Raw genomic sequence first — 57,671 nt, forward strand, 5'->3', positions numbered from 1 at the left:
ATATAGGGTGAAGCCTGAATAAATATAGTGTCGTGCTCTTTTCTACATCCTATATTTCATTTTGATAGCGGAAAATAACCGCAAAAATCCTACTAGATATTTACTGCGTAAAATCTCTGCCGATTTTTACTCTATTTACAAATAGCAACAAAGTTTAAGAAAAGAGCCTAAATAAAAGAAAAGAGTGATGGAAAACCTTCTGAAATATCATAGTTTAATATAACATTGATTCAATTCTTTACAAGACTGATAGATAAGTTCAAAAAGGCGGTCTAGATCCTTTAATTCAACACAGGAAAATGCAATCCGAAGGTCTGTCTCGGCAAGGGAGATGGTACCCACTCCGTACTGATTGAGCAAGTGGACCCTTAGTGTTTCAGCATCGGAATGCTTTATGCGAAGGCATACGAAATATCCTGAGTTGAATGGATAAGGTTCAAATTCATCCGCATATTTCCCGTCCGCTAAGATCTCTTTGACTCGTTTGGCCCTGTCTTCCATTACTTTATTTCTCTCCTTGCGCTGCATTTCAAATTCAGGATGTAACAAAGCATCCAAAATGATTGTTTGGGAAAGGTGTGGACTGCATGAGATGGTACTTCGAATGGAACCCATCGTCTTTTTCTCTAACGCTTCTAAAACCAGAGGATCCTGAATTCCAAATGTGAGAAACCCAACACGAAAACCCCAAGCATACTCTTCTTTAGTTGCCCCATCAATTTTAATTGGGAGGACACGCGGGTGTAATCCTACTAAACGAGCGAATATAGATTCCTTGATTGAATCTTCGTAATATAATCCAAAATAAGCATCGTCCATAACAGCAACAATATTAACCCCAAGATCCGCTGCCTGCTTGATTGCATCAAGAATTTCTTCTGCCTCTTTCTCCGTAGGAGTATAGCCGGTAGGATTATGCGGAAAATTAAGCACAAGAATCGCTTTACCATTTTTGCAGGATAAAAGGGCCTCCAGCATACCTTCTACATTAAATTTGTTTGCTTTCGTAAATAAAGGATAGGTCACGGTCCCACATTGGTGGCGGATGTTGAAAAGTATATGATAGTTGTCCCAATACTTATCCGGCAGTATAATCGAATCGCCTTTTTCCACAAACAGGTCGGATACGATACTCAAGCCATGGGTCAGCCCGTTCGTCACGATCGGTGTTCCAAATTCCTTTCCTTCTAGGGAAGGATTATCCCTAAGAAGCTTTTTTCTCCATACCTCACGCAGTTCCGATTTTCCTGCGGGTGGTGCATATGGATACAGGTCTTTCGGATCATAGGAGGAGAGGTTTTTATGAATTACATCTATATACATGGGTTGTCCACCCTCTGAAGCCATCCCGATTGTTGCATTGAATCGGTCCGCTTTCCCCCTTGCCTCTCCAGCTTGGCTGACAATTCCTTTTGGGAAATACAAGGATTTTCCTAACAATGAAAACATCTCATATACTGGTTTATTCCGTTCTTCAATGACATGATTTAATTCCAATGCCAATGGGTTTAGCATTTTATACACCCTCTTTATCTAGTTAGATTTTTCCAGATTATATTTAACCTTAGGCTGTTTTCACATAGATTGTTGCTTTTCGTAAATAGCACCAATCCTTAAATAAATAGGCTTCGTGCTCTTTTCATCATCCCATACTCATTATGAAAGCAGTAAATAACCGTAAAAATCCTACTAGATTTTTACTTTGTTGCAGAAAGCAACAATGTTTCAGAAAAGAGCCTAACCTTAACATTCCACAAATTCCTTAATCCTCACCGTTATCCTAATGCCGTTTCAAGATCCTTCCATATATCTTCTACATCTTCTATTCCAACCGAAAAACGAACGAGCCCATCATAGAGACCTGCTTTTTCTCTTTCTTCTTTAGGGATGATCGCATGTGTCATCGAAGCTGGATGTTGAATTAATGTACCTACATCACCCAGGGAAACTGCTAAAGTACACAGTTTTACTGAATTCATAAGTTTAACACCTGTTTCGTATCCCCCCTTCAAGACAAAAGAAATCATTGCACCAGGACCTTTCATTTGTTTCTCCATGATATTTTTATCTTCAAAACTTGCTAGTCCTGGAAAATAAACCTTCTCTATAGCCTTATGTTTTTCCAAGCGTTCAGCCAAAATTTGTGCATTTTCTTGTGAGCGATCCATACGAATGTGCAATGTACGTATCCCTTGACAGAGAAGCCAGGCATCCATAGGGGCCAAATTCGCTCCCATAGTCTTCTGCACTTCTTTTCTCATCGGATCAATAATTTCCTTGCTGGAAATCACTAATCCGCCAATAAGATATCCATGACCCGACAAATATTTTGTTGCACTGTGGACGACAATATCAATGCCGCATAGAATAGGATTTTGTAAATATGGCGATAAAAACGTATTATCAACAACAGTCAAGATACCCTTTTGCTTAGCGATCGACGCTACACTCTTCATATCCACTAAGGAAAGCGTAGGATTGGAAGGAGTTTCAAAGTAGACCACTTTCGTTCTATCTGTAATGTGTGGTTCAAGCTCATCCCCTGTTTTAAACGGTACAAATGTTACATCAATTCCAAATTTCTTTACCGTTTTGGTTAGAAAGGCGTGCGTCGCCCCATACAACGCTGTGTGTGCAACAACGTGATCTCCTGCCTGCAAAATACCCAAAAGGCAACCAGTTATGGCAGCCATACCAGATGAGAAAGCCAAACAACCTTCACCAAATTCCAATGCCGCTACCTTCTCTTCCAGTTCTCTTACATTTGGATTTCCCAGGCGTGAATACATAAATCCTGGATCTTCTCCTGCGAAGCGTTGTGCTCCTACTTCGGCATTATCAAAAACAAAAGTTGAAGTCATATAAACAGGGGTGATGTGTGAGCCATGCCCTGGATCTTTATTTACTTTTACTAGTTTTGATGAATAGTTCATTATTATTATTTCACCTCCGAATTTTAGTAATCTGAAATGTTGCCTTTTTTATTTCTTCCTATTAGTTGTATATAAATCTTTACATGCAAAATTTATGCCAACTCTGTAAACCTTATAAAATCTACAGTTTCATTATTAAAACTCTTTATTTATTCTCATTTTTGCAAAGGTGCACTGCAAAACATAGTAATGATCGAACTTACCACTTTAGCAATATTGATAATGCTTTTCCAAAATTGAAGAGAATTTAGAGGAACAACGTGGATTTTGGTTCCCGGGGCTTTTTTTGTAATAGGAGGATTAGTCTGGATTTCATATACCCACTCCCTCTTCGACTTAATTGGTTTATCTACCTATAAGGTACATTTTTAGTATAGATAAATTGTTTTTATTAAGTTACAGAAACGACAGTGTCTTGTGACTTGCTCTCTTCGTCCAATATTTTTATTTCTCGGTGAAACGATAGAGCCACAGTCGTTAGTATCCAAATTAGTCCCATAATCATTAAAAACAATCGTATTCCACTATTTTCATCGACTCCTAACCATCCACCAAATAGCTGCCCGCCAATTGCATGTGAAGACATTAAAGGTGTAAAAACATGCTCTATTAGTGGAGCCGAAAGTAAATAAGAAATAGGCATAAGTGACATCGCAATCATTCTTCGTAAGGCAAATACGCGCCCTTGAATACTAGGCTCCACTTTGCTTTGCCAAATGACCTGTGAGCAGGTATTGCCAAATGGCAAGAAAAAGAAAGAAATAAAGATAAACACACACATAAAAGGGATGGAGTTGCTGGCCCATATTAAGGTAAAAAAGACAGAACTAATAAGTCCAAACCCAAATACTCCTCTCGTTTTTCTTTTCGGACCTCCCCATGCACTCATAACTAATCCACCCAATACCATACTTAATCCAAGACATGACATAACAAATCCAAGAGTTTTGGCATTTCCTATCGATAGAATAAGCGGTTGAAGTAATACGTTTTCGAATCCCAATATAAAATTTGCCAACGAAAAATAGGTTAAAAACCATAAAAGTGCTCTATTCATTCGTAGGTACTGAATTCCATCCTTGATGTCTAAAAGAATAGATTGTTTTTTTATAAAAGATTCCAGAGCAGTTATATGTGGAATTTTTACGATTAATAAGGAAAAAATAGCTAAAAAGAATGAAAAAAAGTCTATAAGGAGAATTCCTTCAAGATGAATGAACGGCAATAAGATTCCTGCAATTGGCGGTGCAATAATGGTAGATGCGGCTTCAGACGTTTGAATCAATCCGTTTGCACGTCCGAGATGTTTTTTTTCAACGATTTGTGAAACGATTGCCTGATAAGCAGGGAATTGCATAGCACCTGCAATCGACCATATGATTACAGCACTATAAATATGCCATAATTGTAATTCTGAAAAGAATATCGTCGCACAAATTCCCATTGTAGCCATTCCGGATAAAATATCACTAGCAAGCATCATCCCTTTTCGATTCCACTTGTCGACAAGTGCCCCAGCAAATGGCGAAATGATAAGCCCTGGAATGGACATACATACTAATGTGATTGCAAAATTTGATACCGATCCTGTTTTTTGTAATATATATACCCCTAGTGCGAAGGATGTTAAACTAGTTCCTAAAAGAGAACCGAGTTGGCCACCCCATATCAATAAAAATGATGTAAACCCTTTATTTTCCCCCACCCTTATCCCTCATTCGATTTTTATTTTGCAAACATGGATATGAGAATTCCATAAAGCTTCTCCCCTTTAGGGTCTCTCGCTTTGATCCCATTCTCCCATTTTTCCAATAATGCAATTAATTCTGCTTCTAATTCTTCTTTCTCTTTTGAATGCAGATGTAAATTTAATGTACGTAATAAGCTTTTATCCATCGTGTTATCCAACGATTGTAGGAATTATTTCTTATTCTTGTTCTTACTTCCACTTTTCAATACACTGTATTCTAAATGAAAAGCCTTTCGGGGCGGGTTAACTTTTCATCTAGTTTTAATAATAATCTCTATATATTGTGAACTTCCATATCCTCTTGTTGGGAAACGATCAAACCAAAAATTTCGAAATAATAACTCTAACCTCTAAAGGCAGCAGATTGTAAAATGAATACTCCTTTTTCAGTTTCATGAAATCCTTTCGTTATTTTGACATTCCTTACACCACAAGCTGGCCGATTGCAGAATAACGGAACGGGCATTTTTATATAATCTTATTGTAATTTAAGCAACTTTATTTGTAATTAAACGACTTTATTGTAAATCAACATTTTGTAATCTAAACTAACAAGAAAGATACTTTTGTTATAAGAATAATATTGCTACCGGATCGTCGACTAGATACCTAGCATGGAAAGATCGAGATTTCGGCTGGAAGATAGAAGGCCATTTACAAATTATGTTCATACCATACTTAACAAACGTATAAAACAAAAATTGGCTGGTATGAGTCGGGTTTAATACCCATTCACACCAGCCAATTAACTACATAATATAAACTTTAACTTTTTGGGGTCACAGTATTCTACTTCCCCGTCACATCAACATTCTTTCACTCAAAGTTATCGAGCATTGCACGCACTTCATCTGTTGACTTTGTGCTCATCAATTGATTTCTTAATTCACTGGCCCCTCTAAACCCTTTGACATATATCTTAAAAAAGCGAAGAAGGTGTTTGAATGGACGCGGCTCAAATTCTTTTGAATATTTATCATGAAGATCAAGCTGCAATCTTAAGAGATCCAGCAATTCCTCACTGCTATGTTCTTTCGGCTCTTTTTCAAAGGCAAATGGATTTGTAAAAATACCACGCCCAATCATAATTCCATCAACACCATATTGTTCAACAAGCTTCAATCCAGTTTGACGGTCAGGAATATCCCCATTGATCGTCAAAAGCGTATCTGGTGCTACCTGATCACGAAGTTCCTTAATCTCTGGAATCAGCTCCCAATGAGCATCTACTTTGCTCATTTCCTTTCTTGTACGCAGATGAATAGAAAGATTAGCGATGTCTTGCTTCAATATATGTGTCAGCCAGTCCCGCCATTCGTCTACATTCGTGTAACCAAGCCTTGTCTTCACACTTACAGGCAATCCCCCTGCTTTTGCTGCTTGTATGATATCGGCAGCGACGTCTGGACGAAGGATAAGGCCGCTTCCCTTCCCTTTGGCTGCCACATTATGCACAGGACAGCCCATATTGATATCCACACCCCGAAACCCAAGTTTCGCCACACCAATACTCGTTTGCCGAAAATATTCAGGCTGATCCCCCCATATATGTGCCACCATTGGTTGCTCATCCTCTGTAAAAGTCAAACGCCCACGCACACTTTGGTTCCCTTCTGGATGACAATAACTCACCGTGTTTGTAAACTCTGTAAAAAACACATCCGGTCTAGCTGCTTTACTCACTACATGGCGAAAAACAACATCCGTCACATCTTCCATTGGTGCAAGTATAAAAAATGGTCGTGGTAAATCACGCCAAAAATTATCTGTCATAATCGATTCAAGTCCTTTCATAATGGGATACACGCTCAAATTCTCATCCCAAAATTAAAAAGCAAAAATGTTTCTTCTACTTCTACACTTATAGCATGCCTAAGCACTTTTTATCAAACTATAGTAAATTTCGAACATTATGAACTTTACTATTAACAGATGAAAAGTGCAAAGAAAATCGAGGATAAAAAGGCAGTTTGTATCAAGGTTAGGTACTTCCCTAACTAAGTTTCCGGAAAAATATTCCTAAGATATTGAAATTTATTGGCTTGGAATTAAAGTTTCAAAATTTCACTTATTTAGGAAAGTCCCATACGGAAGGAAAATCAAAGCAGTCTAACCGACACGCGTTTAATCAACATATACCTTAAATGTAATCACAATAAATAATACTAATTAATCGTATCGAAAAGTAATACAGAAAAAAAAGACCCCGAAATACAAAAAACGCCCCTTATGAATTTACAAGGAGAATATTCAGAAAAGGATGAGTTTTGGAATAAATAATAATCTTCGTAACATTAGAGTCTCATAGTCTATAATAAGAGATAGCTAAGGGTGCTATTTAATTTTGTTCAGCAATCGGGCATTTAACGGAATAAAATTTTAAGTAGCAGGTATAATCCGATTAAAAATTGAAAGGAGGTTCTAACATGGGGTTTGTCATGGCAATTGCGCCTGTTTTAATAGTGGGAGGGATTGTAGTATTTGTAATTGAAAGGCTTAAACATAAATACAACCAAGGTAACCTAGGTAAGAAAAAATCAAAAAGCGCTCAAGATTTATTAGATAGTTTAATACCAATGGGAATGCTTTTTGGTTGTGCAATCGGTGTAATTTCAGGCATGTTCTTCCCAATCTCCCTATTATCTACAGTTAGTTTAGGAAGTGGAATAGGCTATTTATTTGGATATTTTGCTTATGAAATTTATAGTAAGAAGGAAAATATCATTCATAAATAGCTATCTTCCGAAACGTGCGCTTATGCAGAACAAAAAGATTCGAATTGTTTTAATGTTGGATTAAAATAAAGTTACACTGTTTTAAAATTATCAAGACCCAAATTATAAAAAGTCATAAAAAATAAGGGATAATACATATTATACATGACTAATATGTATTATCCCCTTTACTTTTTATTTCACAATCGCACCCCGTTAGCATTCCTGTAGATCGTTAAATATCAGGTTTGAAAAAAGTAGAGCCCCTCAGTAAGATTATGAGTATAGACACCACTCTAACTCAAACACTTAAGGAGGAAGCCCTATATGAATTTTAAAATGCAAGACAAGCAAAATCAACTAGTAGAAAGAATTTCCGATACACATCTTATTGTTGGTGTGGATATTGCTCACAACTACACGTCGCAAGAGCAGTTAACTTCCGTGGAATTGTAGTTGGAGACCCTCTTATATTTGAAAATAATGAAGATGGGTTTATTAAACTAGTAAACTGGATACAGGATTTAAAAAGACTAAAAAACTTAGATGCAACAATAGTAGGTATGGAGCCTACAGGACATTACTGGCTTAACCTTTCAAAATGGTTATATAACCAAAACATTGAGGTAGTTACAGTCAATCCACTCTTAGTAAAAAGAAATAAAGAGAATCGTGATAATACCCAATCTAAGAGTGATAAAAAAGATGCGCTCGTTATCGCGGATATGGTCAAAAACGGCTATTATTCCTTTATCCGCCCAACATCAGAGTCGTTTGAAAAACTTAGAGTTCTAATGTCTAATCGAGATGTGATTGTAAAACGTCTCGTAATGTCTATTAATCAAATAAATCGATGGGTTGATGTTATTTTTCCAGAGCTGCGACAAGTGTTTAAAGATGTTTCGTGCAAAGGGGCCATCGCAACCCTCCGTTTGTTTCCGACACCAGATGAAATATCATCAATGGAGTCACTAGATGTCATGACGGGATGGAAATCCTTAATGTAAAGACAACCAGGACTTAAAAAAGCTCAACTACTGATCAGTCTAGCAAAATCTTCTATTGGAACTGGACAAGCACTTGATGCTTATAAATTTCACTTAGAACAACTATTAGAAGAATATGACCTAGCAGCAAAACAGCTCGAAAGAGTTGAACAACAAGTAAAAGAAGTTCTCAATCAAATACCATTCGCGAAGAAACTGCTTATGATAAAAGGTATAAGTGAAATCTCATTAGCAGGGATTTTAGGCGAAGCAGGTGATCTATCTGGATTTTCTCATGGAAATTCTCTGTTACGTCATGCAGGATTACACCTAGCTGAAGCAAGTTCAGGTAAATGGAAAGGTCAGATTGTCATTTCGAAGCGTGGTAGGTCAAGACTTCGACGCTTCCTCTACTTAGCAACTATGAGCCTTGTAATGAACAACCCTGAGTTTAAAGCTATCCATTCCCATAATGTGGAGGTAAAGAAATTAAAGAAAATGAAATCAATCATGAAACTCATAGGTAAATTAGCAAGGATTTTTGTAGGAATAGCACGACGAAACGAGTCTTATAATCCACATAAAGTACAAGCTACAATCTTTTTAGCAGCTTAGGAAAATCAGATACTAAGGGTCTTAAAAAATATTAGTCTATATCTTTATCTTTAATCTTGAATGTTGTCTTATTCGTAGGAATTCAAATATGTACGGAGTACCAGGTTTATTCAACAAAAGGGCAATGTGACCCATCCCGTTAGCATAACTGGCCTCCACCCCTTGGATAGGCATGACGAAGGAATGAGAGGGCACTTGACCCGTTGAGACATGGGAGGGAAAGCCTCCAGGGGCGGCGTGGAGATGTACATTATATGGGAAAATATGGAGTATTAGCTAACTCCTTTATTTAACCATGCCTTCACGTAGCCAAAATGATCCGAACTCGTTTCTACTACCCGTAAATCCTTTTTAAGGGATGTGAAATCCTGCGAATAAGTGATCATTCGAGAGATATTCGTATCAAACTGAGGGAGTTGAATAAGAGTTGTAATATCATTACTAATCAAATTTATCTTTATTTAGAAAATACAATTAAATCATTCAATTACAATTACTTCTCCATCCCTTTCCCGTTTATTTGTAAGAGCCCCTCTTATTGGTTATACTAACTTTATTAGGGAAAGTAGTGTTGAGAATGAAAAGAAAAATCTTATTCGGTTCTGCTGCTATTGCCGTTATACTTATTGCCACACTTGGAGTTCGTGAATATGGGGCTCTTAAATATTCAAGCGACAAAGATGACTCAACAAATAGCAACATTGTAGAAGCATCTGAATCCCAAATTTATAATGCTGAAATCGGAGAATGGGTTTCAAAGATGAACGTATTACTTTCCGAACCGATGAACGACCCAAAATTGAAAAAAGCGAGTAACGATGAAGGTTTCGAGTATTACTTGAAGTCACTAGTAGTCAATGATGAATCACCAATCCATTTAATTAAAGGAAATAAAGAATTGGAAAAAGATTATATAAATTTGTTCCTTTTAACAAGTTATATATCTAATAAGCAAGCTGCCCGTACGGTACATTTAGATCCTAATGGTGAAGCAATGGAATCAACAGATTTAGTTAATCAATGGGCACCTACTGATGAAAATACGCGTATTGCATTCGAATACATGAAGCAAATTATCAATGATTTAGACGTTGCAATTAATCATAATGGAAAAGGTGAACTATATGGTGTGACGCATGTATTGAACACGCGTTTGGCTTCGCAACAAACGAAAAAAAAGCCAGTCCTATTCGCTGTAGGACTGGCTTTCGTGTTGTCTTGCTAAATTTCATAACGTTTCGCACTTAAAGTATATCATGATTTAATTTCTCAATCAAAAGTATTGAGTATTCTTTTATCATACTTGTTACGTAAAAAAAGAACCTCTAAGCATACAAGACTTGAATAATATTTTTGTATATGAAAGATTAGTTCTTTTGAAAAGTTTTTTTAATGTATCATCATTTGTGTAGTGTAGAATGAAAAGAAACCTTATCTAAGGAGAACAAAATGAAAATAGAACGTATGTTAACCATTATTGTAATGTTACTTAATAGAAATCGTGTAACAGCCAATGAATTGGCTCAAAAATTTGAAGTGTCGGTTCGGACTATTTACCGAGATATTGAAACAATCAATCTAGCCGGAATTCCTATCATTTCCCACTCTGGAAACAATGGTGGATTCAGCATTTATGAAAATTATAAATTAAATCATCAAGTACTGACTCTTAATAATCTGTCCTCCCTTCTTTCTGTTCTCAAAGATATTAATTCCACGGTTGACGACATTGAGCTAGAATCATCCATAGAAAAGTTAGAAAATATCATTCCTAAAAACAAGGCAGATGAACTAAAGCTGCATATGGAACAAATCATCATTGATTTACATCCTTTTGGAGAATCTCTAGAACAAAAGTCATTAGTTAAAACGCTAAGAAAATCTATTACACAGACTGATATACTGATGATTGACTACAGAAATTATAATAATATTGTCAGCAAAAGACGAGTTGAACCTATGTCACTCATATTTAAAAATTATACTTGGTACTTATTTGCTTATTGTCTTATAAAAGAAGATTTCAGAATATTTAAAGTTTCCCGTATAAGTGATTGTTATATCGAAAATCAATCATTTGAACGTCGAGAAAAATCGTATCATGAGATTAGGACATTATTAAATGAGCAAACAATAATGACAACAATTGTCTTAAAGATTTCCTCTATAATGCAGTCTCGTGTGGAGGATATTTTTAATAAAGAAGATATTTCGGTGTTAGAAACAGGTGAACTTCTTGTTAAAGCTACACTCCCCGAAAAAGAATGGTTGTTCTCTCTCATATTTAGTTTTGGAGAGCATGTAGAGGTCTTAGCTCCAAAAGAAATGCGTAAAGCAATTGCTTCAAAACTCAGATTGATGGCTGAAAAATATCGTTAATTGCGTTTCTCAAAGTTGACAGACTGTTGTCAAATCACCGTGATAATATTGTTGTTATAAGACACATTTATTTTAATTAGGAGGAACGTTAAATGACAAACAATTATGAATTTCCAACACCAACACTTATCTCAGTTAACGGTGTGAAACTAGAAGTTTTTGAAGCTGGACAAAAAAATTGGGGGCGACCTATCGTTCTCTGCCACGGATGGCCAGAACATGCCTATTCTTGGAGACATCAAGTGACTCCTCTTGTAGAAGCAGGTTATCACGTTATTATCCCCAATCAACGGGGATATGGAGAATCTTCTTGTCCCAAAGAAGTTACAAAATATGATATTAAACATTTAACCAGTGATCTTGTTGCTCTATTGGATCACTATCAGTACAAAGATGCCATTTTTATGGGGCATGATTGGGGTGCAAGTGTTGTTTGGAGCATGGCTTTGCTGCACCCAGAACGTGTTCGTAAAATGATTAACTTATGCTTGCCCTATCAAGTTCGTGGAGAGAAACCTTGGATTGATTTTATGGAAGAAGTTTTTGGAGACGATTACTATTTTGTTCACTTTAACAAACAACCAGGTGTTGCAGATGCTATACTAGATGAAAATTCATCACAATTTCTTAATAACTTATATCGAAAGAATGCTCCATCACAAGTTCCTGGTAAAGGAATGGAAATGATTAATCTAGCTAAAGCAACCAAGCCATTAGGTGAACCTGTTATGAGTGATGAAGATCTTTCTGTTTATATCTCAGGGTTCAATAAGACAGGTTTTACTCCAAGCATCAATTGGTACAGAAATCTAAATCGTAATTGGCATTTATTAGGTGACGTCTCTCCTATTATTCATCAGCCAACATTGATGGTATATGGCGAGAAAGATATTATTCCGCCACTTCAAAATATAAAAGATTTTGTACCTAATATAGACGTTAAGAGTTTGGACACTGGTCATTGGATTCAAGAAGAAAGACCTGAAGAGCTTAATCAAATGATTTTAAAATGGCTGATAAAATGAGTGAAGCCTTATTTTTTATTAATCAAACAGAATTTATTGATTGGTTAGATATTCATCACCAAACAGCTAGTGAGATTTGGGTAGTTTTTTCAAAAAAAAAGACCAATAAAGCTAGTCTTACTTGGTCAGAATCAGTAGATTGTGCACTGTCGTTTGGTTGGATTGATGGGATACGAAAAACAGTTGATGAAGATAGCTATAAAATCCGCTTTACTCCACGTAAGTCTAATAGCCTCTGGAGTAAAGTTAACGTGCAAAAGGTGCATAAATTAATAGAACTTAATCAAATGAAGCCTGAAGGATTGACTATTTTTAATCAAAGAAATGATCAAACAGGTTATTCTTCCGCTAATAGGAACGTTACTTTAATAAAAGAATATGAGGATGAAATTAAAAAAAATCAAAATTCTTGGAAATTCTTTAATCAGCTTCCGGCTTCTTACAAAAGAGATTCTATTTGGTGGGTAATGAGTGCCAAAAAAGAAGAAACTAGGCTAAGAAGATTGAATCGATTAATCGATTCATGGAAAGAGGGAGACATGTTAAGACCGTAGTTTTATCAATCAACAGCATTAATTTATATATACCTGGATTGTTTAGAGAGAAGAATATGTAGCTTTTGAATAAAGTTCGATTAAAAGTAAGTTGCAAACGCTGATTTTATACAGAAAGAAACCAACTGTTTTGAAACAAAGTTTGATCAAAACAGTTGGTTCTTTATTTATCTAGTTTGGTTTTTATAATAAAGATTGATTATTTCTGGTTGCGAATCTTCAATTAAAGCACCTGTTAGTTTAATAGAACAGCGACGCTTCTTAAACAATCGCGCCCGATTGTTGAAGATCATTAATCTAATCTTATTGAAAATAGGCACCCATTAGCTGAGTACCTTATTTTTAAATACCAAAAAAATTTTATCGCCCCTCGGAGCAGGGTATTTGTAAAGGACTACTCATCTTGATAAAAGCAATTCTTTTCTATAAAAATGTTAAAAATCTATTATTCCAGAGATTCTCATGATGCTCAATGATTGTTTTAGCTCCTAGAAGTTCACTGTTAAGGGTGGTAGTTAACCCTTTTTTCATAAATAATTTATATCCTAATCCATGAGCCATTCTAATAGTTGTATCTACACAATATTCAGTTTGTGCGCCACAGATTTCAAGTTTATTTATATTTAATTTCCTTAGTTGTTCATTCAAATCAGTCTTGTAAAATGAGTTTGCATGTGTTTTGTTGATACAAATATCTGTATCTTTAGCATCTAGTTCCGGAAATAGTTGCCATTCTGGAGAATTAAGAACCAGATCACTATCATTATGTTGAACAAAAATAATAGGATTGTTTTTTTCTCTAAATAAACGAATTCTTTGATTAACCCCATTTAATACATTCGCTAAGTTATACAGAGGAACATTTTCAGGCTGAACACCCTTTTGCAAGTCAATAATTATTAATGCTGTATTTTCCATAATTATTATTCTCCTCATACCTTTTTTTAATAATTAATCTACTTAACGATATCATAAAATTTTCCTTATGTTCTTTTTTTCTTCTCAAGGAAAAAAAGATGCACTGAATATTATCAAAGGGTTCAGATAATTTGGATGGTACCATTCGTTTATTAACAGAAGATGATTTAGCAAAAATCTCGAGTCAAAGCTTTTTTTATCATTTACCAAATTGAACTAAATAGCTTATTACTTCAATAAGAAAAGCGATTACCTTTGTTAAGCAATCGCGCCCTGAACATAAAGAAAAAGCACAATTCTTGCTGCAGAATTGCGCCAGATTGCTAAAGATCATCCAGTTTCTATATAATACCGATAAAGCTATATCCCTCTATTATCTCTTAATTCAATAATTGTACCTTCAGGAGCTATTAATTTACACAATCCCCCATTCTCAACGTGATAAATTTCTTGACCATCTTTTAATATAAAGCCAAAACCTAATTGCTTAAATTTCTTGACCTCATTAACTAAGTCTTCTACCCAAAGACAAAGATGCACTATTCCCTGCGTATTTGGATTTAAATTACCAAGGCTTTCTCCTGCTTTTCCAGTTTGTAGTTCAATATAGAACTCCCCTAATCTTAACCAAGAGTTAAAATTACGATTATGGAAATTAGGACATTCTGAAATTAATTCAAAACCAAGAAGTTCCTTATAAAAATTCAGGGATTTTTCATAATGATTTGTCTGAATACATATATGATGAACAAAATTGGAAGGTCTTGGTTATAAATATTATACTCGTTTATATAAACATAATACATAAAAGCATTTTTCTTTTATTTCAAATGCATAATAAAAGCCACACCTTGTTAGATATGACTTTGTAGTGTTGACGTCTCCGCTATTGTTAATGCCGGTTTTTTTACCTGTAAATATAACTTGTGAAATTACTATATCTATAATATAGTAATAATACTATTTTATTAAAGGGTGAACTTTTTGTTACTGTAGAATTCTAATCTAAATCAACGTTATAGCTTAATAATTTTGTTTAACAAAACCACCTTATATGGGTGTTATTTGTTGTGCAAAAAAAGCAAGATTAGAATTAGTTCGCTTCGTATAAACATTTAGCGCGACTAATTTTAGTCGCGCTTTTTCTATTCGTTGGTTTAGACAATTTTAATTTTTTACTTATTAAAATTGAGAGGACGAATCTACAATGCAAAAACAATTACAACAAATTACAGCTGATATGCAGCTAGAAGAACATTATCATACATTAGAAAAAGCTCTACTTGCTTTATATTTCCATAAAAATTCCACAACTAAATCTTTAGCTCATACGACAAGCTTACCAATACCTATCGTTTCAGCAATGAAGAAAGAATTTGCTAAGCAAGGCTGGGGTAAACATAGCTTAACTAAAAAAGGCCAGCTCGCTATCTCGCAATATTTTCAACTCTCAGGTGCTGATGCTAAACTCTATCTTCAATTAACGACAGATGATGCATTTCGTACAGAATGGATTACACAAAATATAAGCGAATTAAGCACTATTTATGACGCTAGACCCACAGCTGACGTGGCAATTGATCAAGCAAAATGTACAGTTGAGACAGCCTTAAAACGTGCATTTCTCGCATTAGACTATACGATGCTACTCAATAAGCGCATTTTATGTTTAGGCGATGATGATTTTATCAGTATAGCATTAGCGTTTTTACTAAAGAAAATCGCTCCATATTCTACAACTAAAATTGTTGTGTTAGATATTGATAGACGAGTTTTAGGTACGATTAGCAAAATAGCTAAAGACTATGAGCTTCCGATTAAAACAGATTATTATAACGTTCAGGAGCCTTTGCCTAAAACATACGCCCATCAGTTTGATTGCGTATACACAGATACACCGTATACCTTGATTGGCGCACAGCTCTTTTTATCACGTACAATTAACGCACTAAAACCAGAAGCAATGCGGCATGTGTTTTTTTCCTACGCTAAACGTAGCTATCAAAAGCAGTGGGAGCTACAGCAAAGCTTACATGCTATGGGCTTCGTCATTGACAGTATTCAATACGACATAAACACCTATGAAGGTGCACAGATTTTAGGTGCTACAAGCCAATTATTCGTATTACAAACAACAGAGCAAATGACTTCCTATATTCCTAATCAGCGTAAATTTACCCGACCAATTTACACAGGAGAAATTGAGCGAAAATCCGTCGATTATCAGTGTATCCATTGTCAGCACGTACTTACAGTCGGCGTTGGATATCAATACAGAACGATTGCTCAACTTCAAGCTAGTGGTTGCCCGAAATGCAAAAGTAAAAAGTTTTCACAAATTAAGAGAACAGTACAAAAGATACAACCCCAGCATGCATTAGGACATCATATTTTATTAGAGTTGCACGATTGCAATGATGCATTGCTCAATGACGTGCAACAAATTAAAAAGATTATGTGTCAAGCTGCCCATAAAGCAAAGGCAACGATTGTGACCGAACATTTCCATCATTTTTCACCTTACGGGGTTAGCGGTGTAGTCATTATTCAAGAATCACATTTAACGATTCATACTTGGCCAGAGTACGGTTATGCGGCAATAGATGTTTTCACTTGTAACAATAAATTAGCTCTACAAGACGCTGTTCAGTATATTACTGAGCAATTTAATGCAGGAAATGCCACACAGCATTACGTACATCGAGGTAAATAGATAATGGGTAATATAAACCCATAAAATGCAAAAAGAAAAAGAAGTTGTTTCTCTTTTTCTTATTTGCATTTTAAATAATTTACGTGTAACAACTCATTTGAGGAGTGGTAGTTTAAAACTTTCTATAATAACTACGGCATACGTGACTTTTACTCTAATACTGTTATATCAAGGTTTATATAGCATCTTAGCCAAATTGGTTAAGATGCTTTTTTCATCCTCAAAAAGTCGATGGGGTTAAATTTGGGTTGAAATTCTTTGCAATGAAAATAAATAAACACAAACGTCGACTGCTCTAATTGAACAATCGTGCCGCTTAGTTTAAGAAGAACAGCGACGCTTATTAAACAATTGCGCCCTTTAACGGAAGACTTGATTTCAAAATAATTTTTCTGGACTTATCGTTCCGTAATCTTTATACTAATTTATATGAATAGGGGTGTTGTAAATTGGGTAGAAGTATTAATTTTAATAAAGAACATGCTTTGAATAAGGCTATGTATTTATTCTGGGAAAAAGGCTATGACGCTACATATATCTCAGATCTTATTGATACGATGGGAATAAGTCGATCTACTCTCTACGATAGTTTTGGGGACAAGGACGAACTATTTAAACAGGTTTTAGAACTTTATAAAAACTATGGCTATCAAAAGAGAAATTTGCTTTTTAGTGGTATAAGCACTAAAGCATCTCTTAAATCCTTTTTTTATCAACATATTGAAGAATGCTATTCAAATGACATTCCCAAAAGTTGTATTATAACTAATTCTTCACTGCTTATTGGACATATTGATCCTTCCATAGAAGAAATACTTTTAAATGATTTTAATGAACTTGAAAAAGTATTTATGCAAGTCATTGAAGAAGGAAAAAAGAAAGGAGAAATTTCACAAGAGACTAACTCTGAATTAGTTGCATATTCTTTATTAAGTTTAAATCACAGCATTAATTTAATGTCCAGATATAAAAAAGAGAAAAATCTAGCCTATAATCTAGTGGATAAGACTATTGCAGACCTATAGTCTTTCTTTTTTAAGTATTTCGGAACGAACGTTCCGAAATAAATAAGAATAAACAAAAGGAATGATAAAAGTGACTAAAAAGACAAATTTTCTAATATTTATTTTAGCAATTAGTTGTGGTTTACTTGCCGCAAATATATATTATGCACAACCAATTGTACAATTCATTGCAAAAGATTTGAATATCTCTTCTACTTTATCTGGATTGCTTACTACCCTGACACAAATTGGATATGGATTGGGATTATTTTTTATCGTACCAATGGCCGATTTATTTAAAAGTAAGAAAATAATAGGAATTCTTATCGGGCTTACTATTATTTCATTAACTGGTACGTTAATTTCTACAAATGGAATTGTTTTTTTAATATTAACAACCATAATTGGCATTGGAGCCTGTGCGGCTCAAATGTTAGTTCCACTAACAATGAGGATTGTGCCCATTAAAGAGACAGGTAAATATGTAGGTAAAGTGATGAGTGGTTTATTGATTGGGATTATGGCTGCTCGCCCATTATCTATCGGAATAGCTGATTGGTTCGGCTGGAAAATGGTATTTCTTTTTTCATTAATAACACTAGCTATCGTATTACTGTTAATTATAAAATTTTTGCCCAACTATGAAGTAGTATCGACTAGTAACATGTTATATCCAAATTTAATAGCTTCTATGGTGAAGATACTAATAAATACATCTCCTCTACAACAAAGAGCATTTTATCACGCATGTTTATTTGCAACATTTAGTCTTTATTGGACAGTTATCCCAATTTTATTAAGGTCTGACCCATTACATTTTTCAAATAATGAAATTGCATTATTTGGCTTTGTTGCAATAGCTGGAGCTTTATTAACTCCTACTATTGGTAAAATAGCAGATAAAGGTTATATTTTTACAATGACTAATGCATCAATGGCGCTCGTACTATTATCTATCGTACTATTATTTTTTGTTAAAGACCATTCACTATTTAGTGTAATTTTAATTCTTATCTCAGGCATTAGTATTGATATTGGTGTATCAGGAAATTTATTATTAGGTCAAAAAGTTATCTTTGGTTTGAATCCCGAGATAAGAAATAGGCTTAATGGATTATATATGACTATTTTCTTTTTGGGTGGAGCCTTTGGTTCATGGATTGGAAGTTATGCTTACTATAAATTTAATAGTGAAGTAACTTTACTCATTGGAACAGCTTTGCCTTTAATCGCCTTATTAGTTCATTTAATAAAGAATAATACAAAAAGTTTATCAAATACCAAAAGTTAGAGTCAAAATCTAATTTTTGGGGTAGTATTATCTTCTACATCAGGAAAAAATTATTTCTTATCTTTATTCGTTTTGACCAATGACAAAAATAAAATTATGCAATAAGGCATAGGATGTTGTTCAATTAAAGGATGCTTATCTACAGTATCAGTAATTAAATGTTGATGTGATGCACCTTTTATCTTTGTGTACATGTATCCATAGATAAGCGTTTAAGGACTTGACTTGGAGCCTCTGTGGGCATGATTGGTCTGTAAAGGCTGAAGCAGTTGTTTCAGTTGGCGTACAAGCCTATCATACCCACCCCTCCAAGTAAAGTCCTATCATTGTTTACATTGAAAACTATAAATACTTACTGTAGATAATGGCCCGATTCATGAATAGTTACTATTTATAGATTAACCTTATATTTCTCAACTAATTGTTCACCTAATTTTAACACAAAAGGTAATATTGAAAATACATTACATACAAAAAGGCATAACCTCTAAAAATATTTGCTGTAAAAATCATGTCTTAATTTTCCACTAAGATGAGCATAAATTCTTGTAGTCTCGCTCTTTTCATGCCCTAGAAGACTTTGAATCACTTCTAAAGGAGCGCCGTTGTCAATCATATGTGTAGCATAACTGTGACGCAATTGGTGGGGATGAATCGTTTTTTTAATTCCAGCACGATTTGATATACGTTTAACAATGTATCTCAAAGTATCTATACTCATGCGCCTTATGGGTTTACGCTCTGTGGCGAATAAACAGGGGTCATCATCATCACGTTCATCTAAATACCTTTTTAACCAAATTGAACAACGTATATTAAAGTAAACTTCTCTTTCCTTATCACCTTTTCCATGCACAATTACTGAGTTTCCTATAAAATTAATATCGTCCCTGTTTAATTTTGCAATTCTCCGATACGGCAGCCTGTGGAATAAAAAAATTCAAATAAAGCATTTTCCATTGATGTATAACATCCTTCTCGAAGGTGTTCTATTTCATGTTTTGTAAGAAACTTTGGAATTCGCATACCTAACTTTGGTTCCTTCAATTTTGCAGCTGGATTTTTTAAAATAAAACCTTCTTCATGTGTCCATTTAAACAGCGACCTAATAAAACGTACACGATGACCCAAGCTGGAGGGCTTTAAATGTTCTGCGGCCTCCCCCAAGTATTGTTTCAAATTATCTGTGGTAATATCGCTCATTCTAATATCACTGAAATAACGCTTTAAAAGATCACATTGAAAGCCATACATCTTTAAAGTTAGAAGAGAATAACCTTCAATTCTTTTATCAGATTGGTACTTATCCCAAGCTTCGGACAACAACATGATTTCACACTCCCATACTATGAATCAATTAAATTTGATTTCAGTATGGTCTTATTACCCAACCTTTATTCAACAATCGAAAAGTTTTGTAATAGCCAAAATAAAGATAAGGCGCTTATCCTTATTCGGTATAAGCGCCCGATTGTGGAATAAGGCAATATATTAACCATTATCTTCAGTTATCTTCCATCTCTTTATTCTCCTTTTTACTTCCTTGTCGAACTCTATATTATATATCCAATATCCACCAGAACTCCCAATATTCATATTCCATCAAGGGTGAATAATTCATTTTATATTTTGAATGCTAAATCTAATGAAGGAAAATGTTACTTAATACTATCGTTATTCAAAGGTTCTGTTTCAAATATAGAAACTTTTTCTCTTTTTTTGAATCTTTTTTCTCAATATTTTATTATGAACAACGTACGAAAGAGAGGTGAATCCATTGAAGCAATACGAAGTAGCTACGCTGAAAAAAGGACTTCTAATTTTAGATGCTTTGCAAGAAAAGGATATGACACTTCGTGAAGTTATACAAACATTCTCATTTAATAAATCAACAGCTTTTCGTTTGTTATATACTCTTGAGATAATGGGCTATGTTAAAAAGATTGATAATTCCTATAGTCTTACTAATAAGATGGGAGGATTTTTATCTACTCCCTTTAACTCAAAAGCAAATTGGTTATCGGTTCCACCTTTATATGAATTGAGTAGAGAAGTTGGAGAAACAACCTATGTTGGAATCCTTTATGGTACGGAAGTAGTCACCGCACAAGTTGTTGATGGCACTCATTCAATGAGGGCACACTCAGAGGTTGGTGACCGGGCTCCTGTACATTTAAGTGCTCTTGGAAAAGTCATATTAGCTTTTTTAGACAAAACCAAGCTCGATGGAATCCTTAAAGAATTGACATTAGTACAAAATACAAAAAATACATTTGTAGACTTACACTTATTAAAAGAACACCTAAAGGTCATTCGTAAGCAAGGATACGCAGTAGATGACGAAGAGACCGAAATAGGTTTACGCTGTATTGCTGCTCCTGTCATCTTTGAGGGAAATATGATTTCAGCAGTTGCGATAGCTGGTCCAGCCCTTCGGTTGAATAAAAAATTAGATAAAGCTTTAAGTAAAAAACTTATTCAATGTAGTTCGCGTATTTCGAAAATGCTTTAATGGAAAACACCCTAAAATTTGAGGAGGGGGAATAGATTAAAGAGATGTCAACAAAAGTATACATTGCATTATTTTCTTTGGCCATTAGTGCTTTTGCTATTGGAACAACTGAGTTCGTCATTGTAGGATTACTTCAAACAGTTGCTGAAGATCTATCTATTTCGGTGACAAAAGCTGGCGCTTTAATTTCTGGTTATGCAGTAGCAATAGCTGTTGGAACTCCAATTGTAACAGTTATTACAGGGCGTATTCCGAAAAAAGGATATTTACTAATCTTAATGATGGTTTTCATTTTAGGTAACGCAGTTTCGGCCAGTGCAGAAACATATGAAGTATTAATGATTTCACGAGTTATTACTGCTATCGCACATGGTGTATTTTTTGCAATTGCAGCTACAGTTGCTGCCGATATCGTACCAGAAAACAAAAAAGGAACAGCTATTTCAATTATGTTTACCGGATTAACAGTAGCAACCATAGCTGGTGTTCCAATGGGGACTTATATTGGACAACAGTTTGGTTGGCGCGCTACATTCGGTGCGGTAGCTGTACTCGGCATTATCGGGCTAATCGTAAATGTATTTGCCGTTGATAAAGTGAACAGACAAACAAATCCTCCCACTCTTAAAGATGTAGGGCAACTTGTGAAAAATGAACGAATTCTACTAGCACTATTAATGACCGCATTAGGTTTTGGTGGAACTTTTTCGTTATTTACCTACCTCGCTCCTATACTGGAAAAAATCAGTGGGTACTCAGCAGGATCTATTTCATTGCTGCTTTTAGTTTATGGAGTTGCCGTGGCCATTGGAAATGTAGTAGGTGGGAAAATGGCCAATCAACATCCAGTTAAATCATTACGCTTCGTCTTTTTACTCCAAGGTATCGTACTTTTATTACAAATGATACTACTACCTAGTAAAGGATTAAGTATTTTATCTATTATTTTGTTAGGTTTATTTGCATTTATGATGTCTCCAGGAGTTCAAGCGTACATAGTAACGCTTGCTGAAAAATTGGTTCCTTCTGCAAAAGATATTGCATCTGCACTAAATATATCAGCCTTTAATGTAGGGATTGCTGCAGGATCTACCTTAGGTGGATTAGCAGTAGACTATTTAACGTATTTAGATACGGCATGGATTGGTTCGATTATGGTGGCATTCGCATTTCTTCTATCCGTACTGAATTATAAATTAGATAAAAAACAAAAATTATTTTAAGGGAGAGTTTATTTATGAACTTACAGCAACTAGAAAACGTAGAAAAGGAATTACAATTTGAAACATTTACAAATGAAGATGCTCTAAATCTTGGTATGACATTAATTAATTATGCAAAAGAAAATAACAAAGCAGTAGCTATTCATATTGAGCGTAATCGAGTACCTTTATTCACCCATCTAATGGATGGTACTTCTGAAGAAAATGTATTTTGGCTATATCGAAAAAAACGCGTAGTGGATCATTACAACAGAAGCTCACATTATATTGGAGCGAGATTCGAAAAGCAAGGAACGACCCATGATGAAAGCTCTCTTCTTCAATCATCTGATTATCAAGCTATAGGAGGCTCTTTCCCTATAAGTATTAAAGACATAGGCGTAGTTGGGAGTGTAACAGTAGCAGGGCTTACACCTCAACTTGATCACGATTATGCTGTCGAGGGAATAAAACGTTTCTTAAAAAAATAAGGAGTTCATAAACAAATGGTTGTCGAACATGCCATGTTAATCATCAAAGAAGAGTTAGTGGAGGAATTTATACAGACAATTAACGAAGCATTCCCTATTTTAAGCAGTTCTGAGGGGTACTTATCTCACAAACTGCTTCGAAATAAAGAGAATCCAACTCATTTTATACTTGTTGTTAATTGGAATAGTTTAGAAGACCATATTGATGGCTTTGTAAGGAGTGCTAAATTCAAGAAATGGGACTCTATGCTCAGATACTTCTTTGATAGTTTTGCAAAAATCTTGCACTATACAGAACTAAAATATGATTAATCAAAATGTACCTGTCAGGTATACAGTTATAAAAGACTGCCTTTATGAGGCATGAGTTCGATATTCAATTTGACTCATGCCTCATTTGTTTTGTATTTCAAAAAATTTAAACAGTAGCTGAATGCTCTTAAATTTTTCCACCGAGACCAATGATTTAAATAATAAAAAAACTTTTTAAAACTAAAATATTCAACAATCTGGCCCGTTTGCTGAACAAAAATCAGTCAGAACTCTTCGACTATGCTTTGGTAGTGAAGAAGAGGAGGGGGAACAACGTTCTCCTTCATAAATTTTTGTAAACATCTGCATAAGCTACTTTCAGCTGTTCTCTAAGTTGCTTGTTTTCTTCCTCCAATTTTTTGTTCTTCCTTTTTAGAGAGGCGATAAGGGCATCCTTATTGCTTTCGTTCATTTCTCGTTTTACTTGTTGGGTGTATGTACTTGGGATTCCTGTTCTCGTAATGTTTCGATCCTCGAACGGAAGTCCTTGTTGTTATAGAGTGTTGCTTTTGATAGATTAGCTTCACTGGATACACTGTTAAAGTTTATTTTTTCATTAGCCTTTATAAGCCTTTTAATGGCTTCATCTACCTTCTGATAGGGTTAGCCTTACGGTTGGCATGAATCGCTTTCAAATGTACAGAACGGTCGTATGCGCCAGAATAAAAAAAGACTTCCAACAGAACGTTGAAAGTCTTGATATATAAGGTTTCTGACCTTATTTCTGATATCAGTAGTCGGGATACAAATAGGTTTATAAACATTTAGTTTATAAGGTTTTGTAAGAGTCTTGTGTAAAATTTGTGTAAAGTATATTTCTGAGTGTGTAAAACTTGGAAACAGTTAATTATTTACGACCTGTTTTTTTCCGCATTCAACATGATTGGAATAAGTAATATTGACACAGTACTTTAGTTAATGAGATGTAAAGTGTTCGCCAATACCTTATAATTTCTAGTTAACTATCTATATTTCCCTTGCTGCATAGAAAGCGACTAGATCGGGCCAGTCGCGCTGGATTTTACTATATCGTCGTCACTATGGTGCTTTACATCATGCCTCCCTAAGGCGAGAGTGTGTAATTTCTTTAACGTCGGGAGCTAAGAGTGCAGGATATCAAGGTTTTGTTAATTTTTGTCTATATCATTTTTAATGTTTATAGACCGTTTATCACGTAATTTTGTTAGCAAAATGTTAGCAATTTTGGTTTCAAACTTTAGGAAATAGAACTTCTACCTTTTTCTGTTGAATAGTAGTTATTCTTACCGCTTTTGCTACGAATGTCTCCACTCATCCAATGCATTTAGAATAATATACTCTGAATCTATTTCTTATTCGGAAATTACACTTGCGATGGCACCTGCCGCAGCCACTTTCATTCCATTGTGATATCCTTTGCTTTCGCATCTAATGCTCCCCGGGAAATTTCCGGAATCGGATTTGCCATCGCAAACACAATCGGATCAGCTGCCATCGCTTGAATATGTCTAGGTTTCAACACGCCAGGAGCTGAAACTCCTATTAATACATCAGCATCCTGAATGACATCATCTATTGTGCCTGGATTTCCGTATAGATTCGTTTGCTGAGAAATTTGTTCTTGTGCGGTATTTATCCACTTTTCTCCTTTACAAACTACACCTTCAAGATTAAACATTCGTGATATTCTTATAGCCGACTAGTCAAGAAAGTACGTTTTACCATTTCTAAAAGAAAAAAATCCCCAAACACTCTATTTATTTTGCAGGAAAAATACAGAAAAAGATTAAACAATGATTATAATGAAAAACAGGCACCTTAATAGTGCCTGTTTCTTTGGTTAAGTCTGTTTTCGCATAGATTGTTGTGTTCCGTTATAGAAGCTCATGGGGTCTATTTTACTTCGTGGCATCTTTTCAGCCTTAATTCAAAGTTTACGTAAAGAGCTTTTGTTAATATACCCGTTCTTCTTCCAGTGGTTCTCCTAAAATATAATGAGAGAACCAATCTAAATTCTGCTTGAGAATCGCTCGATTTAATCCTGGTTTCGTCGATCCGTGCTGCATGCCTTTATATATAACTAACTTTGTATCAACACCCACGTCTTTTAAACCCCGGTACAGTTCATAAGCATTGGGAACAGGGACTCGCTGGTCCACTTCTCCATGCTGAATTAAGGTTGGTGTGGAGGCATTATTGATATAGGTCATCGGTGATGTTTCGCGATAAATGGCTTCATCCTTCCACGGATCCGATCCTAAATAGAAACGCGTAAAGTGGGTAATATCGGTATTGACATAGTAAGTCATCCAGTTGGAAATTCCTGCGCCAACAGATATTGCCTTAAATCGATTGCTATATGTGGCACAGAATGCAGATATGTATCCCCCTTGACTCCATCCTAAAATACCAACTTTCTTAGGGTCTACTCTTCTTGTTTCGATTAGGTAGTCAACTCCAGATATAACATCTTCATAGTCTCCAAGCCCAAGCTTTCGAATGTTAGCTTTTCGGAACGTCTCACCATATCCAGCACTGCCCCGGTAATTAGGCTCGAGCACTAAGAAATCTTTTTCCACAAATGATTCAATCGGTTGATATTTGTTTGTAGTGGGTGTGGCAAAGGATGTCCCAGTCGGCCCACCGTGGACAGCAAGGATCAGTGGATAGGACCTAGAAGGATCGTAATCGACAGGTAGTGAAAGGACACCTTCAATTTCTAACCCGTCTTTCGTTTTCCAGCAAATTACTTCTTTCTTACTTTTCAATTTCCCTTCATATAACTTATATTGATCCGTTATTTTCTGATCATTTACATAAACTTCGGCAGCTTGTTCAGATGTCGCTTTTACGCAAACAAAAACATCCCCATCCGCTGTGATCGTTGGACTTGTCGCAACCATGTCTTCCTTGTCAACTAGATAAAGTAACTCATCACTTTCTGTAACAAGACCTGCTAAAATATTTGTCTTGGCTTGCCAGGAAATTAGAATACCTCGATTTGTCCACACAATAGGGGAAATATTCTCATCAATCTTCTTAGCAAGAAGAGTCGTTTCTTTTCTTTCCAGATGATAGGTTTCTAGAATCATATTGTTAAAAAAGGCCCTTTCCTCTAAAAAACGTGTATAACAAATTTTAGAACCATCAGGTGAAAATAACACATTCCCAGCAAGTAGTGGTGATACATCTAATGTGGTGATCACTTTCGTCTCCACATCTAGCATATAAAGGGTCTGCTCAAGATGATCTATTATACGAGGGGTAGGTGTCCCAATAAATACAACCCTTTTCCCATCTGGAGACACATCAAACCCCTGAATGTGAACATCTAAATCACTTATTAGGGCTATGGCTTTTTCATCATTCTTTTCACGTAAATCTTTTGGATAATGGTTCCACTTTCTATTTTGGCTATTTCCAACTTCCAAATAATACAGCATATTGTACTCAAAATCTTCATCTACATAACTAAATTCACCATACATTTCCTTACGCTTCTTTTGTTTCTCTGATTCCCCGCGCTGCGTAATATAAAAGATTCCTTTTCCATCCGGTGACCATTTAAAACTGTCAACATTATTTTCTGAATATGTAACTTGGATACGGTCAACCTGATCACTCGAGTGGAGAAAAATTTGTTTTCTTTTTTTATCACCTTCTCCAGCAAAACTTAAATAAGCAAGCTGCTGAGAATTCGGGGACCACCATGGGTGCATACTTTCAATATTGCCAGCAGTTACAGGGTAATGGGTTTCTTTTTGTCTATCATAAACCCAAACATGCTGAGGATAGTAGTTGCCATCCCAGTCCGAGGTTTGTTTAACATAGGCTACTTTCTTTCCATCAGGACTAATGGCCGTATCCCTAAATTGAGGTATTGATATAACTTCTTCAATGGTTAAATACCTTAGCTCATTGTTACTCATTTCTCTTTCCCCCTATTTATATTTATTTAATAATCTATTCGACACAAGTTTTAAAAATCATCTTCAACTAAAAAACTTTATTTTAATGGGACAAAGTCCCCACGTCCCTAGGTCATCCAATATTAAAGTAAATCCATACAAATTATATAAATAGGACAGTGCAGGTAAGCGATACATGTTATTTCAACGAAATCTTCACAACATCATCCAAATATTTTGTTGTATTATATCCATTAATCTTTATCTTTTTAGGAATCACATTCTCTCCAGCGTCGTTACTTTGTAACTGTATGTTTTGAACTGTAGAGAAATAACGGGGCTGCTCGATTTCTTCATACTCAACAGGGTTTACATACATATCGTACTTCTTCCCGTTTTTATCAACAAGTACCCCTTCAGAATTCATCTCCATTGAACTAATTTCATTTTCATCCTCATCCACAATATATAAATCAAGCGAGTCATATGCTCGATTCTCAATTTCATCATTACGTATGACAACAATGGTAGGCTGTCCAATTTCCACCTTGTCGATGGAGATTGTAGAGCCTCCATATTCAAAGGTTTGAGGATATCCTCTAGAAGCATCCAGTTCGATGGTTTTTGGGTCTTCAATCGTTAAATTAACATAGTTGAATTGAGCGTTAACCTCTTTTGGTTTTTCTCCAAAAAGTGGGTCAAAGTGTGTTTGAAAAATACTCCAGCCCGTGTTTTCGCCTATAAAAGAGCTGTCATAAATATTAGCTTTCACTTTTTTATTGTTTACTTCTAGATTGTCAACAGTAAGATATTCTATCCGTTTCTTTGACTGTTTATTATTAATAGCATATTTCAGAACCGTCGCTGTTGGAGCAATGGTTAGTTTTTCAAATCGAACCGGAATCCCTTCGATTTCTGTTACTTCATCCAATGCATATTCGATAGATGGCTGTTTTGTTACAGGGATCTCGAAGTTCCATTTCCCTGTTTCATATTCCGTGTTTTCATAAGGATTAAAACGATTCCGGCCAGAGGAATCACGAATCAATTTCTTAAGCTTTGTGATCTCAAGTTTAATTGTCCCGTTATCCGTTGTCAGTGGCTGAAGACTCATCTTGCCGTAAAACACGTTCTTTTCTTTATTATTTACATCCGATTTAAGGTCAGGAGGATAGTACATTAGATTTGTTTCACTACTCATGATTTCAGATTCATTCTCCACATAAACACCTTCATGAGAATCTATTACATATTGATTATCTTCAGTTGTATCTTCTATTTCATAAAAAACAAGCGTCTGAACATCATCAGCAATCGCGCTCTTGATCTTAATTTTCACCCCATTGCTTTCCGCTTCCAGGTTCAGCCTTTTACCCAGGTCCTGTTGCAGAAAGGCACGCAATTGCTGATCTTCTTCTGCCCATGTATAGTAGAGTTTGGTAAAAGATCCTGTAAAAACTTCTATACCTATTAATAATGCGAAAACGCTTGCAAAAACAATCCCCATTCTTTTACGTTTCTTGATCTTCAACTGTCTGTGCTTTTCCTTTTCTGTCAGCCTAGCTTTGACTTTCTCCATGAAGTCAGACGGCACATGGAAATCTTTCATCTTTTTAGTAAAATTCAACAGAGTTAACATGATATCCTGAAAGGCAGCAAAATCCTCCTGACAGTCTTGACAATGATAAATATGTACCTCGAAATCAACCTTTTTCGCACGATCCAACGTTCTTTCTAAGTAATCGATGTAATACTGATGATATTCTTTACAACCATTAAAGCTTGACCCCTCTCCCATTCCTTTTCTAAGTGACTGGAGTCCGGAAAACAAATGCTCTTTCATCTGTTCCACTGAAACTTGGAGAAGATGTGCTGTTTCCTCCTGAGAAATTCCTTTTATATATGTAAGGATTACCGCTTCTCTCTCATACTCTTTCAATTGATCAAGTGCTTTAAATAAATCCTGACGTGGTTCAACATCCTCTGAATCTTGTAAACTTCTATCGTTAGAAAGCTCCCGGCAGGTATCTATAAAAATGGATGTAACCCTCTCCTCGAATGATGTTTCATTTTTAGATCGAGACAACTCCTTGTGGACTTTTACAATGGACCGATAAAAAAGCTCTTCCATTTGCTGCTGATTCTTAAGATAGGACCAACCCAGAATATAGAATGATTGTTTATGCTGATCGAACCAATCGACGATGGATTCCACGCCTTTTTCTCTTATCGTAGTAATTGGAATGGGATCTTTTTTTGCTGGGATCATCATTGTGTCCCCCTCTAACATTCTCTTTATACATAATGATATATGGAGAGCAAGTTATTTACAATATTGGTAGACAAGAACTTTTCAGTTTTTTTATACCTTGATGAATTAACTACTTGAATATTGCATCGCCGATTGACCGTTTCGAAGTTAATGTTGATGGCAGCCTTAGAATTCACTACCGATTCTCGGACCGCAAAATTGAAAAGAAGCAGGTAAGCCCTTATCAGGAGCCTGCTTCTTCTTTTAAAATCTTCTGCTACACGCACTCCACGTGGATTGAATGATGATCGCAGATAAAATGATGTAGAAGTGTTTGCTTTATGAATTCTTCCATAGGTACAACTTTAAGGAGATTTTTGCGTGAGTAATTAAACTATCCTGCATCGTTTATTGAATAAGGAAATTTATATGATAAAAATATGCACCACATAAAAAAGAACCCCTTCTCAATAAAGAGGGGGATATTATTAATCATCCCAAACATCATCCATTAAATCTTCAATCTCTTTTCTAAGCTTTTCCGTTTGGTTTTTATCTACTACATATTTACCGTTTTTTAAAATCAGTACATCGCCGACTGTTACACTCTTAGGAATTTTACTTCTTTCGATATCAACGGTGTTTCCACTCTCATCTTCGCACACTGCGAATCTATCTTCTAACTGATCAATTACGTACTTCATATTAACCTCCTATTTAGGGAGAAAAGATGTTTGAGCTTTATATGTCTTTCCTTTGTAACTTGATGTTACGTCAACATAAACACGATAACTTGTAGAAGCTCTACTGATCTTTACCGGTAAGGTCTTTCCTACATTTCCATTATAGACAGTATCTTTAGTTTTATAATGGAAAACAGCTTTATATTTAGTACCACTTGGAAGTCCTTTTACTGTCAAATGAATAGTAGAATATTGCTTTGGTCTTGTATTATCAAGTGTAGCAGTAAGTTTATAAGATGTTTTTGTAGTTGATTTATTGGTGCTAGTTGATGTACTAACAGGTATAGCATTAAAGCTAATACTTGATCCATTTGCTGTAGCAACAATATTACCGGATTTATCCGTTCTATAAATTTTTACTTTCGTTTTATTTAATCGGTTGATTGTTTCCTTTGTTGGATGGCCGTAACTGTTTTTACCAACTGTTATTACCGCATATTTTGGTTTAACCTTGTTTAAAAAAGCAGTGCTTGTTGAATATTTAGAACCATGATGTCCTACTTTAAGAACATTCGCTGATAAATTTTGCTTAGAGTTAATCATATCCTTCTCAGCACGATCTTCAGCGTCCCCGGTAAATAGGAAACTATTTTTCTTATATATAACCTTTAAAACCGCGCTCCAATCATTTGTGTCTGATTTTGGATACGATTTAACTGGACCAACGAATGTCGCATTAACATCCTTTATTGGTAGTTTAACTCCCTTTTGAGCTGTCTTAATAGAAAGCTTTTTCTTTTTTACAGCGGAAAGAAAGTCTTTAAATGTTTGTGTAGTGTGTGAAGTTTTTGGAGCATACACAGATTTTACTTTAAATGAGTTAATAACTGTAGGTAATCCTCCAATATGGTCGCTGTCAGGATGAGTAGCGATCAGAACATCAATCGTTTTTACTTTTTGCTTTTTAAGATAGCTGACTACTGTGGATCCGGCTTGTTTCTTACCAGCATCAATCAAAATATTTTTTCCATCTGGTGTTTTTATTAGGGTACTATCTCCCTGACCAACATTGATAAAATGAACAGTCATGTTTTTCGATGCTGCATTTCCTGTTAAAGGTGCGGTAAATGCAGATAAAACAAGAATCAAGCTTAGTAATATTTTCTTTATGTTCATTAATTCCCCTCCTCATCTAAACTGTATCACCAAATGAAGGTTCTTTGAAGGAAATTATTATGATTTTACTTGAGAGGGGTTTTGACATATTCAATTCTTGGTTCGGTTTTATCCATTATTTCAATAGTAATAACTAAATCTCTCACTGCTTTTTCTTTTGAGTATTGACTATCACTCTCTAGCTGCATGGCGATATTAGTAATTCTCTTTTTAATATCCGTCCAATCATTTTTAAGATGTAATTGATCAATTGTGTTCATCTTAGCTTTTTTCACCTCTGTCAGGATTAAAAGTTACCTAGCCATCTGAAGTTCGAATAATCTTACAACCTGGATTTTCTCTTTCTAATTTTCTCATAATATTTTCTTCGTATTTCTCTTTCTCTGAATACGCTTTGTTAATTCTTCGTGATGTTTCCCTAATAGTTTACCGGTTTCGATTAAACCAAGACCTAGAATAGAAATATAGAGCTTTTCTTTCCAGTCATCACCAAAACCCTCCTTTTACACTAGTCTAATAGAACTATTTCTACAAAATATTACAAATACCTCCTAATAAATAATATTAATTGGTAATAATTTTTTGTTGAGAAAAGAACGAATGTTCTTATTTAACAAGAACAATAATTCGTATTTTAAGGAAGTTCAATTGATGAATGGTTGAAACGCTGGAGATTATTTATCTAATAATTACGCTGTCACTCAAAGAGTAATAAAAGTAATTAATATAGGTGAGGGTTCTTTCTGTGCTTATTGCTATACACGTAAACAGATTCGAACAATCAAATACAGAAATGTTTTATCAATTGGACCGCTTAGAAAACATTAAAAAATTATGTGTAAAATACCTTTAATTTAAAATCAATTCCTACCGTTTTCTATCGTATTCTCAAAAAGCGAAAAAAGCCTACAACTCTTAGTATATCAATGTTTGTGAGCTTTTAAATTTAATTCAAAGGAATGTAATTTTTTTAAGATACCGGTGGTCGGGGTCGAAATAACGGTCAAAGTACTGATACAATAAGGTTAAGGTAATGCAATGTGTAAAATTTGTGTAAAATGATTTGAATGTGTAATACAGGAGAATAAGTTTCACCAGCTTTTCTTGTTACCACTCTCCACATGACTTAGGTGGTGTTCGCAGATAAAAATGGTGTAGTGGCGTTTATCTGTTAAAGAAGCGTTTTTATTCAACAATAGCCTCTGTCTGTAATATCCCTTTTTCACTTCCAAATATCCGTTAATACAACATTGTGTTAAAAAAATCCTCATACCAAGGAGGATTTTTTTATAATGATATTTCACTCAAAGGAGGAATTATGGTAGGTTACTGAAAAATCTCCAAAAAGAACTGAATTTAAATAGTGTGAAAAGTTGTTAATTTTATTCTTGTTCGTGAAGATGATAAAGAGTTTGAGAAAAAAGCTAGTTAATTCTTTATTGGAATTAAAGACGTTAAACAAATAGTAGAAAAATAAATAGCGTAGTATGAAGAAAAAAGATATTTTGCAAATGGAATACCCATCCTTTTATTAAAAGAGATCTAAAGACAGCTCGTATATCGAATTTTGCTAAGTGATACAGAAAGGGAAATTGCCCAAATGCTCAACTACTGTTTAATAGTCCTAATCATGATAATCGTTGATATGACTTTAGTTACATTCCTTTTTATGTATATAGATGATGGGAGTCGAACCACTGTCTATCAGAAAGTTTATTGTATTAGCATTTATAAAGGTTTATACCAATTTTCTAGAATTGCTAAATGCCATTTATCTGAATTAGCGTTGTCGGAGGCAAGAACTTACTTACTATTGTTACTTTTGAGGAGTGGAGGTTTAAAACTTTCAATAATAAATGCGGCATACGCGACTATTACTACATGCCTTTAATAGCAATGTATATAGAGAACTATTATCTAAAATGGTAAAGGTGATTTTTTTATGGATTATTAAGGTTTGTCGCAAATAAAAAAATTTAGTTTGAAATCAATATACATAATCAATACAACTACTATAAATTCAAACTCAAAAATTGAGTAAGATGCTCAATTTTCGCTTTGAAATTTATGGAAGAAAGATTATATATATTTAGCAAGAAAAACTCTATTTGCTATCCACATTTTTATTATTTGTAACAACATTGAAAGTAGACCCAAAATCATATGGCTGATAATACACAACATGGCCACAATCTAAACATTGAACATCACATAATCTTGGTTTAGATAAATCCTTTTCTTCGTGAACTTTTATAACAGTTTGAACACCTTTGCATTTTGGACAGAACATGGCTTACTCTCCTTTTGTCACTCCGACTAATTTAATTTGCAATTGTGTACTTAGCTTGAAAATGTCCTCGTATTTAATGCTGTCGATATCGGTACTAAAATCATTTTCTACATTACGTACAAACAATAGCCTTCCTGCTAACCGACTGACATCCCCGTACCCACTTACAATTTCAAAGACTGGATTCAGTTCTTTTTCAAAGCCTCTATCATCTACTAGAATAGTAATTTCATCACTGTAATCGTAAAAATCGTATCCTTCTGCATTCAGGACCTTTTTTAATTCAATATCAAGTCTATACTCTGTTTCATTATGTAATTGTAGAACTTCAGCCTGTATTTTCATGATTTGTGGATCAAATTGTAACAAATATACCTGTAGCATGGTTTACCTCATCGATATTATTTCAATAAATTTATTTATTTTAAACTACACGCTGCAATTTTAATAGAAAAGTAGTAATATATATTATATCATATAAGTATGCAAGAACCTTTGTTCGTTTTTTTGACCGTCGGTTCTTAATATAGGAGATGATAAAATGATTTTTAGAAAAGGAGAATTGTTTAACGGTCCAGGTGGTCTGAGTCTAGCCGCTAAGAATGCCATCGTTATACATCCTGAAACTAAGGAAGAATTCAGAATTGAACATACATGGTCAAATGATTATGATCAAAATGCTTGTAATACATTTTCTTTTAATATTTGTGGTGAAGAAGGACACCCTAGTGTTATTTGTGGTCCTGTTGAAAAGCTACCAATTGGAGACCGTTCATTAATGCCTGATATAGATTGCTTTGCATTCGGTTTCCCATGTAATGATTACAGCCAGGTTGGGGAAAAGAAAGGCTTAGGAGGTACATTTGGTCCTCTTTATAGCTATGGTGTAAAGGTATTGAATGAATATAAACCTAAATTCTTTGTCGCTGAAAATGTTGGAGGCTTGCAAAGTGCTAATGAGGGACGAGCTTTCATCAAAATCCTAGAAGAAATTGCGAATCCCGGTGATGTTGAATACGTCGTTACACCTCATTACTACAAGTTTGAAGAATATGGCGTGCCACAAGCACGACACCGTATTATTATTGTAGGCATTCGTAAAGATTTTGCTGAACAAGGAGTGGAATTTAAAGTTCCTGCACCAACAACACCAAATTCTGCAGATTTTAAAACAAGTAAAGAAGCCATTGAAAATCCACCTATTGAAGAAGGTGCAATTCATCACGAAATGCCAAGACATACAGCTAAAGTACAAGAGATGCTCAGCTATATTCCACCTGGCCAAAATGCTTGGTATGAAGGCATTCCAGAAGATTTACGTTTAAAAGTTAAAGGAGCTAGATTAAGTTCTATTTATAAACGTTTAGATCCAACTCGACCAGCTTATACAGTTACAGGTAGTGGTGGTGGTGGTACACATATGTATCATTGGAAAGAAAATCGTGCATTAACAAATCGTGAACGCGCTAGATTACAAACATTTCCAGATGATTTTGTTTTCTTTGGAAGTAAAGAAGCCATTCGAAAACAAATTGGTATGGCAGTTCCACCCGCTGGAGCACAAATTATTTTCGAGGCGATTTTAAAAAGTTTTGCTAAAATCCCGTATGACCATATTGAACCAGCAAAGAATTTTCAACTCGAACACTTAGAAAAAGCTAAAGAAAAAAAACTTTCCAAGAAAAAAAATAAAGTTGCAGAAGAGCAATTAACTTTAGTGTAAATTTAACATGAAAAGCAAGGGCATTTTTATTTTACCCTTGCTTTTTTTATGCAAATAATCCATTTAAATTTGATTGTAACCATTTAATGGGTAAACCATAATTTAGATTGGCATCTAGACGAGGTCCAATATAATTAGTTATACCTTCATTAGATCTAGCTACTTTTTTAACATAATTCCCCAAATGCGTTTTATCGTTAATATGGGTAGCATTGGCTGGTAATAATTTTGGATTTAATAGCCTTTCTTCCCTATTATAGATAAACCAAGGTTCATTATTTGAAGGGCTTATAAACGAAGAATGTAATTCCCATCCTTTAATTTCTCCTGCAACTTCATCCAACCCCAATATTTTCTCAGGATTTTCTCGCAGTTGTGGATTAGTCGGCATATTTTCGTCAAACTTAATCATTACATATTTTTCTGCTGCAGATTGTCTTGTATTTGGTATCCAAAATTTATAATCTTCTACAAGTAACCACTGTGCCTTGTGAGAAGAACCTTTTATATCCAATTTCAAATCCAATAATTGATCATTTTCAAAAACTTGAACATCTCCATTATCGGTATGAAGTGGATCCAGATAATGCATAAAATCCAATTCAATATGGATATTTGGTAACTTTGATTCCACTTCTTTTTTAAAGATAAGCTCCGCTATCTTTCCTGTTATTTGATCCGCTAAAAATTCCTCTTTTGTTCGTGGCTGACCACCAAAATGTTTATCACTTTGGCTTTTGTTTTCCCATGCATAATTTGCAAAATCATAACACAAACGGATTTCTGTTTGGTTAACTATCGCCATAACCCCCCCCCTTTATCAATAAAAATCATTATATTCGAATTATATAAATATTTTTTGTGGAAAAATAATCCCCATAAGGATTATTTTTCGCAATTAACGTTTGCAATAATTGAAGAAAGCTCACATTAGTTACAGGGAAGAAGGTGATTGTTTGGTTAGTAGACGCCCAGATTATAATTATCAGGCTTATATAAAATTAACGGAAAAATTTATAACCACCCAAATTTTACAAAAAAACATCATTACATTTCTACAAAATAATATTCAATTAGAGGCCAAAGAAACTATTATTGGTTTATTAGAAAAATACTCAGGAAAATCTAAAAATACAATTTATAAGAATATCAATCAACTACAGGTCTATAGTACACCTAGTTTTATTAGATATTGGCAAAGTTTAAGCGTTATTTGTAAAAAACATGGAGTATCAGAAGAGAAAATTCCAATTTTGAACGAAGTGTACCTTGAATATGAGGATTTCTTTGCATTATTAAGCTATATCAGTTTGGAAGACAAATTAGAAAATGTTTTACAAACTCACACATCTTCAACCCTAGAACTAATAAATTTCTACAGCTCAAAAAGCGAATTATTAACAGATAAACAAAATTCATTACTAGCTCAGATTAAAGGAAGTCAAATTATTATCGATGCTTTAGAAGCTAATCGTGCTAAAGCACGTGGGGAACAAAAAGAGAGGATGAAAAAAGTAAATGAGCGAACGTAAAGTCTGGTTTATCACGAGACCTGAACGTGATCCACAATATCACGCAGCTGCTTTAAAAGCATTACAAGAAGCTACTGATGATTTTAATGTAGTCTGGCAGGGGAATAGAGATGCACATAAAAAATTTGAAGCTACTTTAGCACAACATAAACTCAAACGTAATAACATTAGTGCAGATGGATCTGGAGGAAGAACATGGTGTGCCATGCTTAAAACATTTGCATACTGCTATGTGGATCATAATGGTTACATTAAGCCAACAAAAGTTGGTCTAGCATTGTTAAATGGCGAAAAAGAATATGTAAATGTAAAAAAACAAATTTTAACGTTACAAATTCCAAATGCATATTTTTTAGAATCTGGCTTCCGACCTAAATTCAGTAGTAAATTTAAAATTCGCCCGGCTCGTTTTTTAATTAAAGTCGTACACAGTCCTGAGCTAAACTATTATGTAACTAAAGAAGAAATTACTTATTTTGTATTAACTGCTCAACAAGATAATGAATTACAAACTATTGTCAACCACATCGTACACTTCCGTAATAGTTCTAAGGACGAACAAAATCAAATAAAACAAGACATTGCAGTTAATTATGATCATCGAGCACGAAACGATCATGCTGCTCGTGATTATTTCCAAGCACATTCTGATGTAGCACATACATTTATGTTGCTATGTGAATTTACTGGTTTAGTTGAATATGTTCGAGGAGATTCGATTTTAAAAATCGATCCAACTCTGTTGTCTTCTGCAAAAGAAGTACTTAAATATTACGATGATCGCTATCCATTCAACAATCGCTATTTAATTTCCTTAGAACGCATGGCACAAAACAATGGTCTAGATATCGATAGCTATAAAGCAAATGAATTTGGCGAAATCAAACCTGCTACAAACTTAAGTAAATATCAATACAAAATTGAAAGTGTCAGAAATAAACTGCCGAATTTTGATGAAATGTCTAGAGAAGAGCGTCTTCCTCATTTTGCAGATGTTTTTGGACCAGTTAAGGCTGAGCAAATTTTAAACGAGCTTGAAATAAATCCAATAGAATTAAAATCGCTTCCACCTGCATTTGTAGAAGAATATTTAGGAGGTCTATCCCCTTTACGTTTCGAAAAAATTACAGCACAAATATTAGAGGCTATCGGATTTGACGTTATCTTTAAACCGAAATTAAAAGATACTATAACTGAAATTGAAATTTATGTTCACCACAATGGCATTTCAGGAATTATCGATACTAAATACTATAAAGATGGCTTTGCGTTATCACAAAACTTGGCCAACTATATGGCTAGTGAATACATTAAAAATTATCAAGACTATAATGAAGATAAATTAACTTTCTATGGTTATATTACTTCTGAAAAATATAGTGGAGAGAAAAAATTAGCTCATATTACAGCATTAGCTGAACAGTTAACAGGACAACATATTGAAGGATTTATAATGAAACGAGATGTTTTATTAGGCTTCCTGGATTACTGCAAGGAAAGTGAGCTACCTAAAGAAAAACGTATTCAACTATTTTTGAATGCAATAAAAAACCAAGGTATTAAGTATTTTGATATTGATTAGAAAAACGCATGTCGATTTATCGACATGCGTTTTTCATCTATTATTCAAAAAAATTAGAACACGCATAATATATTTTAAATAAAAAAACATTCTCCTAAACAAATAAGCGTTTTCTAAAATATATTTGAAAATAATAATTTAATATATTTAAATATACGTAAATTATAGTTGAATTTTTTATTGAAATATACTATTCTATTTTTATAAAATGTAAAAATAGCAAAAGGAGGAAAAATATGATAAACGAAGATAAAATACAAAAGTTTGAACGTATAGCTGAAAAAAGGGTTAGTGATACATTAAAAAAGATGCAATTAATAGGAAATCTAGCTAACAAAAACAACTATGATTACACCGATAAACATGTGAAACAAATTATTGAAACACTAGAAAACGAATTAAAGTTATTAAAAAATAAATTTGCTGAGGAAAGTTCAGAGAGAACTACTGAATTTAAATTCAAATAAAGGAAGATATGTTATATGACAAAAATCGGTTGGCAATTTCCAAAAACAAACTGGGGATCTGAAGGCGGAAAAAATGATCCTGGGCTTGAAACTTTTAGAGGAAATCCTTATCCTTCATTGGCTAGAGAGCCTATTCAAAATTCAATTGATGCTCATGATAAATCTGATAATCCGGTACGAGTTGAATTTTCTGTATTCAAAATAGCAAAAGAAGAATTTCCAGATCGTGATGAATATAAAAATATTCTTAACAGATGTATTCAAGAAGCTAAGGATGGATCAGAAACGCAACAAGAAATGCAAAAAGCACTAAATATCATTGAACAAGATGAAATATATTTCATGAAAGTTAGCGATTACAATACTGTAGGTTTAAGTGGGTCGGACGAGTTACGAAATACAAACTGGCATCGTTTAATTAAAGTAGTTGGTGAATCAGAAAAGGAAGAAACTTCGGGAGGAGCATTTGGCATTGGTAAACATGCCTCATTTGTTTGTTCAGACTTAAAAGTAGTGTTCTATTCAACTCTAGATACAGAGGAAAAAAAAGCTTTTCAAGGAGTTGCTAAATTAATTTCCTTTGAAGATGAAGATGGAGAACCACGTCAAGCTACAGGTTTCTATGGAGAGACCGAAAAAAATCAGCCAATTAAAGATATGTCAAAAATCAATACACAATTTGTACGTCAAGAAGTCGGTACAGATCTATTCATTGCTGGATTTGATTTTAGAGAATCCTGGGCTGAAGAAATAAGTGAAGCTGTTATAACCAGTTTCTTTATCGCAATTCATGAAGGGTCCCTCGAAGTAGTAGTAGATGGAAAATCTATCAATTCTACTAATCTTTCGAAATATATTCAAGAGCTACAAGAAAAAGGGTCAAAGTCCAATGTTATTAAATATTATGAAGTTTTAACATCTGATAATAGCTCATTTTTTGAAGAAGAAGATTTTCATGGTCTTGGGAAAGTTCAACTTTATGTAGCTAATAAAAATACCTATAACAAAAAGACTGCTATGATTCGTAAAACGGGTATGGTTATCAAAGAGAAACAAAATTATCAAATACCTACTAAATACGCTGCCGTCCTGCTTATTAAAGGAGACGCCTTTAATAAGGAACTAAAAAGAATCGAAAACCCCACACATACAGATTGGGAATTCAGTAGAAAAAAAGATATTAAAGTTATCAAAGATACCTTAAAAGAACTGAATAAATGGATGAACAAAAGTATTAAGTCTATTTCACCCTATGAAGAAGTAGAATCGTTTGACGTTGATGAATTGTCGGAATTTCTTCCTGACGATCTTGACGAGACAGAAATTGAAATAGACCCTTCTACTAATGAAGGCGAACGTGGAACACCTTTAGAGTCAAAACTTAAACAAGCGAAGAAAACAACTAAAAAGAAAAAAAAATCGAACATAAGTGATTGGGAAGATCCAGTTGGTGATGAAACAATGGTTAAGGCTGGAAATGAAAATCCTATGGACTCACCACCAAAGCCTGAGCCTGAGCCTGAGCCTGAGCCAGAACCTAACCCTAATCCCAATCCTGAACCTGAACCAACACCTTTAACAGAAAAAGAAGTTAGGGCTAAAATTTCAAACTATAGATTATATTGCACAAATCCCAACGATGGTAAGTACAAAATTAAGTTAGAGTCCAAAAATGACGGTGTACTCACAATCGAAATGGAAATATTAGGTGAAGATTCAGACACACCTGCAAATATATTACATGCACATATGAATGGAATGACATTACCTGTTAACTTAGCAAATATAGGTCCTTTTAAAGTGCAAAAAGGAAGTAATTTTGTGGAGTTTGACTTAGTTGAAAAAGTACGTGTTGCAATGGGAGTGAGTTTTAATGGCCAATAAAAATTATCCACATCCAGTTTTAAATGCACAAACAGATGATTTTATACATAAAAAAGCTAAATTTGATATCCAAATATCACAAAAAATCGATGGCATGAACTATAAACTCCTCTGCAATGTTGATTTATCTGAAAACAATCTTGAAGATTTACTAGCCCTTGATTTAGTTGCTTTTGCAGTAAAGGTTGTTTGCTCGACTACACGTTATAGACGTGTATTTCAATTTAACAGTTTGGAGAATGTTATTACTCTCCCTTCATCATACGTAGAAAAGAAAGTTGAAATTTCAACATATATTATCGCTACAAATGCAATTGATTCCTATTCAAGTCAGGCATTCCATGACGATTATGAGGGAGCTAGTTTTAGTATTTTTCAAGGTGACATATTAGCAGAAGGGTCCGAATATACGCTTAATGTTGAGAAAAAAATTGATCCATTAGTAAAAGTTCCATCTATTTTCACTATCGTATTTAATGACGATAAAAAGACTCCACCTATTGATGTAAGAAGTAGCGAGGATAAAATTATAATTACTTTGGATAAAGCAAATTTCAACAAATATAAAATGTTGAAACAACTGCAAAATCAATACGGGCAATTAGCTGCTCTTACATCATCTTTGTTCATTTTACCAGCATTTGTAGTTATCCTCGATGATATACGCAAAGACTTAGCAAATTTACAAAATAATGCTGACGCGATTAAGGATTATATAGAAGAAAAAGTGAGCGAACATCGCTGGTTCAAAGTCATTAATACAAAACTTAAGGAATCAAAATTTGATTTAACTGAGCCTGATAATATCATGGAAAGTTCACTAGTAATCGCGCAAAAACTATTAGGCAATCCACTTTCAAATGGATTGGAATTTTTCGATGAGCTATTTGGATCTAAGGATGAGGAGGAGGAAACTGTTTGAAATTAAACTATATGAAAGAGGATATGATTTTACTATTACGTGAAAATATGATGAATAATATTGCTCATTATCAAAGTGTCGATAATTGGGTAAATGATTTTCTAACTCCTCATGCCAACGGTGGAAGTTGGTATATGGAATCACGTATGTCATATCAAAAAGCTAATCTAGTGATTCCGAGTGGGACAAGCAGAGATGCAAGTAAGACTGATGCTGAAAATGCAAAGCTTATTCATAAATCACTCAAAACCCTATCACCGGCACAAGCCGTTGATTCACGGATTTGGACATATTTGACACATAATGTATATCAAGAATATATGGCTGCAAGGTGGCTTAATCATCAAAATGAAATTTCAAAAGGGACACTAGAAAGATACTTTGCTAGTACAAACCGTGAAATAATTCGTAATGGAATTGCGAGGTTATGGTGGTACGGCTATTTAACCTACGATGAAAACCGAGAAAATCCTTACGAGCTAACTAGTTTCCTACTTTCAAATCAAAATATTGCACAAGCATTATTAGAAAGAAACTTAGGTAACAATAAAGAGTGGTTAATAAATATGCTTGATACTATATTGCAATATAGTAAGGACTATCCTTCTATCACACATAGTGAAAATATCAAAAAGTTAGCGAAGTACATAAACTTTTCTGGTGGAGTTACAGTACTCGACTGTTTAAGTAAAGAGTCTATAAAATCCTTTGTTTTAACTTGGATTAAAAAGAATAACCTTGAATTAGAAGCATCAGAATTAGTTGTCGTTTAACCGTAATACTAGATCAATAAATTCACCGTTTTATAGACAAATTCAAAGCCCTTCTCAAATCAACTTTTGAGAAGGGCTTTGCACCTGGAACGCCTTAAACTCCAAACCTAACATCTTATAAAAGGAATACTTTACCTATAAGCATTTTAACATCATAAGATATTGTGCACCATTTGGATATGCTACGATATTCTTCATCTACATTTAGTATAACATGATATATATGTCTCTTTAGCAGGTAATTCTAAAAAAACAATAGTTATTGCGTTTATTCTTGCCTATACTTCAATATTATTCAGCAGACCCTTTTTCTATTCCTATATTCTCCTAAATTTTTTTGTCTACCTTACTACCCTTTTTTAATATTGACCATTATCGTGCAAATTCAAAGGTGAAACCTGCCCAATCTCCATATCAATAAAACTCCGCCTTTACTTGTGGAATTCCTTTAATAAGATTTAAATTTTCAGGAGCTAATATTAATAGGCTGTTAATTCCACGCTATTAGTATATTTCCTATACTTTTATTATATTATATAGATTTGTAAGTACATAGAACAGGCGAAAAATGCTCAACAATGTCGTAGCTTTTTTTCCATTTTTAATAGTATAGTCAGCATTCTGCTATATTTTAAGACTTTAATTTGTGCATCTAAATCTTGTCCAATTGTGGACACCCTAGCATATCCATATTTCACCAAAACCACCCTTTTTTTCTTAAATTTCGAATACACTTATGAAACTAAGTTATGAACAAGGCTTATACCTTGATTCTATCAGTATTAGAAAAACGTGTCAGAACTTTTGAGTTATGACACTAAAGCAATTTAAAAGGAGTTGTGAAAAGTGAAAATACTCTTTATTGTTGCTTTGTAATAAAGTTTAATCAAAAATACCTCACAAACCCGTATTTTACGGTAAAAAAGAAGAATCCATTTTGAAAGGAAGTTTGATCAAAATAGATTCTTCTCTAACATATATAAGTTTCGGTTTTATAAAAAAGTTTTATCATTTTCTAACTGTGTTGCTCAACAATCGCGCACTATTACGGCAAATAATGTTGGCAACACACTTTGTCAACATTAGAACAGTAGGGAGATGATAATTTGATAACTATGAAAACATCGAAACACGAAATACATAAAGCCCAGTGGCAGGATCTGATCAGGGAACAAAGTGCGAGTGATTTATCAAAGAAGTCCAGAGCCAGGCACCTAACTTATTAGCTTTATAATCCGAGTCTGGCACCTACTTCTGCATACTCTATATCTTTTCTTTCTGCATTCCAATTACCCCCTGTTTGTCCGTCCCATATCGCTCCTGTTTCAACGAAACCGACAGACGCAAACAACTTCCGGACGGCTTCGTTTACCATCCAATATGATGTAGCAACTGCATCGGCTTTTCCTTGTGGAAACGACTTTATGTAATCAATAACTTTCATCATTGCTTGTTTGCCAAATCCTTTGCCTTGATGCTTTTTATCAATCATAAAGCGATTAAGTCCATAAGTAGATTTATCTCCATATTTTTCACATAAAATTGAACTTTCCGCCAGTTTGTAAAATCCAATATCGACATATCCTATGACTTCATCATTGTTGCATATAGCGAAGATCATAGGAGGTTTTTCGTCGTTGAGTATCTTTACATAGGCTTTAGCCAAACAATATATGCTGGAATCCACATTTCCTTTCTGTTCATCTGTTATGCTTAACTTCAACACTGCCTCAAAATTATCGTGGGTAATCGTTCTTAATTCAATCATTTTTCTTCCCTACTTTCGAAAATATAAATTTAAGTCCATTAACGACACTTCCACAGGAGTGCCGTGTACCAAATAAATCTAAATAAAGTGTACACGAAATCCCCATCTAATAGCAGGTGGGGATTATTTTACGCTTACCAACGATGTACAAACCCCCTTATTATAGTGATAGGTAAGCCTTTGAGGTTATCGCCAGCTTTTCCCCCACTTCACACCGTACGTGCGACTTTCATCGCATACGGCGTTCCAACTAATCCAATTCATTCAGTATTTTTTATGTATATGCAAAGATGAAATGTAGAATCAGATAGCTTCGTTCAGACATAGCTTGCGCAATTTATTAACTTCTGTAAGTTGCTTTTCATTTAACTTAAGAGAATGTAAAAGCACTTGTATTCTCTCTTGATCTCTCAAATGTATGAGAAGATGAACAGATTTGTGCAATATCGTTAAGTTTCCGTACGAATCATCTTTTGTGAGATGGTACGGTGTCATATGATGACAATGCCAATCATTCAGTCCTAACTCAATCCCTGTAATGGCACATTTCCCGTATTGTGCGATAAACCGGCTAATTCGGTTATCGTTGTATTCGATAGAACGGCTCGGTATAAATTGCTTCATCACATGAGCGAGTGTTTGTTTATCAATCGCTCGTAAATTTTGATGAATTTTGTTTCTACCTGCGGTAGTATAGTTACAGATAGTTTGAGAGAAGTTGAGATTCACCTTACAGCGTTGGGCATGGATTGGGACAAGTACCATTTCTTTTATTATATAAAGCTTACACTCATATCCCTTATACCGTTTCTGTAAGGATTTTGCGAAGTCCTGAAAAGTAGCTTCTTTTCTCATTTCTTTTAAACGATTGAATAATGTTTTATGAAGACGGTAGTTCAACTCTTTTAAATCTATCGTTATCCGTGACGCAGCTGAATAATAATTCTGTATACCCATTATGACCAAATTGAAACGCCAAACATTTTCGATTGTTTGGTGTTTCTGGATTGCCTTTATGGCTTGTTTTATCTTTGTCTTTGCATTTCCAAGTGCCTTTTTGGTCATGTGTGAACGGGCAACATATAGTGTTCTTTTATTCGTCTTTTTCCGATGTGCTTTAATCTGAAACCCTAAAAACTCCGAAGGATTTTTCTTTAGATTAACAACTTTCGATTTTTCCCCACTAATTTCAAGTTTAAGCCTTGTTTGAAGAAAATCCTTAACTGCATAATACATTTTAATCGCTTGTGAGCGTGTACGACAAAGGATTTTAAAGTCATCTGCGTACCTCACAATATAGCAGTGTTTCAAATTCGATTGTTTCAATGCATTATATCTGCCTAATTTTGTTTTATACGGCTTGTTCGTCTCAAAATTTTCCCATTGATTACTGACCCACCAATCTAATTCATTTAATACAATGTTGGATAATAGGGGTGATAAAATACCCCCTTGGGGTGTACCTTTCGTTGGGAAGCCTTCTCCAACAATTTCAGCTTTTAAAAGACGTGAAATAATGGAAAGCAATGCCTTATCACGAATGCCAAGTGACCACATTTGTTTTATTAATTTGGCATGATCCACATTGTCAAAGAATCCCTTTATATCAACATCTACACAATGATATAAGCACGCACGATTAATGAGCGTTTCAAATCTAGCTTTCGCATGATGTGTATTGCGATTTGGTCTAAACCCATAGCTGTGTTTATAAAACTTCGCTTCACAAATCGGCTCAAGCACTTGTAGGATACACTGTTGGAACAACCTATCCCAAATTGTCGGAATCCCTAAAGGGCGTGTCTTTCCATTTGCCTTTGGAATAAAGACCCGCCGAACGGCTTGAGGTGTATAGTGTTCAAACATTCGTTGTATCTTCGATATAACTTCTGATATAGATAATCGCTTTATATCTTCAATCGTTAATCCATCATGTCCAGCCGTTTTACTACCGGTATTTCGTTTAATATTCCGATAAGCTAATCGAATATTTTCATCGGATTGCATTAAATCGAGTAATCCATAAAAATTTTGACCATTAGCACTTTGAGCATATAAAGAATCAAAATGATATTGCATATCATAATACTCATTGTGCCTCAGTTTCTTTCGTTTTAACAAGTCGGTGGCTCCTTTTGGAGCTGAACCTCTATTAATCTTACAAGAACCTTATTAATCGTTGAAGAACTGCCTTGCATGGTGAATGAATCTTTTATTAGTCTAGTGGCTATCCCTCCACGTTCATTACACGCTTCCACGGTACTGTGCCACCACTTTCACTGATATGAAGAAAAGTTATACAGTCGCTATTTTCACGAATGTTTTCCTTTCCAACGCTTCACCGAGAGTAAGCTCTCCACGTTATCAGCTTACAACGTTGAATTATGTCTATTATAGAACAAACTTAGGTGTTTCCTATGAGCCTGTTAGCGTGCATGTGCCTGTAACACAAGATGGATTTTCATATTCCCGATTCTTAATCATCCACAGCTAACCCTACATTTAATAGTAAATACATTTCTATATAATGCGCGTCTAGACCCGTACATTCAGAAATTCGTCAGCAATACAGTATGTTATTGTATTTTACATTGCATCCTCACCATATTTGTTCAACCCAAGCACCATGATTTACACCACCCCATCGGGTAGGATTTCGTCAGCCGGACTGTTACGGTAAATTCTCACGCCTATTAGCCGAGCTTATAACACGCTATTTCTTACTAAATAACGTGCTAATCGACGCAGAGGGAGCCTTTCAGAGCGTTACCTCCTCATTCGACTCCTCGACATAACCCTTCAGTTTTTATAAATCTGAAACTGCCTAACCTTTACCGAAATTGTGTGACCACATTTCATTTGAGTTAGGAACGTTTCGCACCCAGAATAGCGCCCGATTGTTTAATATACTTTTCTGTTGAACAGTATCGTTGTACTACGATGCAACTGACTTTGTTTTATCTTAAGCCCAAAGCCTATTTGTCATTTAGGAGTATCATAAGAAAAAGGCATCCTAAAGGTATGCCTAAATTAGTTACAAAAAAAATTTATAGTCCATCAGGACTTCATAAGGCGTACACTGACCAACATTAAAATCGAAATTCCTATCATAGTTGCTACCCATAACGAAGCTAATTCCATGTTTCCTGTATTTAGTGCAATATATATGGATGTTGGATTGTTTAAGTTTTACCTGGGATGTTTTCAGCAAACCTTAGAGTAGCTCCAAACTCCCATTACTATGTTAGTTTCTTATGTTATTGAGAGGTAATTTGTAATTTAGAAAGCCCTCAATTAGAGCGAAATCAGTATTCCTATATAGAAAAGATGGTGCATCATGTCTTAATCCTAAGTATAATTTTGCATCTTTATTGAAACATTGATTTCGAATTAATTCTTTTTCAGAATCTCCTATTATTGTAAACATGTATTGTGTAGAAATTGGTTCTGTCATTTTAAATAATTTTATTAATTCTTTACAATATCCTTTTTCATTGCTTGATTTGACAGGGAAAACGTAATTAAAGCTTAAAAAATGATTATCCAAATTTGTTTCAGTATGTACAGAAAAGTACCTGATACAATCAAACTGATTACTATTACGAACCCATTGTAATAATAATTGGGGAATAATATATTCCGGTTTAAAAGGCGCTTCTTTATTTTTTACATGGATTGAACAAGCTGCTATTAAAGGCCAACATACTAAATAATCATGTGTTTGATGTAATAAATCTTCTGAAACTTTCTTTTTCTGAAACAAAATATCTCTTAGAATAGAGTTATATATGTGCGGAGGATAACCAAGGTCTATATAGCTAAATTTCCTTTTCTCAGTAGATAATCTAACAGCTTGAGTTTTTAATAGATCAGGTCTCCCCATTTCTTCCCAGCAAACCATTACAGAATTACCTAAATACAAGCTTGGAAATCCGGGTATACTATACCTTTGGGAATTTACCATCTCTCTTTTTTCAAATGGAATATGAAACAACTCTCCCATTGTATAGGCATGATTACTCCCTGTTCTAATCCTATAAAAATTATTGTCACTATGTTCCATAGGCTGGGTACCAAATCTTTCCAAACGTGTTTTTATGTTTCCCAAAACATGGTCAAGATTGTGATATGCTTTGTGGGGAAAACCTTTAAAATATTCTTCGTATACCGATAAGATACCTGATGTTAATGTGTTAATTTCAGATAACAACGGTTGTGTTATTTCTGAAGCAGATAAAAGAACAATATATTCATCAAATATTGCTTTAATAAATCCTATAAAATTATCATCAGTACGGTTCTTTGGCAGATTAATAGATTCATTATATAAAATGTTTTCTGTCAAATAAATTAATTTTTCTTCTATTGTCATTTTTTCACCCTGAAATATTATTTAATTCTTACAACAAATACAGGAACAAAACTCCAGCTCTTTAAAGGATTATTCTATTCATGAATCGTTGTACTACCTATTCCTATACTTGTCTTTAAAGTTTGATTAATCATATATTGAAACAACTTCTGCAGTGATCCTATTAAGTTCAAAAATCTCAATCATATTTTCAGCATAATTTCTAGATAGCTGATAATTTAATTGCTTATCAATTGTTATTATACATTCTTCTTCATAGTAGATAGCCTCATTATTATCAACCAACCAAGAAGCAAATTCTTTATGCTTAATTAATATACGTGAATATCCAAACTCCCCTTGATGTACAATCTCATTCTTGCCTAGATTAGATGATAATATCATGGGAGTCACTTCATAATCTTTATTATTCTGCTCAGCATATTCCTTTGCTTTTTGTAATAATGTTTTATAATAATCTTGTGTAGTATTTTCTAAAAAAAATATCCTAGTAGCGTTATCGTGACTCTGTTCTCCTTTTGAAGCAATAAAAGCTGTTACTAACCTGATTTTTTCCAGTTTATTAGGGTTAAATTCCCATGCAGTTTCTATCGTTTTACTATTACCGCTAATCCCCTGGACTTCAATATAAGCTGAGAAATTTAAACCATACTTATTTAATCCTTTTTTAAATTCCAACTTACAATTTTTAAGACCTTCTTTAATTCGTGCTTCAAGTAAATAAAAATTATCTTGATTAAAACCTAAAACCTCTTCAAATAATTTTGCTTTATGCTTCCCAACGACATGATTAGGATTTAAACAATACTCTAATAATTTACCCGACATATCACTAACATCTTTATTTGATAAACGTTCTTTGGTCTTTATTTCAAAATTATTAGGCCCTTTATTACCATTCAGTAATGAAGTAAAAGCATTCTTAGTAAGCAAATGCCAAAAATTAAATACATTTGCTTGCTGCTTTGTTTCAATTGTTTTTTCAATACCTTCTTCATCTATCAATAAGTTTTCTTTTTTATCAATGACCATAGATTGATAAACATCCAGTTCTACGAACTGACACTGCTCATCGGATAAATATTCTAAAATATCGCACTGAAATATATCATCACTAATTATTGCTTTATCATATTGAAGCATACAGTTATCTTCCATATATTCAATAAAGAGTAAATAATTGGGTAGCAAATTATAATCAAGCACAGAATAACCTTTATATAATTTGTCTTTCTTTGCTAAGTCCTTGTCTACTTTGATTAATGTGTCTGACATTATGCTCCTAACAGTTATGGCGTAGACACCTGTCTCAAAATCTTCTATGCTAAACATGTTTTTTATTGAATTCGGGGAATTTTCTACTTCTTTACAGAAGAATTCATATGCTTTAATATGGGCTTTAACATCATTAGACTTACTGAAAGATATAAAACAGTTATCATCTTGTTTTACATGGGATACTTTTCTTCCTAGCTCTTCAAAAAGTACAAGTCCATGAAATATCTTAATTGAGCAACTATTAATAGAATATTTTAACAAACTGTGTAATAAAATAGCCAGAGTTTTATGAGACGCTGATTTATCATCCACATAAAAAAAAGTTACTGATTTCAATACCCTCACTCCTTACTTTAGAGGCGTTTAAAGCCCAAAACATACTAGGTTATGAATAAACTACTGCATATTTTAGACTTTTTCAGATCGTTTACTATGGTATTATTGAGCATCTGTAGTTAAATAAGTGAAAAATGCAGCAAAAACCTATTTTGTAATTAATTAATGACCTAAAAAAACTCAACATGTGCACTGTTAATTATCTTACATTTTTTTCCCTTATATTTATAATCAACTTCCATATCATCATCTATTGAATAAGTTAACCCACAATCATCTTTACAATTAACAGGATTTTTTTTAAGAATGTAGCTTAAATTTTTGGTTAAAAAGAAGACAGGAGTGATTGATTCACATTTACTGTTCAAGTAGAAAATCGTGTGGCATGTATTACAAGTTCCGTTAAACACTTTAATATATTTTCCACTCTTAGTAACAATGTTTTCGAAATTATCAAAATGGACTACCGAATGTATCGTTTTACCGAACCAATCCTTTTCTTTTCTACAAAACGTACATTCCATATTGAAGTAGTTATAATCATGGTAAAGATATTCTTCTAAATCTTTTAATGTCCATAAGTTTAATTCTATTCCACGGGATTTTATGGCTAATTCCATTGCTTTTTTAGTAAAACCTGATATAGATACCATTATGCCCTTATTTGCATTTATGCCCTCAAGTTTAGTAATAAACTCTTCGATTTTCGTAATGTCTATAGGGTTGGTATGGTCTTTACATTCTACCGCGATTAAGATTTCACCTCCAAATCCTTCCTCAATTATCGCTACATCGATTTGTCTTGGTGTTTGGGTCTTATTGTCTCTTACGTGATAGTTCTTCTTTACTTTGAAATGTGTTACCCACCCTTCATCTTCTATAAAAGATTTTGATTCACTTTTGAACTTATTATAAACAAGTTCCTCTAAAAGTTTTCCATCTTTAGTCAAAGCCAAAGTAATCCCCCATTTTAAAGTTTATTAAGAAATGTTGGTTTTGGAGAGCGTTTGAGAAATGTGCCTCCAGTACATTCATATATTTTCCCCTTATTTATTAGATACTTAATATTTCTATTAACAAAAGTGTAAATCCTTCTTTAAGTAACTTGCTCGTTTAGCTTAAGTACATTATTTCACAAAGTCACCTAAAAATGGGGATCTTATTGCGCAGAATAGGTCAAATGCGAAAAGACGATTACCTAATAAATGCAATCGTCTCCTAAACTTTTCAACTGTATCGTTGTACTATGCAGGTAATAACTTTATTTTTGCCATTATTCAAGCACGCGAATGTGGAACAAATTGTATAGTAGGTGATACTACTGCTGTTTGTTTTCAGGCTAGTCCATTAATATGGAATGTAGTTGGTCTCATTCAGAATGTAGAACATGAACGGATGTAGTAGCCCTATTGAATTGGTATTACAACTAAAATAAATTGCTAATATGATATTTTAAAAAAAGACCACTCAAGTGGTATTTAAGGATTTATATGAACTTTAGTAACTATACTCATTGGATTTTGGATGCATAGTTGCTTCTATACCCTTTACCGTAACTGATTCTTTTATCGCCTGGTATATTCTTGTAAAACTTGGTATTTCAATTAGTCCCTTTTTTCCATGTATTCTTTTTGACTTGCATTCTTTCAGCAAATTATTCTTATCTAGGTTGAATGGAAACTGATTTGAGCGTTTATGTCCGTGACTAATCAACAATTTGTTTCTCTTTCTTAATGTGTTAAGAATTGTTGATAGTAACCACCTATCAAGTTCCTTCATCTGTTTTTCGTCATCTATAAGAGGGTAAAAGCTCATTACACCTTTAAAGTTAAGACGTTTATATGAACCATTCAAATAGTTTTTTAACATGTTTTCATTCAAATTTCCGTATAGATATCTTCGTATTTGCATAATAGCGGTAACAAAGTCACTATCGTTGTTATTACTAGGAATTTTTACAGATTGAAGAGGTTTTGTATTTAATGGTTGAATAAGATTTTTAAATAGTAAGTAACTTATGTGTTCTTTAATTTTATTTACAGAACTAGGCTTGATACTAATGTTATCACCGGAAAGCTTATATCCTAGAAATTCAATAGATTTCTTATCAGATTGAAATTCTGAAGGCATACCTTTCTTGGACAAAAGACTTATACCATGAGATTTATCAAAATTTATTTCAACCCCTGTTTCTCTTGAGAAATCTTGTATTATATCAAATGATTTGCAAATTTTTTGGTAACTTTCTGACCATATAACAGTATCATCTGCGTATCTTGCAAATCTAAGTCCCTCTAATTCTAGTTTTTTATCTAATGACCAGCATGCCAAATTTGCTAAAAAAAGTGAGATTGACGTTCCTTGAGCAATACCTTTTGGAAAATGAATAAGAAACTTTTTAATTATATCTGATTCAAAATCACTAATTAAAAATCCATTCTTATTAAATTGTGATAACAAATATTCATGGTTAATTGAACCAAAGAAATCTCTAAAATCAAACTCAGCAACAAACATTCTAGGATTTCCTTTAATATCTAATGCAATATCCTGAATGGCATAATGTACATTTCTGTCATTTCTATAAGCATAGGCAAAGGAGCTAAACCTATGTTTATTTTTGCTAAGTAGTCTATTGTATAAATAGTTAGAAACAGCTTCGTCAGGGATCTGATAAACATGGACAGGCCTCGTTTTAGTGCTATTTTTCTTAGGGATTTGCTTCACATATGGTGTGAAAGGTTGATAAGTCCCGTTGATTAACTTTTTAAAAATTGATTTAGCAATTTGGTTTTTGTGCTTCAATACATAGAATGGATTGAATTTTTTATCAACATCCCATTCTTCAGGTGTTCTTACTTCTTTTAAAATTGGATTTTTAATTCTTCTGCGTTCTCTTTGGTTTATTAATTCAATGTTATTGTGGTATTTTTGAAATTCTTTTGATTTTCTTTCTGCTATCTGTTCAATATGAAATTCTATTTCTTCGAGTAACATAACATTTCCCCTCCTAAACAAAAAGTCTTACCTTTAAAAGATAAGACTTTCCACGCAAACCATAATTAAAAATAAGTTCTCACTTAGAACTTAGCTTGAGTGAGCTTTGTTCTCCATTTTCGAATTAGAATCCGAATTATATGGCTTCCGTTCACCACCTAATGGCATAATCTTACTATATAACAATTAATTTGAAACGTAAATAGTAATCTATGTATTATGTATATATGAAGGATATGGTGCTGGAAAGAAGACAGTTTTAGATTTTATATGCTATACAGTATAGCATTTTCCACAATCTGGCCTGATTGTGGAAATCAATCACATAAAAATAAACTTCTGTACTTTGAGTACATTCTTTTACAAAAGAACTGATTTTACTACGCAGTATTTAGTCAAATATGAAAAAAGATCACTTCAAAAGTGATCGGGTTAAAATACATATTTAGTGACTAATATCGTTGTACTGCGCAACAAATATATCTTTTTTTGGATAGGGTCTGACCCGAGCAGCTCGGGAAGTAATAGGCACTCACTTCACCTTCAACCTAGCTGCCCGATCGATCTTACTTAGCATATAAATCTCTTCTTTTTCCTGTTGATTATACTGTCTCTCTCCTATTTTATCAATTAATTTCATCACCTGTTTTTTATCGCTGTTCTTTATATCCTTATAGGCATTTTTTAATATTCCTGCTAGCGAGAAAACCAAACCAATGTCAGGTATAAGTCCTGCACCACCAAGCAAATAGTCCACCCCATTGACACGGCGTTTTTGCTGCCCTTCTCCAATTTCAAATAACAGACCATTTAGTTGATCTACATGTTTTCTCCGTTCATCTTCATTCATCATTTCCAGCTTCATCAGCAAGTTTTTAAGTTTTTCTCTAGTATGATACTGTGTTGCGATATCATCAAATTTCAATATGGAAACAGGCTCATTTAATTCAAGTAAGCCGATTACATGCTGTTCTTGCTGGTGTAGATTTTTCAAATTAATTAAGGTGTCTCTTTGTCCTTCCTTAGGATATTTATACATATTCAGCAAATCACCCAAAACATTTGCAACCCCTTTATCAGAGTAAGTTCCATCAGGTGATTGGAAGGGAAAATAAGTCGCTTCAAGTGCACTCGCTGTATAGATAGAAGGACCATTTGCGACAAGTTCAAACTCAATTTCAGGTTTTGCTGTTAAAGCAGGAAAAACCTGATGGACACCGATTGTTGCCAACCGAATAGGACTACCGAATGATAAAAGCTCCAGGCTCTTTTGTTTTGCTCGTGCAGGCCACGTAAAGAGCTGAAACAACCAGCCAGTGGCAGAAGTTTGCTGTTGGCTTTCCAGAATAGCTTCTGCCCTTAAAGATAAGTCATACAAGATAGTCCATTCTTCAGGAGTAAGTCCTGAAAGTAAGGATTGGCGTTCAAGTTCGGTAAATTCACATGCCAGTAAAGAAGCAATTCCCCTTCTAGTTACTAAAGCTTTTGGATTTACAGAGGAGATTTCTGATAATAAGTCAGGATGATATCTAGTTTCATCGTTTGATAGTAGTAACTTAATTCTTCCTCTTGCTATCAATTCAAATAATTCATCCCTTGACATTTTTTGTTTCTTAAGCCAAGCAGCCAAATTTGTCTCTGCGTTCATTTCCATTGGAGGTGTAAGATAGATTACATCGTATAACAACAACTGATTTCTTAAATTCATATTATCGAATAAAGAAAAATCTAAATAACATTTTGATTTTTCCTCATTATAAAAATAAAGTTGTTCTTTCGTAAAACTCCCATCATAAAAATTTTTTGCATGGTCAAACCAAAGCTCAGAGTCCCGAACAGAGGATGGGATTTCCTTATAGGTTCGTATGTTAAGTGAAATATTGTCTGTTTGAAGTGGCTGATTACGTACACTGAAAATAATATCTTGGAAAGCGAGATTCATAGCCTCGATTATTCTCTTTACTAAATCCTTTTCCTTATTGGAAAGGTGGTAGTCTGTTTCAATTCTCATAAATGGTTCTTCCAAGTGGGTCCAAAGGTGGCCAGATTTAGGAAGATAAACGCGAAAGATACGATTCCAATCTACTGAATCCTTTGGTTTCTCTTTAACTGATATTACGAAAGTATAATTTCCCCACCTATTAGACAACTTTTCCTTAAATCTTTCTATTAAGTTAACATCAGTATCTATTACGCCAATGATAAATTTTGCATCATTATTTGGATCTGGCTTCACCTCATTAAGACAAACAAGCCCTTTGCTTAATCGGGTTATTTCATCTTTATAATCATTCGGTACCAGGAGGAAGTTTATATTTCTATATGGTGTCGCCTTTTTTAAGAAGCCCTCTACTGCGTTTAAATCAAATGGCCCAAGTTCTCCCAGATCGATAACCTCCACCAATAAGTGATACCGAACTTCTGGGTTTTCATAGAGACTAACAATAGGAACAGAACTAAATTTACTCTTTACAAAAAGGTTAAGTTGATTAAAGTTCAGTAGAAAGCCCTCAAAATCCGATACCATATTTTGCTCGGATATTGGTTCAATTTTTCTTTCCCAGTGTGCTGGAACTGACACGACCACTTGAATTGCTTCCCCGGCTGGCCGGATAGAGGTTGAAAACATTTTACTGATTTCATCAAAACGATTACAAAAATTCTTCAAAACTATCCAATAGCCATAATCATTGGTCTTATAAATCTCGGTCTGTAACCCAATAAATTCTGACCGCAATTGAAAATCCACTCTTCTTACCATGCTATCTCTGTTCACCACTAGTCATTGTACCTCCCGTACTGTGCTAATTTTAAATAGTAACATAGCTAAAATATATTGTCACACACTCATTATGTAGTAGGTATTCTGCGTAAAGGTGAATTCTCCTTTTTTACTAACCAACTACCGTTAGTACTTTAATTCGCAAACATCAAGATTTTGTTTCAGTACATTCCTTTTCAAAATCATGAGGATATTTATTGCGTAGTAATTGTCAATTACGAAATGACGATCACATAATGCAATCATCTCGTAGATGGGTTTAGTCTATTAACAGTATCCCATCTTTCTTAAATGATAGGGGGTTAACTAGTGAACTTCATATATTTATTTTGTATTCCTCTCTTAGTTCCTTCATTGTAGCTAATAAAACTTCCAAATCAACATCAAGAATATGGCAAGGGTAATCAATCTTAATTTCTCCTTTTTTTAATGCGGCTTTGAAATTAGGATTTGTACCAAATTGTACAAAAACAGTACAGGCTCTATGAATATTATCTGGATCAGATGTATGCCAAAATGAGGCACCAAAGGAAACACGGTAATACCTTTTCTGTCCATTTAGCTCTCCGTAGGAGGATCGAACTAGCTTATATCCCCATTCTTCAAAAGGTGGCTGCTTCTTCATAATAATCACCTCAAAAAAAATTATTTGAGATAATCATAGCCGTTTTTAAAGTAAAACTCATCCTTCAAATTCCTTTGATTTTTCTATTCTATTGCTATAACGAATTTAGAAAAAGCTCTTGAATACTCCCTGCTTCTTACCTTTTCATTAGGCTTTGTTAGTACTGCGCAGTATGAGTCAAATAAACGATAACCTACTGAATCAGATACCTTTTATGTTGCTCTCTCTTTCGCTCATGATTAATCTTTGCATATCTAAGTGTCGTATCTGGTGAACTATGTCCTAAGAGCTCTTGAATCGCAACCAATTCAGCACCATTATTTAAGGTTAATGTAGCAAAAGTGTGTCTTAAAACATGGGGACTTACTTTGTCTTGTAAACCTGCTTTTTGGGCGATTATATCTATTTCCCTTTGTATTCCTCGCTTAGATAATCTTCTATAAGGTTTTCTCTCTGTAACCATCAAGGCTTCACAATTGTCATTTCTGCCTTTTATATATTTACCTAAATGATACATTGCTCTAATCGAAAAATAGACTTCCCTTTGTTTATCACCTTTACCAATAACTAATGTGCTCATGTTTTGTAGATTGATATCAGCTTTATCTAATCCATGAACTTCAGACAATCTACAACCCGTTGCATACAATATTTCTAGAAAAGCACGCTGTCTGACTGTATCGCAGGATCCAATTAAATTTTCTATACTTCTAAATCTATACAATACCTTTCCATTTCAATTCTTATTTTTCATTTATAATTTTTAATCTCTATTACGCTTTTTTAGTTTATAAAATCAATCAAATATTGCTTCTTTATTAGGATTTTCTAGAAAATCAAATAGCATTTTAATTTGAGATACTGTATTTCTGTTTAAAGAAAGTTCAGGTAAATTATTTTTGTCATAAAAACTTATCCCTTTCGTTTCTAAACCCATTTTTTCC

Annotated in this window: 46 protein-coding genes and 5 pseudogenes (1 of these 51 cut by a window edge); 21 read left to right on the forward strand and 30 right to left on the reverse strand. The window is 34.1% G+C overall.

Going from position 1 to position 57,671, the window contains the following annotated elements; genetic code table 11:
- Window positions 1-207 precede the first annotated feature (207 nt).
- The 5 genes from ACQKP0_RS15745 to ACQKP0_RS15765 form a co-directional block, all read right to left on the reverse strand.
- Window positions 208-1,515 (reverse strand): aminotransferase class I/II-fold pyridoxal phosphate-dependent enzyme, encoded by a 1,308-nt coding sequence (locus ACQKP0_RS15745; protein WP_427406801.1) that lies wholly within the window; start codon window positions 1,513-1,515, stop codon window positions 208-210.
- A gap of 260 nt (window positions 1,516-1,775) precedes the next feature.
- Entirely contained in the window at window positions 1,776-2,933 is a 1,158-nt protein-coding gene (locus tag ACQKP0_RS15750; RefSeq protein ID WP_427406802.1) for a trans-sulfuration enzyme family protein, read from the reverse strand.
- A gap of 391 nt (window positions 2,934-3,324) precedes the next feature.
- Window positions 3,325-4,638, reverse strand: a complete 1,314-nt coding sequence (locus ACQKP0_RS15755) for an MFS transporter (protein ID WP_427406803.1) — start codon at window positions 4,636-4,638, stop codon at window positions 3,325-3,327.
- A 20-nt stretch (window positions 4,639-4,658) separates the two neighbouring features.
- Window positions 4,659-4,829: a hypothetical protein gene (locus ACQKP0_RS15760; RefSeq protein WP_427406804.1), complete on the reverse strand. Its 171-nt coding sequence runs from the start codon at window positions 4,827-4,829 to the stop codon at window positions 4,659-4,661.
- 670 nt (window positions 4,830-5,499) lie between these two features.
- Window positions 5,500-6,456: a tRNA dihydrouridine synthase gene (locus tag ACQKP0_RS15765; protein ID WP_427406857.1), complete on the reverse strand. Its 957-nt coding sequence runs from the start codon at window positions 6,454-6,456 to the stop codon at window positions 5,500-5,502.
- A gap of 653 nt (window positions 6,457-7,109) precedes the next feature.
- Between ACQKP0_RS15765 and ACQKP0_RS15770 the strand changes: the two genes are divergently transcribed.
- From ACQKP0_RS15770 to ACQKP0_RS15795, 6 genes and pseudogenes are all read left to right on the forward strand, one after another.
- Window positions 7,110-7,418 carry a hypothetical protein gene (locus ACQKP0_RS15770; protein WP_427406805.1) on the forward strand — a complete coding sequence of 103 codons (309 nt, stop codon included), beginning with the start codon at window positions 7,110-7,112 and terminating at the stop codon, window positions 7,416-7,418.
- Between the two features lie 306 nt (window positions 7,419-7,724).
- Window positions 7,725-8,998: pseudogene (locus ACQKP0_RS15775) on the forward strand (IS110 family transposase).
- Between the two features lie 577 nt (window positions 8,999-9,575).
- The gene (locus tag ACQKP0_RS15780; protein WP_341086016.1) at window positions 9,576-10,223 is read left to right on the forward strand and encodes a hypothetical protein; all 648 of its coding nucleotides are present in this window, start codon (window positions 9,576-9,578) and stop codon (window positions 10,221-10,223) included.
- A 224-nt stretch (window positions 10,224-10,447) separates the two neighbouring features.
- Complete coding sequence (locus ACQKP0_RS15785) at window positions 10,448-11,377, forward strand: helix-turn-helix transcriptional regulator (protein ID WP_427406806.1); 930 nt, start codon at window positions 10,448-10,450, stop codon at window positions 11,375-11,377.
- Window positions 11,378-11,469: 92 nt separating this feature from the next.
- Complete coding sequence (locus ACQKP0_RS15790) at window positions 11,470-12,402, forward strand: alpha/beta fold hydrolase (protein ID WP_427406807.1); 933 nt, start codon at window positions 11,470-11,472, stop codon at window positions 12,400-12,402.
- Window positions 12,387-12,956 (forward strand): YdeI/OmpD-associated family protein, encoded by a 570-nt coding sequence (locus ACQKP0_RS15795; RefSeq protein ID WP_427406808.1) that lies wholly within the window; start codon window positions 12,387-12,389, stop codon window positions 12,954-12,956. The genes ACQKP0_RS15790 and ACQKP0_RS15795 overlap by 16 nt, the downstream gene beginning before the upstream one ends.
- A gap of 423 nt (window positions 12,957-13,379) precedes the next feature.
- Here ACQKP0_RS15795 and ACQKP0_RS15800 read toward each other — a convergent pair whose 3' ends face one another.
- Together ACQKP0_RS15800 and ACQKP0_RS15805 are read right to left on the reverse strand one after the other, a co-directional pair.
- Entirely contained in the window at window positions 13,380-13,874 is a 495-nt protein-coding gene (locus tag ACQKP0_RS15800; protein ID WP_427406809.1) for a cysteine hydrolase family protein, read from the reverse strand.
- Between the two features lie 360 nt (window positions 13,875-14,234).
- Window positions 14,235-14,615, reverse strand: coding sequence for a VOC family protein (locus tag ACQKP0_RS15805; RefSeq protein WP_427406858.1), 381 nt, complete (start codon window positions 14,613-14,615; stop codon window positions 14,235-14,237).
- A gap of 466 nt (window positions 14,616-15,081) precedes the next feature.
- Between ACQKP0_RS15805 and speD the strand changes: the two genes are divergently transcribed.
- The 3 genes from speD to ACQKP0_RS15820 all read left to right on the forward strand — a co-directional run bounded on the left by speD (window position 15,082) and on the right by ACQKP0_RS15820 (window position 18,882).
- Complete coding sequence (gene speD / locus ACQKP0_RS15810; protein WP_427406810.1) at window positions 15,082-16,587, forward strand: adenosylmethionine decarboxylase; 1,506 nt, start codon at window positions 15,082-15,084, stop codon at window positions 16,585-16,587.
- A 449-nt stretch (window positions 16,588-17,036) separates the two neighbouring features.
- On the forward strand, window positions 17,037-17,612 hold the full coding sequence (locus ACQKP0_RS15815; RefSeq protein WP_427406811.1) for a TetR/AcrR family transcriptional regulator: 576 nt from the start codon (window positions 17,037-17,039) through the stop codon (window positions 17,610-17,612).
- A 61-nt stretch (window positions 17,613-17,673) separates the two neighbouring features.
- Window positions 17,674-18,882, forward strand: a complete 1,209-nt coding sequence (locus tag ACQKP0_RS15820; protein WP_427406812.1) for an MFS transporter — start codon at window positions 17,674-17,676, stop codon at window positions 18,880-18,882.
- Window positions 18,883-19,369: 487 nt separating this feature from the next.
- Here the strand turns inward: ACQKP0_RS15820 and ACQKP0_RS15825 are convergent.
- Window positions 19,370-20,211, reverse strand: a pseudogene (locus tag ACQKP0_RS15825) (tyrosine-type recombinase/integrase).
- Between the two features lie 448 nt (window positions 20,212-20,659).
- Here ACQKP0_RS15825 and ACQKP0_RS15830 point away from each other — a divergent pair.
- The 4 genes from ACQKP0_RS15830 to ACQKP0_RS15845 are packed head-to-tail and all read left to right on the forward strand — an operon-like array spanning window position 20,660 to window position 23,399.
- A complete protein-coding gene (locus ACQKP0_RS15830; protein WP_427406813.1) occupies window positions 20,660-21,394 on the forward strand; it encodes an IclR family transcriptional regulator in 735 nt (244 codons plus the stop codon).
- Window positions 21,395-21,438: 44 nt separating this feature from the next.
- Window positions 21,439-22,617, forward strand: coding sequence for an MFS transporter (locus ACQKP0_RS15835; protein ID WP_427406814.1), 1,179 nt, complete (start codon window positions 21,439-21,441; stop codon window positions 22,615-22,617).
- A 14-nt stretch (window positions 22,618-22,631) separates the two neighbouring features.
- Window positions 22,632-23,087 (forward strand): heme-degrading domain-containing protein, encoded by a 456-nt coding sequence (locus tag ACQKP0_RS15840; protein WP_427406815.1) that lies wholly within the window; start codon window positions 22,632-22,634, stop codon window positions 23,085-23,087.
- A 15-nt stretch (window positions 23,088-23,102) separates the two neighbouring features.
- Window positions 23,103-23,399, forward strand: a complete 297-nt coding sequence (locus tag ACQKP0_RS15845) for an antibiotic biosynthesis monooxygenase family protein (RefSeq protein WP_427406816.1) — start codon at window positions 23,103-23,105, stop codon at window positions 23,397-23,399.
- Window positions 23,400-23,682: 283 nt separating this feature from the next.
- Here the strand turns inward: ACQKP0_RS15845 and ACQKP0_RS15850 are convergent.
- The 9 genes and pseudogenes from ACQKP0_RS15850 to ACQKP0_RS15890 all read right to left on the reverse strand — a co-directional run bounded on the left by ACQKP0_RS15850 (window position 23,683) and on the right by ACQKP0_RS15890 (window position 34,070).
- Window positions 23,683-24,079: pseudogene (locus ACQKP0_RS15850) on the reverse strand (DUF6262 family protein).
- A 695-nt stretch (window positions 24,080-24,774) separates the two neighbouring features.
- A complete protein-coding gene (locus ACQKP0_RS15855; protein ID WP_427406817.1) occupies window positions 24,775-25,056 on the reverse strand; it encodes a hypothetical protein in 282 nt (93 codons plus the stop codon).
- Between the two features lie 274 nt (window positions 25,057-25,330).
- Window positions 25,331-27,307 (reverse strand): prolyl oligopeptidase family serine peptidase, encoded by a 1,977-nt coding sequence (locus ACQKP0_RS15860; RefSeq protein ID WP_427406818.1) that lies wholly within the window; start codon window positions 27,305-27,307, stop codon window positions 25,331-25,333.
- Window positions 27,308-27,485: 178 nt separating this feature from the next.
- Complete coding sequence (locus tag ACQKP0_RS15865; protein WP_427406819.1) at window positions 27,486-29,555, reverse strand: DUF4179 domain-containing protein; 2,070 nt, start codon at window positions 29,553-29,555, stop codon at window positions 27,486-27,488.
- A gap of 470 nt (window positions 29,556-30,025) precedes the next feature.
- Window positions 30,026-30,241 (reverse strand): DUF3006 domain-containing protein, encoded by a 216-nt coding sequence (locus tag ACQKP0_RS15870; protein ID WP_427406820.1) that lies wholly within the window; start codon window positions 30,239-30,241, stop codon window positions 30,026-30,028.
- A 333-nt stretch (window positions 30,242-30,574) separates the two neighbouring features.
- A pseudogene (locus ACQKP0_RS15875) lies at window positions 30,575-31,396 on the reverse strand (ComEC/Rec2 family competence protein); the annotation flags it as partial.
- Between the two features lie 65 nt (window positions 31,397-31,461).
- Entirely contained in the window at window positions 31,462-31,656 is a 195-nt protein-coding gene (locus ACQKP0_RS15880) for a hypothetical protein (protein WP_427406821.1), read from the reverse strand.
- Window positions 31,657-33,500: 1,844 nt separating this feature from the next.
- Window positions 33,501-33,686 (reverse strand): hypothetical protein, encoded by a 186-nt coding sequence (locus ACQKP0_RS15885; RefSeq protein ID WP_427406822.1) that lies wholly within the window; start codon window positions 33,684-33,686, stop codon window positions 33,501-33,503.
- Between the two features lie 3 nt (window positions 33,687-33,689).
- Window positions 33,690-34,070: a hypothetical protein gene (locus ACQKP0_RS15890; protein WP_427406823.1), complete on the reverse strand. Its 381-nt coding sequence runs from the start codon at window positions 34,068-34,070 to the stop codon at window positions 33,690-33,692.
- Window positions 34,071-34,227: 157 nt separating this feature from the next.
- Between ACQKP0_RS15890 and ACQKP0_RS15895 the strand changes: the two genes are divergently transcribed.
- Window positions 34,228-35,409, forward strand: a complete 1,182-nt coding sequence (locus tag ACQKP0_RS15895; RefSeq protein ID WP_427406824.1) for a DNA cytosine methyltransferase — start codon at window positions 34,228-34,230, stop codon at window positions 35,407-35,409.
- 46 nt (window positions 35,410-35,455) lie between these two features.
- On the opposite strand, the gene ACQKP0_RS15900 is transcribed toward ACQKP0_RS15895, so the two are convergent.
- Window positions 35,456-36,214 carry a hypothetical protein gene (locus tag ACQKP0_RS15900; RefSeq protein WP_427406825.1) on the reverse strand — a complete coding sequence of 253 codons (759 nt, stop codon included), beginning with the start codon at window positions 36,212-36,214 and terminating at the stop codon, window positions 35,456-35,458.
- Window positions 36,215-36,323: 109 nt separating this feature from the next.
- On the opposite strand from ACQKP0_RS15900, the gene ACQKP0_RS15905 reads away from it, so the two are divergent.
- From ACQKP0_RS15905 to ACQKP0_RS15930, 6 genes are all read left to right on the forward strand, one after another.
- Window positions 36,324-36,941: a hypothetical protein gene (locus ACQKP0_RS15905; protein WP_427406826.1), complete on the forward strand. Its 618-nt coding sequence runs from the start codon at window positions 36,324-36,326 to the stop codon at window positions 36,939-36,941.
- Entirely contained in the window at window positions 36,928-38,523 is a 1,596-nt protein-coding gene (locus ACQKP0_RS15910; protein WP_427406827.1) for an AlwI family type II restriction endonuclease, read from the forward strand. Before ACQKP0_RS15905 ends, ACQKP0_RS15910 begins: the two co-directional genes overlap by 14 nt.
- Before the next feature lie 236 nt (window positions 38,524-38,759).
- On the forward strand, window positions 38,760-38,990 hold the full coding sequence (locus ACQKP0_RS15915; protein ID WP_427406828.1) for a hypothetical protein: 231 nt from the start codon (window positions 38,760-38,762) through the stop codon (window positions 38,988-38,990).
- Between the two features lie 15 nt (window positions 38,991-39,005).
- Window positions 39,006-40,874 carry a hypothetical protein gene (locus ACQKP0_RS15920; protein WP_427406829.1) on the forward strand — a complete coding sequence of 623 codons (1,869 nt, stop codon included), beginning with the start codon at window positions 39,006-39,008 and terminating at the stop codon, window positions 40,872-40,874.
- The gene (locus tag ACQKP0_RS15925; RefSeq protein ID WP_427406830.1) at window positions 40,864-41,796 is read left to right on the forward strand and encodes a hypothetical protein; all 933 of its coding nucleotides are present in this window, start codon (window positions 40,864-40,866) and stop codon (window positions 41,794-41,796) included. The genes ACQKP0_RS15920 and ACQKP0_RS15925 overlap by 11 nt, the downstream gene beginning before the upstream one ends.
- Window positions 41,793-42,569, forward strand: coding sequence for a DUF6339 family protein (locus tag ACQKP0_RS15930; RefSeq protein ID WP_427406831.1), 777 nt, complete (start codon window positions 41,793-41,795; stop codon window positions 42,567-42,569). Before ACQKP0_RS15925 ends, ACQKP0_RS15930 begins: the two co-directional genes overlap by 4 nt.
- Window positions 42,570-42,931: 362 nt before the next feature.
- Here the strand turns inward: ACQKP0_RS15930 and ACQKP0_RS15935 are convergent.
- The 7 genes and pseudogenes from ACQKP0_RS15935 to ACQKP0_RS15965 all read right to left on the reverse strand — a co-directional run.
- A pseudogene (locus ACQKP0_RS15935) lies at window positions 42,932-43,058 on the reverse strand (DNA replication/repair protein RecF); the annotation flags it as partial.
- A gap of 739 nt (window positions 43,059-43,797) precedes the next feature.
- Entirely contained in the window at window positions 43,798-44,337 is a 540-nt protein-coding gene (locus ACQKP0_RS15940; RefSeq protein ID WP_427406832.1) for a GNAT family N-acetyltransferase, read from the reverse strand.
- Window positions 44,338-44,640: 303 nt separating this feature from the next.
- A complete protein-coding gene (ltrA, locus tag ACQKP0_RS15945; protein ID WP_427406859.1) occupies window positions 44,641-46,416 on the reverse strand; it encodes a group II intron reverse transcriptase/maturase in 1,776 nt (591 codons plus the stop codon).
- Between the two features lie 35 nt (window positions 46,417-46,451).
- On the reverse strand, window positions 46,452-46,595 hold the full coding sequence (locus ACQKP0_RS15950; RefSeq protein ID WP_427406833.1) for a hypothetical protein: 144 nt from the start codon (window positions 46,593-46,595) through the stop codon (window positions 46,452-46,454).
- A gap of 986 nt (window positions 46,596-47,581) precedes the next feature.
- Window positions 47,582-48,709 (reverse strand): hypothetical protein, encoded by a 1,128-nt coding sequence (locus tag ACQKP0_RS15955; RefSeq protein WP_427406834.1) that lies wholly within the window; start codon window positions 48,707-48,709, stop codon window positions 47,582-47,584.
- A gap of 126 nt (window positions 48,710-48,835) precedes the next feature.
- On the reverse strand, window positions 48,836-50,323 hold the full coding sequence (locus ACQKP0_RS15960) for a DUF6883 domain-containing protein (protein ID WP_427406835.1): 1,488 nt from the start codon (window positions 50,321-50,323) through the stop codon (window positions 48,836-48,838).
- A gap of 170 nt (window positions 50,324-50,493) precedes the next feature.
- A complete protein-coding gene (locus ACQKP0_RS15965) occupies window positions 50,494-51,279 on the reverse strand; it encodes a restriction endonuclease (RefSeq protein WP_427406836.1) in 786 nt (261 codons plus the stop codon).
- A 283-nt stretch (window positions 51,280-51,562) separates the two neighbouring features.
- On the opposite strand from ACQKP0_RS15965, the gene ACQKP0_RS15970 reads away from it, so the two are divergent.
- Window positions 51,563-51,724, forward strand: coding sequence for a hypothetical protein (locus tag ACQKP0_RS15970; protein WP_427406837.1), 162 nt, complete (start codon window positions 51,563-51,565; stop codon window positions 51,722-51,724).
- 96 nt (window positions 51,725-51,820) lie between these two features.
- Here the strand turns inward: ACQKP0_RS15970 and ACQKP0_RS15975 are convergent, their stop codons facing one another.
- The 5 genes from ACQKP0_RS15975 to ACQKP0_RS15995 form a co-directional block, all read right to left on the reverse strand.
- Window positions 51,821-53,320 carry a reverse transcriptase domain-containing protein gene (locus ACQKP0_RS15975; RefSeq protein WP_427406838.1) on the reverse strand — a complete coding sequence of 500 codons (1,500 nt, stop codon included), beginning with the start codon at window positions 53,318-53,320 and terminating at the stop codon, window positions 51,821-51,823.
- Between the two features lie 532 nt (window positions 53,321-53,852).
- Complete coding sequence (locus tag ACQKP0_RS15980) at window positions 53,853-56,099, reverse strand: hypothetical protein (protein ID WP_427406839.1); 2,247 nt, start codon at window positions 56,097-56,099, stop codon at window positions 53,853-53,855.
- Window positions 56,100-56,418: 319 nt separating this feature from the next.
- A complete protein-coding gene (locus tag ACQKP0_RS15985) occupies window positions 56,419-56,727 on the reverse strand; it encodes a hypothetical protein (RefSeq protein WP_427406840.1) in 309 nt (102 codons plus the stop codon).
- A 193-nt stretch (window positions 56,728-56,920) separates the two neighbouring features.
- Window positions 56,921-57,451: a tyrosine-type recombinase/integrase gene (locus ACQKP0_RS15990; protein WP_427406841.1), complete on the reverse strand. Its 531-nt coding sequence runs from the start codon at window positions 57,449-57,451 to the stop codon at window positions 56,921-56,923.
- A 72-nt stretch (window positions 57,452-57,523) separates the two neighbouring features.
- On the reverse strand, window positions 57,524-57,671 hold the 3' end of the coding sequence (locus ACQKP0_RS15995; RefSeq protein ID WP_427406842.1) for an NUDIX hydrolase. 470 nt of this gene lie beyond the right edge of the window; 148 of the gene's 618 nt are visible here — the last part of the coding sequence; its start codon lies off the right edge, out of view; the stop codon is at window positions 57,524-57,526.

Origin of the sequence: Heyndrickxia sp. NPDC080065, assembly GCF_050281185.1 — a bacterium.
Classification (GTDB): domain Bacteria; phylum Bacillota; class Bacilli; order Bacillales; family Bacillaceae_C; genus Heyndrickxia.

Excerpts from the sequence above, each read along its gene's own strand:
- ACQKP0_RS15745 (WP_427406801.1), bottom strand. The coding sequence starts at position 1,515 with ATGCTAAACCCATTGGCATTGGAATTAAATCATGTCATTGAAGAACGG.
- ACQKP0_RS15750 (WP_427406802.1), bottom strand. The coding sequence starts at position 2,933 with ATGAACTATTCATCAAAACTAGTAAAAGTAAATAAAGATCCAGGGCAT.
- ACQKP0_RS15760 (WP_427406804.1), bottom strand. The coding sequence starts at position 4,829 with ATGGATAAAAGCTTATTACGTACATTAAATTTACATCTGCATTCAAAA.
- ACQKP0_RS15765 (WP_427406857.1), bottom strand. The coding sequence starts at position 6,456 with ATGACAGATAATTTTTGGCGTGATTTACCACGACCATTTTTTATACTT.
- ACQKP0_RS15770 (WP_427406805.1), top strand. The coding sequence starts at position 7,110 with ATGGGGTTTGTCATGGCAATTGCGCCTGTTTTAATAGTGGGAGGGATT.
- ACQKP0_RS15780 (WP_341086016.1), top strand. The coding sequence starts at position 9,576 with ATGAAAAGAAAAATCTTATTCGGTTCTGCTGCTATTGCCGTTATACTT.
- ACQKP0_RS15785 (WP_427406806.1), top strand. The coding sequence starts at position 10,448 with ATGAAAATAGAACGTATGTTAACCATTATTGTAATGTTACTTAATAGA.
- ACQKP0_RS15790 (WP_427406807.1), top strand. The coding sequence starts at position 11,470 with ATGACAAACAATTATGAATTTCCAACACCAACACTTATCTCAGTTAAC.
- ACQKP0_RS15795 (WP_427406808.1), top strand. The coding sequence starts at position 12,387 with ATGGCTGATAAAATGAGTGAAGCCTTATTTTTTATTAATCAAACAGAA.
- ACQKP0_RS15800 (WP_427406809.1), bottom strand. The coding sequence starts at position 13,874 with ATGGAAAATACAGCATTAATAATTATTGACTTGCAAAAGGGTGTTCAG.
- speD (WP_427406810.1), top strand. The coding sequence starts at position 15,082 with ATGCAAAAACAATTACAACAAATTACAGCTGATATGCAGCTAGAAGAA.
- ACQKP0_RS15820 (WP_427406812.1), top strand. The coding sequence starts at position 17,674 with ATGATAAAAGTGACTAAAAAGACAAATTTTCTAATATTTATTTTAGCA.
- ACQKP0_RS15835 (WP_427406814.1), top strand. The coding sequence starts at position 21,439 with ATGTCAACAAAAGTATACATTGCATTATTTTCTTTGGCCATTAGTGCT.
- ACQKP0_RS15840 (WP_427406815.1), top strand. The coding sequence starts at position 22,632 with ATGAACTTACAGCAACTAGAAAACGTAGAAAAGGAATTACAATTTGAA.
- ACQKP0_RS15845 (WP_427406816.1), top strand. The coding sequence starts at position 23,103 with ATGGTTGTCGAACATGCCATGTTAATCATCAAAGAAGAGTTAGTGGAG.
- ACQKP0_RS15855 (WP_427406817.1), bottom strand. The coding sequence starts at position 25,056 with ATGTTTAATCTTGAAGGTGTAGTTTGTAAAGGAGAAAAGTGGATAAAT.
- ACQKP0_RS15860 (WP_427406818.1), bottom strand. The coding sequence starts at position 27,307 with ATGAGTAACAATGAGCTAAGGTATTTAACCATTGAAGAAGTTATATCA.
- ACQKP0_RS15865 (WP_427406819.1), bottom strand. The coding sequence starts at position 29,555 with ATGATCCCAGCAAAAAAAGATCCCATTCCAATTACTACGATAAGAGAA.
- ACQKP0_RS15870 (WP_427406820.1), bottom strand. The coding sequence starts at position 30,241 with ATGAAGTACGTAATTGATCAGTTAGAAGATAGATTCGCAGTGTGCGAA.
- ACQKP0_RS15880 (WP_427406821.1), bottom strand. The coding sequence starts at position 31,656 with ATGAACACAATTGATCAATTACATCTTAAAAATGATTGGACGGATATT.
- ACQKP0_RS15885 (WP_427406822.1), bottom strand. The coding sequence starts at position 33,686 with ATGTTCTGTCCAAAATGCAAAGGTGTTCAAACTGTTATAAAAGTTCAC.
- ACQKP0_RS15890 (WP_427406823.1), bottom strand. The coding sequence starts at position 34,070 with ATGCTACAGGTATATTTGTTACAATTTGATCCACAAATCATGAAAATA.
- ACQKP0_RS15895 (WP_427406824.1), top strand. The coding sequence starts at position 34,228 with ATGATTTTTAGAAAAGGAGAATTGTTTAACGGTCCAGGTGGTCTGAGT.
- ACQKP0_RS15900 (WP_427406825.1), bottom strand. The coding sequence starts at position 36,214 with ATGGCGATAGTTAACCAAACAGAAATCCGTTTGTGTTATGATTTTGCA.
- ACQKP0_RS15910 (WP_427406827.1), top strand. The coding sequence starts at position 36,928 with ATGAGCGAACGTAAAGTCTGGTTTATCACGAGACCTGAACGTGATCCA.
- ACQKP0_RS15915 (WP_427406828.1), top strand. The coding sequence starts at position 38,760 with ATGATAAACGAAGATAAAATACAAAAGTTTGAACGTATAGCTGAAAAA.
- ACQKP0_RS15920 (WP_427406829.1), top strand. The coding sequence starts at position 39,006 with ATGACAAAAATCGGTTGGCAATTTCCAAAAACAAACTGGGGATCTGAA.
- ACQKP0_RS15925 (WP_427406830.1), top strand. The coding sequence starts at position 40,864 with ATGGCCAATAAAAATTATCCACATCCAGTTTTAAATGCACAAACAGAT.
- ACQKP0_RS15940 (WP_427406832.1), bottom strand. The coding sequence starts at position 44,337 with ATGATTGAATTAAGAACGATTACCCACGATAATTTTGAGGCAGTGTTG.
- ltrA (WP_427406859.1), bottom strand. The coding sequence starts at position 46,416 with ATGCAATATCATTTTGATTCTTTATATGCTCAAAGTGCTAATGGTCAA.
- ACQKP0_RS15955 (WP_427406834.1), bottom strand. The coding sequence starts at position 48,709 with ATGACAATAGAAGAAAAATTAATTTATTTGACAGAAAACATTTTATAT.
- ACQKP0_RS15975 (WP_427406838.1), bottom strand. The coding sequence starts at position 53,320 with ATGTTACTCGAAGAAATAGAATTTCATATTGAACAGATAGCAGAAAGA.
- ACQKP0_RS15985 (WP_427406840.1), bottom strand. The coding sequence starts at position 56,727 with ATGAAGAAGCAGCCACCTTTTGAAGAATGGGGATATAAGCTAGTTCGA.